This window comes from Herpetosiphon llansteffanensis (genome assembly GCF_003205875.1).
Taxonomy (GTDB): Bacteria; Chloroflexota; Chloroflexia; order Chloroflexales; family Herpetosiphonaceae; genus Herpetosiphon; species Herpetosiphon llansteffanensis.
This window is the reverse complement of sequence record NZ_PUBZ01000097.1, coordinates 1-57,067: the sequence shown is the minus strand read 5'-3', so window position 1 is coordinate 57,067 and position 57,067 is coordinate 1. Positions and strand designations below refer to the sequence as shown.

Annotated in this window: 53 protein-coding genes (1 of these 53 cut by a window edge); 24 read left to right on the top strand and 29 right to left on the bottom strand. The window is 51.6% G+C overall.

Annotation, left to right across the window (positions count from 1 at the left end):
• Positions 1 to 389, bottom strand: partial view of a polyprenyl synthetase family protein gene (locus C5S61_RS13660; protein WP_110515604.1) — the 5' portion only. 631 nt of this gene lie to the left of the window's left edge; 389 of the gene's 1,020 nt are visible here — the first part of the coding sequence; its start codon is at positions 387 to 389; its stop codon lies beyond the left edge, outside the window.
• 129 nt (positions 390 to 518) lie between these two features.
• On the opposite strand from C5S61_RS13660, the gene C5S61_RS13655 reads away from it, so the two are divergent.
• Positions 519 to 941 (top strand): BlaI/MecI/CopY family transcriptional regulator, encoded by a 423-nt coding sequence (locus tag C5S61_RS13655; RefSeq protein WP_110515603.1) that lies wholly within the window; start codon positions 519 to 521, stop codon positions 939 to 941.
• A 61-nt stretch (positions 942 to 1,002) separates the two neighbouring features.
• Here C5S61_RS13655 and rimO read toward each other — a convergent pair whose 3' ends face one another.
• Positions 1,003 to 2,415 (bottom strand): 30S ribosomal protein S12 methylthiotransferase RimO, encoded by a 1,413-nt coding sequence (gene rimO / locus C5S61_RS13650; RefSeq protein WP_110515602.1) that lies wholly within the window; start codon positions 2,413 to 2,415, stop codon positions 1,003 to 1,005.
• Between the two features lie 105 nt (positions 2,416 to 2,520).
• Here rimO and C5S61_RS13645 point away from each other — a divergent pair, with 105 nt between their 5' ends.
• Entirely contained in the window at positions 2,521 to 3,072 is a 552-nt protein-coding gene (locus tag C5S61_RS13645) for a GNAT family N-acetyltransferase (protein WP_110515601.1), read from the top strand.
• Here the strand turns inward: C5S61_RS13645 and C5S61_RS13640 are convergent.
• A complete protein-coding gene (locus tag C5S61_RS13640; protein ID WP_110515600.1) occupies positions 3,067 to 3,693 on the bottom strand; it encodes an MBL fold metallo-hydrolase in 627 nt (208 codons plus the stop codon). The genes C5S61_RS13645 and C5S61_RS13640 overlap by 6 nt on opposite strands.
• Before the next feature lie 333 nt (positions 3,694 to 4,026).
• The gene (locus tag C5S61_RS13635) at positions 4,027 to 4,611 is read right to left on the bottom strand and encodes an MBL fold metallo-hydrolase (protein ID WP_110515599.1); all 585 of its coding nucleotides are present in this window, start codon (positions 4,609 to 4,611) and stop codon (positions 4,027 to 4,029) included.
• A 224-nt stretch (positions 4,612 to 4,835) separates the two neighbouring features.
• Between C5S61_RS13635 and C5S61_RS13630 the strand changes: the two genes are divergently transcribed.
• Complete coding sequence (locus C5S61_RS13630; protein WP_110515598.1) at positions 4,836 to 5,927, top strand: 6-phosphofructokinase; 1,092 nt, start codon at positions 4,836 to 4,838, stop codon at positions 5,925 to 5,927.
• Between the two features lie 76 nt (positions 5,928 to 6,003).
• Here C5S61_RS13630 and C5S61_RS13625 read toward each other — a convergent pair whose 3' ends face one another.
• The 4 genes from C5S61_RS13625 to C5S61_RS13610 form a co-directional block, all read right to left on the bottom strand.
• Positions 6,004 to 6,966, bottom strand: coding sequence for a GDP-mannose 4,6-dehydratase (locus C5S61_RS13625; protein WP_110515597.1), 963 nt, complete (start codon positions 6,964 to 6,966; stop codon positions 6,004 to 6,006).
• Positions 6,966 to 7,937, bottom strand: a complete 972-nt coding sequence (locus C5S61_RS13620) for a type I phosphomannose isomerase catalytic subunit (RefSeq protein ID WP_110515596.1) — start codon at positions 7,935 to 7,937, stop codon at positions 6,966 to 6,968. The genes C5S61_RS13625 and C5S61_RS13620 overlap by 1 nt, the downstream gene beginning before the upstream one ends.
• 76 nt (positions 7,938 to 8,013) lie before the next feature.
• Entirely contained in the window at positions 8,014 to 9,099 is a 1,086-nt protein-coding gene (locus tag C5S61_RS13615) for a hypothetical protein (RefSeq protein ID WP_110515595.1), read from the bottom strand.
• Positions 9,100 to 9,116: 17 nt separating this feature from the next.
• Positions 9,117 to 9,620 (bottom strand): cyclic nucleotide-binding domain-containing protein, encoded by a 504-nt coding sequence (locus C5S61_RS13610; protein ID WP_110515594.1) that lies wholly within the window; start codon positions 9,618 to 9,620, stop codon positions 9,117 to 9,119.
• A gap of 275 nt (positions 9,621 to 9,895) precedes the next feature.
• Here C5S61_RS13610 and C5S61_RS26605 point away from each other — a divergent pair, with 275 nt between their 5' ends.
• Positions 9,896 to 10,120 (top strand): hypothetical protein, encoded by a 225-nt coding sequence (locus C5S61_RS26605; RefSeq protein WP_124033429.1) that lies wholly within the window; start codon positions 9,896 to 9,898, stop codon positions 10,118 to 10,120.
• Here the strand turns inward: C5S61_RS26605 and C5S61_RS13605 are convergent.
• Both C5S61_RS13605 and C5S61_RS13600 read right to left on the bottom strand, forming a co-directional pair.
• On the bottom strand, positions 10,095 to 11,135 hold the full coding sequence (locus C5S61_RS13605; RefSeq protein WP_110515593.1) for an ABC transporter ATP-binding protein: 1,041 nt from the start codon (positions 11,133 to 11,135) through the stop codon (positions 10,095 to 10,097). The two genes, C5S61_RS26605 and C5S61_RS13605, sit on opposite strands and share 26 nt — an antisense overlap.
• Before the next feature lie 7 nt (positions 11,136 to 11,142).
• Positions 11,143 to 12,375: a DUF11 domain-containing protein gene (locus C5S61_RS13600; RefSeq protein ID WP_110515592.1), complete on the bottom strand. Its 1,233-nt coding sequence runs from the start codon at positions 12,373 to 12,375 to the stop codon at positions 11,143 to 11,145.
• Between the two features lie 477 nt (positions 12,376 to 12,852).
• On the opposite strand from C5S61_RS13600, the gene purL reads away from it, so the two are divergent.
• The 4 genes from purL (at position 12,853) to purQ (ending at position 18,423) form a co-directional block, all read left to right on the top strand.
• Positions 12,853 to 15,732: a phosphoribosylformylglycinamidine synthase subunit PurL gene (gene purL / locus C5S61_RS13595; RefSeq protein ID WP_110515591.1), complete on the top strand. Its 2,880-nt coding sequence runs from the start codon at positions 12,853 to 12,855 to the stop codon at positions 15,730 to 15,732.
• 66 nt (positions 15,733 to 15,798) lie between these two features.
• The gene (locus C5S61_RS13590) at positions 15,799 to 16,632 is read left to right on the top strand and encodes a DUF1444 family protein (RefSeq protein WP_110515590.1); all 834 of its coding nucleotides are present in this window, start codon (positions 15,799 to 15,801) and stop codon (positions 16,630 to 16,632) included.
• A gap of 15 nt (positions 16,633 to 16,647) precedes the next feature.
• Positions 16,648 to 17,364 carry a hypothetical protein gene (locus tag C5S61_RS13585; RefSeq protein WP_110515589.1) on the top strand — a complete coding sequence of 239 codons (717 nt, stop codon included), beginning with the start codon at positions 16,648 to 16,650 and terminating at the stop codon, positions 17,362 to 17,364.
• A 288-nt stretch (positions 17,365 to 17,652) separates the two neighbouring features.
• Entirely contained in the window at positions 17,653 to 18,423 is a 771-nt protein-coding gene (gene purQ, locus C5S61_RS13580; protein ID WP_110515588.1) for a phosphoribosylformylglycinamidine synthase I, read from the top strand.
• Positions 18,424 to 18,662: 239 nt separating this feature from the next.
• Here purQ and C5S61_RS13575 read toward each other — a convergent pair whose 3' ends face one another.
• From C5S61_RS13575 to C5S61_RS13555, 5 genes are all read right to left on the bottom strand, one after another.
• Positions 18,663 to 20,255 carry an ankyrin repeat domain-containing protein gene (locus tag C5S61_RS13575; protein WP_110515587.1) on the bottom strand — a complete coding sequence of 531 codons (1,593 nt, stop codon included), beginning with the start codon at positions 20,253 to 20,255 and terminating at the stop codon, positions 18,663 to 18,665.
• Positions 20,256 to 20,517: 262 nt separating this feature from the next.
• Positions 20,518 to 21,954: an aspartate kinase gene (locus tag C5S61_RS13570; protein WP_110515586.1), complete on the bottom strand. Its 1,437-nt coding sequence runs from the start codon at positions 21,952 to 21,954 to the stop codon at positions 20,518 to 20,520.
• Between the two features lie 146 nt (positions 21,955 to 22,100).
• A complete protein-coding gene (gene thrC, locus C5S61_RS13565; RefSeq protein ID WP_110515585.1) occupies positions 22,101 to 23,174 on the bottom strand; it encodes a threonine synthase in 1,074 nt (357 codons plus the stop codon).
• Between the two features lie 524 nt (positions 23,175 to 23,698).
• Positions 23,699 to 24,061 (bottom strand): DUF1294 domain-containing protein, encoded by a 363-nt coding sequence (locus C5S61_RS13560; protein ID WP_110515584.1) that lies wholly within the window; start codon positions 24,059 to 24,061, stop codon positions 23,699 to 23,701.
• 105 nt (positions 24,062 to 24,166) lie between these two features.
• Positions 24,167 to 25,468: an RAD23 family protein gene (locus C5S61_RS13555; RefSeq protein WP_110515583.1), complete on the bottom strand. Its 1,302-nt coding sequence runs from the start codon at positions 25,466 to 25,468 to the stop codon at positions 24,167 to 24,169.
• Between the two features lie 538 nt (positions 25,469 to 26,006).
• Between C5S61_RS13555 and C5S61_RS13550 the strand changes: the two genes are divergently transcribed.
• A complete protein-coding gene (locus C5S61_RS13550; RefSeq protein WP_110515582.1) occupies positions 26,007 to 28,181 on the top strand; it encodes a hypothetical protein in 2,175 nt (724 codons plus the stop codon).
• 1 nt (position 28,182) lies between these two features.
• Here the strand turns inward: C5S61_RS13550 and C5S61_RS13545 are convergent, their stop codons facing one another.
• From C5S61_RS13545 to C5S61_RS13535, 3 genes are all read right to left on the bottom strand, one after another.
• Complete coding sequence (locus C5S61_RS13545) at positions 28,183 to 28,701, bottom strand: GTP-binding protein (protein WP_164689457.1); 519 nt, start codon at positions 28,699 to 28,701, stop codon at positions 28,183 to 28,185.
• A 17-nt stretch (positions 28,702 to 28,718) separates the two neighbouring features.
• Positions 28,719 to 30,101, bottom strand: a complete 1,383-nt coding sequence (locus tag C5S61_RS13540; RefSeq protein ID WP_110515580.1) for a glycogen synthase — start codon at positions 30,099 to 30,101, stop codon at positions 28,719 to 28,721.
• Between the two features lie 286 nt (positions 30,102 to 30,387).
• The gene (locus tag C5S61_RS13535) at positions 30,388 to 33,213 is read right to left on the bottom strand and encodes a helix-turn-helix domain-containing protein (protein ID WP_110515579.1); all 2,826 of its coding nucleotides are present in this window, start codon (positions 33,211 to 33,213) and stop codon (positions 30,388 to 30,390) included.
• Positions 33,214 to 33,423: 210 nt separating this feature from the next.
• On the opposite strand from C5S61_RS13535, the gene C5S61_RS13530 reads away from it, so the two are divergent.
• Together C5S61_RS13530 and C5S61_RS13525 are read left to right on the top strand one after the other, a co-directional pair.
• Positions 33,424 to 33,630: a hypothetical protein gene (locus tag C5S61_RS13530; protein WP_110515578.1), complete on the top strand. Its 207-nt coding sequence runs from the start codon at positions 33,424 to 33,426 to the stop codon at positions 33,628 to 33,630.
• A 60-nt stretch (positions 33,631 to 33,690) separates the two neighbouring features.
• Entirely contained in the window at positions 33,691 to 34,359 is a 669-nt protein-coding gene (locus C5S61_RS13525; protein ID WP_110515577.1) for a hypothetical protein, read from the top strand.
• Positions 34,360 to 34,432: 73 nt separating this feature from the next.
• Here the strand turns inward: C5S61_RS13525 and C5S61_RS13520 are convergent, their stop codons facing one another.
• Positions 34,433 to 35,620, bottom strand: coding sequence for a hypothetical protein (locus C5S61_RS13520; protein WP_110515576.1), 1,188 nt, complete (start codon positions 35,618 to 35,620; stop codon positions 34,433 to 34,435).
• Positions 35,621 to 35,720: 100 nt separating this feature from the next.
• On the opposite strand from C5S61_RS13520, the gene C5S61_RS13515 reads away from it, so the two are divergent.
• Complete coding sequence (locus C5S61_RS13515; RefSeq protein ID WP_164689456.1) at positions 35,721 to 36,149, top strand: methyltransferase family protein; 429 nt, start codon at positions 35,721 to 35,723, stop codon at positions 36,147 to 36,149.
• Here C5S61_RS13515 and C5S61_RS13510 read toward each other — a convergent pair.
• Complete coding sequence (locus C5S61_RS13510; protein WP_110515574.1) at positions 36,130 to 36,618, bottom strand: hypothetical protein; 489 nt, start codon at positions 36,616 to 36,618, stop codon at positions 36,130 to 36,132. The genes C5S61_RS13515 and C5S61_RS13510 overlap by 20 nt on opposite strands.
• A gap of 33 nt (positions 36,619 to 36,651) precedes the next feature.
• Here C5S61_RS13510 and C5S61_RS13505 point away from each other — a divergent pair, with 33 nt between their 5' ends.
• A complete protein-coding gene (locus C5S61_RS13505; RefSeq protein ID WP_110515573.1) occupies positions 36,652 to 37,536 on the top strand; it encodes an MBL fold metallo-hydrolase in 885 nt (294 codons plus the stop codon).
• A gap of 38 nt (positions 37,537 to 37,574) precedes the next feature.
• On the opposite strand, the gene C5S61_RS26875 is transcribed toward C5S61_RS13505, so the two are convergent.
• Positions 37,575 to 37,751 carry a hypothetical protein gene (locus C5S61_RS26875; RefSeq protein WP_164689454.1) on the bottom strand — a complete coding sequence of 59 codons (177 nt, stop codon included), beginning with the start codon at positions 37,749 to 37,751 and terminating at the stop codon, positions 37,575 to 37,577.
• 66 nt (positions 37,752 to 37,817) lie between these two features.
• A complete protein-coding gene (locus C5S61_RS26870; protein WP_164689452.1) occupies positions 37,818 to 37,994 on the bottom strand; it encodes a hypothetical protein in 177 nt (58 codons plus the stop codon).
• A gap of 207 nt (positions 37,995 to 38,201) precedes the next feature.
• On the opposite strand from C5S61_RS26870, the gene C5S61_RS13500 reads away from it, so the two are divergent.
• From C5S61_RS13500 to C5S61_RS13485, 4 genes are all read left to right on the top strand, one after another.
• On the top strand, positions 38,202 to 38,879 hold the full coding sequence (locus tag C5S61_RS13500; protein WP_110515572.1) for a GNAT family N-acetyltransferase: 678 nt from the start codon (positions 38,202 to 38,204) through the stop codon (positions 38,877 to 38,879).
• Positions 38,880 to 38,929: 50 nt separating this feature from the next.
• Positions 38,930 to 40,189, top strand: coding sequence for a Glu/Leu/Phe/Val family dehydrogenase (locus C5S61_RS13495; RefSeq protein ID WP_054534845.1), 1,260 nt, complete (start codon positions 38,930 to 38,932; stop codon positions 40,187 to 40,189).
• Positions 40,190 to 40,491: 302 nt separating this feature from the next.
• Positions 40,492 to 41,016: an O-acetyl-ADP-ribose deacetylase gene (locus C5S61_RS13490; protein ID WP_110515571.1), complete on the top strand. Its 525-nt coding sequence runs from the start codon at positions 40,492 to 40,494 to the stop codon at positions 41,014 to 41,016.
• Positions 41,017 to 41,353: 337 nt separating this feature from the next.
• Positions 41,354 to 41,764 carry an ADP-ribosylation/crystallin J1 gene (locus C5S61_RS13485; RefSeq protein WP_110515570.1) on the top strand — a complete coding sequence of 137 codons (411 nt, stop codon included), beginning with the start codon at positions 41,354 to 41,356 and terminating at the stop codon, positions 41,762 to 41,764.
• Between the two features lie 38 nt (positions 41,765 to 41,802).
• Here C5S61_RS13485 and C5S61_RS13480 read toward each other — a convergent pair whose 3' ends face one another.
• The 3 genes from C5S61_RS13480 to C5S61_RS13470 form a co-directional block, all read right to left on the bottom strand.
• The gene (locus C5S61_RS13480; RefSeq protein ID WP_124033428.1) at positions 41,803 to 42,555 is read right to left on the bottom strand and encodes a hypothetical protein; all 753 of its coding nucleotides are present in this window, start codon (positions 42,553 to 42,555) and stop codon (positions 41,803 to 41,805) included.
• A gap of 279 nt (positions 42,556 to 42,834) precedes the next feature.
• A complete protein-coding gene (locus C5S61_RS13475; protein ID WP_110515568.1) occupies positions 42,835 to 43,746 on the bottom strand; it encodes a hypothetical protein in 912 nt (303 codons plus the stop codon).
• A 94-nt stretch (positions 43,747 to 43,840) separates the two neighbouring features.
• Positions 43,841 to 44,698, bottom strand: a complete 858-nt coding sequence (locus C5S61_RS13470) for a CPBP family intramembrane glutamic endopeptidase (RefSeq protein WP_110515567.1) — start codon at positions 44,696 to 44,698, stop codon at positions 43,841 to 43,843.
• A gap of 200 nt (positions 44,699 to 44,898) precedes the next feature.
• Between C5S61_RS13470 and C5S61_RS13465 the strand changes: the two genes are divergently transcribed.
• Positions 44,899 to 45,594, top strand: coding sequence for an aspartate/glutamate racemase family protein (locus C5S61_RS13465; protein WP_110515566.1), 696 nt, complete (start codon positions 44,899 to 44,901; stop codon positions 45,592 to 45,594).
• An 89-nt stretch (positions 45,595 to 45,683) separates the two neighbouring features.
• Entirely contained in the window at positions 45,684 to 46,562 is an 879-nt protein-coding gene (locus tag C5S61_RS13460; RefSeq protein ID WP_110515565.1) for a tetratricopeptide repeat protein, read from the top strand.
• Here C5S61_RS13460 and C5S61_RS13455 read toward each other — a convergent pair.
• Positions 46,555 to 47,919 carry an anaerobic glycerol-3-phosphate dehydrogenase subunit C gene (locus tag C5S61_RS13455; RefSeq protein ID WP_110515564.1) on the bottom strand — a complete coding sequence of 455 codons (1,365 nt, stop codon included), beginning with the start codon at positions 47,917 to 47,919 and terminating at the stop codon, positions 46,555 to 46,557. The two genes, C5S61_RS13460 and C5S61_RS13455, sit on opposite strands and share 8 nt — an antisense overlap.
• 143 nt (positions 47,920 to 48,062) lie before the next feature.
• Here C5S61_RS13455 and C5S61_RS13450 point away from each other — a divergent pair, with 143 nt between their 5' ends.
• The 4 genes from C5S61_RS13450 (at position 48,063) to C5S61_RS13435 (ending at position 53,062) form a co-directional block, all read left to right on the top strand.
• Positions 48,063 to 49,307, top strand: a complete 1,245-nt coding sequence (locus C5S61_RS13450; protein ID WP_054534856.1) for an ROK family transcriptional regulator — start codon at positions 48,063 to 48,065, stop codon at positions 49,305 to 49,307.
• Positions 49,308 to 49,414: 107 nt separating this feature from the next.
• The gene (locus C5S61_RS13445; protein WP_110515563.1) at positions 49,415 to 50,731 is read left to right on the top strand and encodes an extracellular solute-binding protein; all 1,317 of its coding nucleotides are present in this window, start codon (positions 49,415 to 49,417) and stop codon (positions 50,729 to 50,731) included.
• A 167-nt stretch (positions 50,732 to 50,898) separates the two neighbouring features.
• Positions 50,899 to 51,936 carry a carbohydrate ABC transporter permease gene (locus tag C5S61_RS13440; RefSeq protein ID WP_110515562.1) on the top strand — a complete coding sequence of 346 codons (1,038 nt, stop codon included), beginning with the start codon at positions 50,899 to 50,901 and terminating at the stop codon, positions 51,934 to 51,936.
• Complete coding sequence (locus tag C5S61_RS13435) at positions 51,929 to 53,062, top strand: ABC transporter permease subunit (protein ID WP_110515561.1); 1,134 nt, start codon at positions 51,929 to 51,931, stop codon at positions 53,060 to 53,062. The genes C5S61_RS13440 and C5S61_RS13435 overlap by 8 nt, the downstream gene beginning before the upstream one ends.
• Positions 53,063 to 53,144: 82 nt before the next feature.
• On the opposite strand, the gene sucD is transcribed toward C5S61_RS13435, so the two are convergent.
• Together sucD and gmd are read right to left on the bottom strand one after the other, a co-directional pair.
• Positions 53,145 to 54,026: a succinate--CoA ligase subunit alpha gene (gene sucD / locus C5S61_RS13430; RefSeq protein WP_054534859.1), complete on the bottom strand. Its 882-nt coding sequence runs from the start codon at positions 54,024 to 54,026 to the stop codon at positions 53,145 to 53,147.
• 102 nt (positions 54,027 to 54,128) lie between these two features.
• Complete coding sequence (gene gmd / locus C5S61_RS13425) at positions 54,129 to 55,109, bottom strand: GDP-mannose 4,6-dehydratase (RefSeq protein WP_110515560.1); 981 nt, start codon at positions 55,107 to 55,109, stop codon at positions 54,129 to 54,131.
• A 140-nt stretch (positions 55,110 to 55,249) separates the two neighbouring features.
• Between gmd and C5S61_RS13420 the strand changes: the two genes are divergently transcribed.
• On the top strand, positions 55,250 to 55,681 hold the full coding sequence (locus C5S61_RS13420) for a helix-turn-helix transcriptional regulator (protein WP_110515559.1): 432 nt from the start codon (positions 55,250 to 55,252) through the stop codon (positions 55,679 to 55,681).
• A 1-nt stretch (position 55,682) separates the two neighbouring features.
• On the opposite strand, the gene sucC is transcribed toward C5S61_RS13420, so the two are convergent.
• On the bottom strand, positions 55,683 to 56,819 hold the full coding sequence (gene sucC / locus C5S61_RS13415) for an ADP-forming succinate--CoA ligase subunit beta (RefSeq protein WP_110515558.1): 1,137 nt from the start codon (positions 56,817 to 56,819) through the stop codon (positions 55,683 to 55,685).
• Between the last annotated feature and the right edge of the window lie 248 nt (positions 56,820 to 57,067).

Here is a 57,067-nt window from a genome sequence, read left to right as displayed (position 1 = left end):
AACAGCGAAAGCTGAGCGAGGGTAAACATACCATCGCCAACATTAATCGCTTGCGGCACATCCCACAATTTCCAGACCGTTTCGCGGCCACGGCGGGTTGGGCTATGATCCTCAATATCGTCGTGGATTAACGAAAAATCATGCAAGAGCTGAATCGCGGCAGCCAATGGCTCTGCTTGCTCTGGGTTGCCACCAACTGCGGCACAAGCCAGCAAGCAAAAGCGTGGACGCAACAACTTGCCACGATCGGCGTGGGTTGGCTCAAGCTGCGCATCGCGCCAGCCGAGATGATATTCCTGCATCTCATAAAACAGCTTGACCCGAGCATCGGCAGCTGGGAAGGCACGTTGCATTGCTTGGCGAATCGATTCATCAGAAATTTGTTTCATAGTAACCTCGTACTACGTAATGTCTTTGTAATCTTCAGCTCTAGCACCAATTCTTGCAAGGGCGTACACTCAAAGCAGCTAAGAACAACCCGTTGCACCACAATCTCGCTAAAAAATAAGGAGCCGATGATGAGTTTGAAAATGCGCTTTCGTTTCAGCCCGACCCAAGATGGCTTGGTCAAGGTGCTTGGCCCGTTGGAAACCGAAATTATGGAATTGTTATGGAAAGAAAATCAAGGCACAGTTAAGCAAATTCATCGTTCGTTGCAACATCGCCGCGATATTGCCTACACCACGGTGATGACCACGATGAGCCGCTTGGCCGAAAAAGGTATTTTGCACCGCACCCGCGATGGCTTGGCCTACGTTTACAGCCCTGAATTGAGCCAAGATGAGTTTGTGCAAATGGTTGTGCAACAAGTGCTCGATGGCTTGCTCGATGATTATCCAGATATGACCCTGAGCTATGTGGTTGATTATTTGGCTCGCAACGACCCAACCCAACTCAAGCAACTCAGCCGCGATGCCCAAAATCGCTATGCACGGGTCTAAATTCCCTCACTGCAACCCCTCTCCCACAACGGGAGAGGGGCTTTTTATTGTTCTGTGAAAACTAGACGATTTCGCCCCAAAGGTCGTAATCGGTGGCTTTGTTGATTGAAACATTGGCAAATTGGCCAACTTCGGCAGCGCCATAGCCAAACACTAAGCCATCAACTTCGGGCGCATCGCGATACGAACGCCCAACCACAATCTCCCGGCCATCGTCATCGGTACCAGTGCCTTCGACCAGAACCTTCATGGTTTGGCCAACGAAGCGGGCGGTACGTGCGCGTGAGATCACTTGCTGCACGGCCATGGCTTCGTTCCAGCGCCGTTCTTTGACCCGCTCGGCAACTTGGTCGGGCAATTCGCCTGCAACCGTGCCTGGCTCTAATGAATAGCGGAACATACCCACGCGATCGAATTGCATTTCTTCGAGAAATTCGAGCAAGGCTTTGAATTCGTCGCGGGTTTCGCCAGGATAGCCCACGATAAACGTGGTGCGCAACGACAAATCGGGCATGGCTTGGCGCAACGAATGGACAATCGCCTTGGTTTTGTCGGTATCAGGTGGGCGGCGCATGCGGCGCAAAGTATCTGGGTGAGCATGCTGCAACGGCATATCAACATAGTGACACAATTGGGGCAGCCGCGCCATGGTTTCAACCAAATCAGGCGTAACCGATTGTGGATAGGCATACATCAGCCGAATCCAGCGATCGGCGGGCACAACGTTGGCCAATTCTTCGAGCAAAACGCCAAGCCCATTGTGTTTCATGCCCAAATCGCGGCCATAATCGGTGAGGTGTTGGGCGACCAAGATAATTTCTTGCACCCCGGCCTCGACCAACTCGCGGGCTTCGCCTAAAATCGAGCCAACCGCTTTCGAGCGCATATCGCCTTTGAACGAAGGAATCGTACAGAAAGCACAGCGCAAATTACAGCCATCGGAAATTTTGAGATAGGCCGAGGGGCCGCGTTTGTTGCGTTTGATGGCGGTCGTGCGCCAATCGCCATACGCGCCAAGGCTATCGCCGGTCGATGACGGCGTGAGGCTCAGATTCAGCCCCATTGTGGGGATAGCAGTTGGTGCGCCGCCCATCAAGGGAATGCCAAAGCCGGTGGTTTTGCTTGTTGGCGCAGCGCCACTAGCCACAACCGAGCCAATCCGCATCCATTCTTTGGTGCTGAGGGTGGCATCGAGCATGGGCACGCGCGAACGCAGCACATCGCCATGGCTTTCGGCCATACAGCCAGCAGCAATTAATTTTTGGCCTGGTGCTTTGTTGTTGGCCAGCTCTTGCAACACGCCAACGGTTTCTTCGCGGGCGGCGTTGATAAACGAACAGGTATTGACAATTACCACATCTGCGCCAGCGCTGCTATCAACGGCGGTGTGGCCTTCGCGCGTCAGAATGCCATGCATGCCTTCGCTATCGACGGTATTTTTCGGACAACCTAAAGTAATGATATGAAACTTCATGTGTTGTATAAACTCGATGAGGCACAGCCTCGTTGATAAATAGTTAAGATCGATGTGTCTATTGTACCAGCAAGTTTCAGTGAAATACGCAGAATTGGAGGCTTTATGCACGAATTACGCTTGCGGCCACTGAATTGGCCCGACGATCAGGCAGCGATTTGGGCACTCGACACAGGGTTTAGCACCACGACAATCTATCAGGTGCAGCAAACTGGGTTAAGCATTGAGTTGGTTTTGCGCGAATTAGCCCAGCCATTTGAAAAACGCTATGATCTGCGTGAAGATTGCGAGCGTTTGGCGCAGCAGGCTTGGGTATTGGTTGCCGAGGATCAAGGCCAAGTGGTTGGTTTGGCGGCGCTGGATTATCAGCAGTGGAATCGGCGGGCAGTGCTTGAGCATTGTTATGTTGCTCGGGGTTATCGTGGCCAAGGCTTAGGCCGACAATTGCTCACGGCAGCGATTGAAGCAGCGCGGCAATTATCGGCTCGTTGTGTCTGGCTCGAAACTCAAACGACCAATCCAGCAGCAATTGAGTTTTATCGTACAGTCGGGTTCCGTTGGTGTGGCATTGATTTGCAATTGTATGATCCTGCAACACTTGATCCGCGTGAGATTGCATTATTTTTCAGCTACGACCTCACGGAGATTGGGCTATGACGGGTCGTCGGGGCAAAGTTTGACCTGTTGGCTGACGTAAATCAGCGGTCGCATCGGGCCATGGCCGGGGTACATCCATTCAACGCCACGCTCGCGCAAAGCCTGAAAACTACGTTCGACCGAGGCTTGTCCTTCATCATCGGCGGCATATGGTTGTAAATCGCCTGTGAAGGCAATGCCCTGATCGAGCACCAAACTAATGCTATCGGCAGAATGGCCAGGCGTGTGGATAATCTCGCCAGCCATCGCCAGCGAAGCCAACCATTCGCGACTTTGGGCGGTGCTGATCACACGCGTGTTGTCGGCGGTAATGGGCTGATAGTTGTGTTCGGGCTTGATCAAGCTTTTGAGCAAGGGAATAGCTGGTTGCTGTTCTTCGACAACAATCAACTCAATTCCTTTGGCTTTGAGTTCTTGCACCAAGCCCGCGTGGTCGGGATGATAGTGGGTGATCAACATTGAATGAATTTGATCCAAATCAACATCATTACGTTTGAGCACCGCCATCAATTTGCCCCATGTGCCAGGCCAACCAGCGTCGATCAACAAAAAGCCAAAGGTCGAGCCAACCAGATAATAATTGGTTGAATCGTAGCCAACATTGAGAATTCCAAACGGCATTCGCGTGCCTCCATCCAATATTTGAATCTAGATTAACTCAAGGATTCGCTGATTAACTCGGCCATCGGGCTTATTTACGGTCGTTCATTTGGTGCAAATTGGTTTAGATGTAATGGTTCATTACATTAACCATCATGGCGCTTTTCCACCCTTCCGTCCCGCCAGCGGGAGACGCAGGGGGCTTTAATCCCCCTGCACCCCCTCAAGGACAATCGGCGGCCAAACCGCATCCATTGATGAACCTGCGGATGCGTGGTATTCAGCCGAAACCAAGCCTTGGATGGGGTTGGATTGCGGGAATACGCCGGTTGCTAACCCAATAAACCAATACATTTAGAACAATGGACGACAGCCGCCATGACCGGGATAAACCAAGGTTACGCCGCGTTTTTGCAATTCCTGCCAGCTTTGTTCAATCAAGGCTGGGTCTTCTGTATGGCTGGCATAGGGATGCAAATCGCCGATAAAAGCGATGCCGTTATCCAAAATCAAGCTGACGCTATCATCGGAATGGCCGGGCGTAAGGATAATCTCGCCAGCGATGCCAATTGAGGCCAACCATTGGCGGGTTGCCTCAACCCGCAACACGATCGTTTGATCAAAGGTAATTTCTTGGTACTGGTAGTGTGGCTTGATATAGGTTTTGAGAATCGGAATCGCCGACCGTTGCTGTTCGATCACCACCAATTGCACGCCGTGGGCCTTGAGTTCCTGCACTAAGCCTGCGTGATCGGGATGATAATGGGTGACCAGCAGATAGCGAATTGTCGTTAATGCGATAGCTTGGCGTTTGAGTTGGGCAAGTAATTTGGCCAAAGTTCCAGGCCAACCAACATCGAGCATCAAAAAACCCTCAGTCGCTCCAATCAGGTAATAATTGGTTTCATCGTAGCCAACGTTGATAATCGTGGATGTCATAGTTGAATGTTCCGCTCTAGTAAGGTTACTCACCACACTCACGTCCCCATGGTAGCGCATCCAAACGCTTGTGCTGACCGCCGCGAGATTGATTTAATCGGTAACAAAACCATAACCATGGGTCGTATGAATATTCCTTGCCAGAGCGAACCTGATAGTGCTAGGATAGCCATAATTAATCGTGCTTGATGTGAATGCAGATATAGATATTAAGGAGTTGAGCCATGGCCATTCGCAAAGTTGCAATTTTGACCAGTGGTGGCGATGCCCCCGGCTTAAACGGGGTTATTCGAGCTTTTGTAAAATCGGCAGTTATTGAACATGGCTGGGAAGTAGTTGGGATTGAAGATGGCTTTGAAGGCTTGGTTGGCAAGCCCCGCCTGCGGCCCTTGGGTTTGAAAGAAGTGCGCGGTTTGCTTGGGCGCGGCGGTACAATTTTGGGCAGCACCAACAAAGGCAATTTTGGCTGGCGTAAAAATGCCCAAGGCGAGTTGGTGCGCAACGATGCAGCGTATCAAGAATTTGTGGCCAATGCCAAGGCCGAAGGGATCGATGCAGTCGTTGTGTTGGGTGGCGAAGGTAGCCAATCGATCGCCCACGATTTGGGTAATTTTGGCTTGCCCGTGGTTGGCGTGCCCAAAACTATCGATAACGATTTGGTTGGCACCGACCAAACCTTCGGCTTTGATACCGCAATTGGGGTTGCGACCGATGCCTTGGATCGCCTGCACACCACCGCCGAGAGTCACGACCGCGTGATGGTGCTTGAAGTGATGGGTCGCCACGCAGGCTGGATCGCCTTGCATGCTGGCTTGGCTGGCGGTGTTGATGCGATTTTGATTCCTGAAATTCCGTTTGATTTGCGCGCCTTGGCCCACAAAATTAACGAACGTGATGCGGTTGGCTCGTCGTTCAGCATCATTATTGTGGCTGAAGGCGCGATGCCTTCAGGTGGCGAGGCAATTTACCAACGCGAAGGCTTGCTTGGCGGAATTGGCTATTACGTTGCCAACCAATTAGCTGCCTTGACCGACAAAGATACGCGGGCAGTGGTGTTGGGCCATATTCAACGCGGCGGCTCGCCAACGCCAATCGACCGCATTTTGGCCTCGCGCTATGGGGTTGGCGCGGTTTGGGCCATCTCGCAAGGGCGCTTTGGTCAGTTAGTGGCGATTCAGAACGATCAATTGATTACCGTGCCATTGCTCGAATGTGCCAACAAAATCAAGCCAGTGCCAGTTGATGGCCAAATGGTACGCACAGCCCGCTCGTTGGGAGTCGTTTTTGGCGATGAAGAGCAACGAATTAATCAATAAATCTTGGGCAGAGCCACAAAACAAAAAGCCCCTCGCCCGTGGTGCAGGCGAGGGGTTGGGGTGAGAGAAGCTTACTCTACAAAATGCCGTAGCGGGCGCGCCAAAAATCGAGCACTTCTTGGACAATTTGCTCCATGCCGATGTGTGGCTCCCAGCCAGTGGCTTGGCGCAACTTGCTATTATCGCCCTGCAAAATTGGCTCATCGACAGGCCGCAAACGACTTGGATCGAGCTTAACTTCGATTGGCACGCGGCCAAAGCGCTGCACCAAATCAACAATGTCGCCGATGCGCGTCGCCACGCCCGAACAAAGATTATAGACCTCGCCCGCTGGCGCTTTTTCGAGCAGCAACCACAAGGCCCGCGCCACATCGCTAAAATGGCTAAAATCGCGCTGTGGCTCCAAGTTACCAACGTGCATCACTGGCTCGCTGTGGCCAGCTTCGATGGCCGCCATTTGCTGGCAAAAAGTCTGAATCGAGCAACGATCGCCTTGGCGTGGGCCGACGTGATTGAACGAGCGGGTGACAACCACATGCAAGCCATAGGATTGATGATATTGCAAGCCCAACATTTCGGCAGCGGCTTTGCTCACGCCATAGGGGCTGCCCGGGCGCAACGGATGGCTCTCTTTAATTGGCACATCGGCGGGGTTGACGATGCCATATTGAGCACTGGTGCAGGCAATGTGCAACCGAGCTTGCGGTGCGTTGGTGCGCAAGGCCTCTAAAATATTCAATGTGCCTTCGGTGTTGGCGCGCAAGGTGGTGACTGGCGCATCCCACGAGGCGCTGGGGTAGCTTTGCGCCGCAAGGTGAAACACCCGATCTGGCTGAACGCGCCGCATCAGGGTTGCCATCGAAAAGCTATCTTCAATATCGCCTTCGTGCAAGGTTATTTTGCCCTGCAAATGCTCAATTGGCCGTGGATCGGAGCGCCAACGCTTGAGCGCATGAATTTCAAGCTCGGGCAAGGTTAATAAATAATCGGCCAGAAAACTACCAACTGGCCCAGTAATGCCAGTAATTAAAACACGCATCAGAGTTCCTCAGTAGGTACGTAACAGCGCAGCAAGGTCACTGAGTTGGCAACTTCGTAGGTGTATGCGCCCAAGCTTGCTGGCAAAACCAAGGTTGTGCCCAGCGTTAGCTCCCAAACGCCGTGGAATGAACGCAAGGTGGCTGAGCCATCGATCACGGTAATAATTTCAAAGCTGGTGGGCAGGGTCGCCGAATCGGCCCGACCATGCAATTGCCAACGCTCCATGGCAAAGTAGCGGCATTTAACCAACAGGGTGCGGCGCGAATCAATCTGGGTTGGTGGCGTTTCGGCTAGCTCAGCAGCGCGATAATCCAGCACATCAAGCGCCCGTTCGATGTGCATTTCACGTGGTCGGCCATAATCGTAAATCCGATAGGTCAGATCGGAAGTTTGCTGAATTTCAAACAGCATCACGCCAGCATTAATTGCGTGGATCGTACCAGCAGGCACAAAAATTGTGGTTCCAGCGTGGGCTGGCACAGTGCGCAACAGTTCTGGCAAACGCTCGGCTGCAATCAATTCGCTACATTCTTCGCGGCTGGTTGCCCGCTTAAAGCCATGAATCAACTGAGCGTTGACTTCGGTTTGCAGCAAATACCAGGCTTCGGTTTTGCCATTGAAGCCAGTCGCGGCCTCCACCGTGTGAGCATACGCATCGTCGGGATGCACTTGCACCGACAGATGATCAGCGGCATCGATAAATTTGGCCAACAGCGGAAACTGGCTGCCTGAGCGCTCAAATGAGACACTGCCAAGCAACAATGCACCGTATTGCTCGGCCACAGCGGCCAAAGTTTGGCCTTGCAACGGGCCATCAGCAATGCGATTTTCTGCATAGACCAGCCAAATTTCGCCGAGTGGGCTTGGGGCAGCGGGCAAATTCAGCCATTGAGCCAAGCGATTGCCGCCCCAAACACGGCTATCGTAGCGGGCTTCAAGTTGGAGAGGTGGTAAAGTTTTGGCTTCCATAATTTAATACTTCTTCGAGATCGCAACGACGCTGAGGATCACCCCAGCGCCGCTCCTGAGATCAATCGTGATAATGCTAGCGATGAATAAAACTTGTCCAAGTGCGATATTCGCGGCCTTCAAACGTCGCAACGACTTCAACCGGAATCGTGCCAATTGGCAGATCGCGCACATGGAACACAAAACTGGCAGTGCCATCAAGCCCAGTTGTATGGCCCGTGCCTGGAATGCGTTCGTTGCCAATATAGCGGTAGATATTGACAAACGCTGGGTGCGCAGCCTCGCCATTGACAATCAAGCGCACACAAACAACTTCATCTTCTGGCGGGCTGACCACGGGCAACGTCGCCCAGGCTTGAATGCCTTCGACTGGCGCTGGCACATTGATATGGCAAGGCCGATCGGGGAATGGCACATTGATCGGAATTGGCAAGACTGCCGTTGGAATTGCGGTTGCTTGAATTGGCTCGGGCGTGGGTGAGACTGGAACAATCGGCGTAGCGGTTGGCCGTGGTGGTTGCTCGCGATTGCGATACTCGACCCCAACCAAGCCTAAAACAATTAAATTGCTTTGATGCAATTCCATGCGCCCGCGCTCAAACCATTGAAACGAAATTGGATTGCCCGTCGGATCACGCCCAACCAAGAGTGGGCTAATTGGCAAGCCAAAAATTTCGAGGCTGGTTGCACCTGGCGTTGTGCCAACCGTTTCCCATTTGGTGCGAAACGGCTCACAAACATTAAAACCAGTGCGCTCGAAATAGCGACAACCAGCCCGCGCGCTTTCTCGTTCGTGGCGCACAAGATACAGCTCTGCACCTAAGCGGCCAAGCTCGACTTCGAATTGGCGCGCATGCTCAGGATGATATTCAAAGCGAGCACGCTCAAAATATTGTGCCGTAAAAATACCATTGCTGGTTGTTTCGCGAATTTCAGCAGTAATTGGATAGCCGAATTGACTCAGACCGCCGTTGGTCTCCCAATAGCGCCGAAATGCCCCGTTGATACAAAAGCTGGTTGTTGAAAAACAAAGCGGTTGTTCAACTGCAGGCGGATTATCATCTTCGGGATTTTGGGCGGCAACTGGCTGCCAGCGCCAACTTGCCACACTGATACAGATGATCATCAAGCCTAGCCCAAAGGCGAACCGCCAACGGTGCATACGTCAATCCCCCTCAACTATGGTTGGCTTGTTTGGACACTTAATGTTGTCAGGCGGGCGCGTAAGGCCAGCATTGCAGCTAAATTGCGCATCAAACGATAGCCAAAAATTGGATCGTGCTCACAATGATTCAGAATCGCAGCCTGCGAGATGCAAATCACCCGCACGCCTGCATCGCCTGCTTGGAGGCTAGCCGAACGCACCCCGCCATCGACTAGCGCCAATTCGCCGGCAATTTCATCGGCAAATAAAGTTGCCAATTTGCGCTCTGGCCCTTCCGACCCAATCGTTTTGGGATCGAGCCAAACTTCCAAATGCCCGCGAATCACCACATACAGATCGTTTTCGCTGGCTTGTTGCGCTGAAAGCACAACCGCAGGATCGAATTGCTGAATCTGGGCGTGATTGGCTAAAAAATCGAGATCAGCGGGCCGCATTTGTTCAAATAACGGAACATCGGCCAAACGCTGGGCGATTTCGGCTGGGGTTGGTTGCTCAGCTGAATCAGAGGGAAGTGCCATATGGCCTCCAAACTAGGTTCATGCCTGTATTCTAGCGGTTCTTGCAGCGATCAGCAACATTGGCCCAATTTTGGCGTACAATGCTGAGAGACCGTCGGTCATCCCTCCAAATCGTCAATAAAATATGTTAATATCCCCGTACTGCCGATTTTGGTGGGACTCTGGAACTATATCATGCGGCGCGATTATGGCATAGTCTGTGCTTTATAGCTAGCCATACAAACAATTGGATTTAAAGAGACACAGTACAAACAACTAAAATAGGAGGTCACAGGGTGCACTGTCCTCATTGTAACGCACCCTGTCGCTACATAGGTGAGCAACGGGGCGCAGAAAAATATAGTCGTGGCCGAAAGATGTTGTTGTGGACGTGTGTTGCCTGTGGTTCAACATTAAGCCAATTAGTCGATAAAGACACGCCGATTCCGGCGGTTGGCACGCTTTCCTCACAGCAACAAACCAAAACAACCGTCGTTAGTGGTCGCTCTGCACGAGACTAAGTTGCTGGGCATTAAATGTTAGGTCGAGCGTTTGGCCTTGGCTCAATTGATATGTACTTGGCAGATCAAGCTGGAGCAATCCCTGCTGATAGCGCCAATCGATTCGTTGATAGCTGCCACGGAAACTTTGCTCGACCACAATGCCCTGAAAACTTGGGCTGGCCGTTTGGGCGATTTGGGCTGCTTCAGGCCGAATCAATAGATAAGCGGCATTGGTTTGCGAGCTTGTAATTTGGAATGGGCCTAAATTGGTTTCTACTGCTTGTAGTTCAGGGCCGAGGCTGGTTTGGCGCTCAATTGGCAACAAATTGGTTAGGCTCAGAAAACGGGCAACAAAGGCTGTTTTGGGCTGCTGATAGATCGCTTGGGGGGTTGCAAGTTGGACAATCTGGCCTGCATTCATCACTGCCAAGCGATCAGCAACCACAAAAGCCTCGTTTTGATCATGGGTCACATAGATCGCCGTCACCTCAGCAGCTTTGATAATTTGGCGCAGTTCCTCGGTTAAGCGTTCGCGCAAGGTTCGATCCAACGATCCCAAGGGTTCATCGAGCATCAATAATTGCGGGCGTGGCGCTAACGAACGGGCCAACGCTACCCGCTGGCGCTCGCCACCAGATAATTCCAAAACAGAACGCCGTTGATAGCCCACCAAACCCACCAGTTCCAACATTTCGGCTACCCGCTGTTGGCGCTGGGCTTTGGCCATGCCTTCCATGCGCAAGCCAAATTCAATATTTTCGCTGACATTGCGATGGGGAAAGAGCGCCCAATCTTGAAACATCAGGCCAAAATTGCGCCGATGAATCGGAATTGGGTTAAGCGGCTGGCCATGCAACAACAACTGGCCTTGATCGGCAGATTCAAGGCCAGCAATAATGCGTAAGAGGGTAGATTTACCGCAACCGCTGGGGCCAAGCAAGGCCAGAATTTCACTCCGATTGATGGTTAATTCAATCTCACGTAAGACGCTTGTTTGTTCAAATTGCTTACGAATGCCTTGCATGTGCAACATAGTTTGTTTATCCGCGACTGCGTTGAGTAAGGCCAATGCCGAGCAGTAGTATAGCAAGAATCGCCGCACCAAGCCACCAATTGCTTGGCGAATTTGCAGCGGTGCTGGTATCGGGCAACATAGCGGGAATAACCGTTGGCGTGGCGGTGCTGCCGCTGCCTTGTTCCGGCGTAAGCGTGGCAATCGCCTCAATCGTGGCGGTGCTGCTAATTGCAATCGTTGGAGTCGTAATCACCACTTCGGTGGCGCTCACCACACTGGTCGCCGTTGCTTGATTAATTGCGGTGGCCGCAGGCGTTGGGCGTGGCGTGCGGGTTGGCGTTGCGGTAGCAGGCCCAGCAATAATCCGAATTGGCACATCATCGGCAGCAGGCGCAAGATTGTTGCCAAAGCTATCGCCAGCACCCACCACCCGAGCGCTGTTGGTGGTTTGCTCGATGCCTTTGAGCGCAGTGAAAACTGTCGTGATTGAGATGAACTCGTTGGGTGGCAGGCGCATTGGGCGCGGCGGCGTAAGCAGATTGGCCCAAGTCAATTTGCCTGGCTCAATCGTATCGGGCATTGGCTCCGAGGCGATAAATTGCAACGCAGTTGGATCAAACGTATCTTCCAATGGCAAGCGCACCACATCAACCAAACCTGCATTTTGCACCCGAATGGTGAAGGTGATACGTTGGCCAGCTTGCGGTAACACACCTGCATCGAGGGTTTTTTCGAGTGGCGTATTGCCGCCAACCGCCTCATTATCGTGTTCGGCCTCGCCATCACCCACCAAATTGCCTAATGAATCGTAGGCATCGTGGGTTGCGGCGTGGTTGACCACCCGTGGTGAGGGGTGTTCGGCGGTGAAGCGTACCAGAATCACCACTTGCTCGCCTGGCGCAAGCGGCCCTGTCGTTGCCAAAATATTATCCCAGTTGATTACGCCAGTGCTGGCGTTGTGGCTATCTTCTGCCGGAGTAGCGTTGATGTAGGCCAAAACCGAACGATCGTAGGTATCGACGACTGGCAAGGTGATGACGGTGGTATGCCAGTTGTTGGTGATGGTGATGGCAAAGGTCAGGGTTTCGCCAACCATCACCACATTGCTCGCTTTGAGCAAGGTTTTTTCAACTCGCAAGCCATTGCTTTGGGCAGCAGCAGGCCGAACTGAATGACCAAAAAACAAAACTCCGACTACCAACAGAAAAAGTGCGGTCGTAATGGCCAACAATAATCCAAGCATGCGCGAACGAAGCATACATTTGCTCCTTGGCGTGAAATTAAAAAGTGGTTAAATACTACCATAGAACGTATCAAGCGTTGTAGAGGCGAAAGTTTGATCCACGAAGGGCACGAAGCGCACGAAGGCTTGAAACCACGAAGGCCGCGAAAATCGCGAAGATTTATTTTTAGCCACGAATTGCACGAATTCCACGAATGAGTATTTTTTAGCCACGGCCTGATCCCCTCACCCCAACCCCTCTCCCGTGGCGCGGGCGAGGGGCTTTAATACTGTGGTTTTACCGCACGGCGTGGTGAAAGATAGGTGCTCCCCTCGCCCGCGTTCAGTGGGAGAGGGGCTGGGGGTGAGGGAATGCCACTTGTTAACCCCCATCAGCCAATCCCCACCATCCTATGTTCTATGTTCTCTGCTCTATGTTCTGCTTTTTGACATTCATCCGTGAGACGGGTAGAATCGCGATAGCCTACGAGTTCACTCGAACAGGAGTCAATTGTGTCCGCATATTTGGTCACTGTTTGCCCACGCGAGGCCGACAACCACGAACGGCTGTACCTTCTCGCTGGCGATCTTTCCTCAGAAGATGTCCAACGCCTGACCCTCGAATTATTGCATGATCCCGTTGCTCATACTGCTACTTGGCAAGCGCTCGACGCTGAGCTTGCTGCGCCTAAAGCTGGAGCATTGGTGGAGATTGCCTTTCGCCCAGGCGTGACCGATAACGAAGCTGAGACGATTTTAGTTGGCGCGCGCCATATTGGGATTAATGGCTTGAAACAGGCCAAAACCCTGCGCCGCGTCTATGTGTCCGATGTGCAAGACGAAGCTGTTTTGCGTCTATACGCTGGTGAACATCTTTTAAATGATTTGATTGAAACTGCTTATATAACGCTTGAAGCTCGTAGTGCTGAACGCTTGCAGTTTTATCAACACTTATTGCAACTTCCTGCTCCACACACGCCCACGATTACCCGCGTGGCCTTGCGTGGAGTCAGCGATAGCGAACTCGAACGGATTAGCCGTGAAGGTATTTTGGCCTTGAGTTTGGCCGAAATGCAGGCAGTTCGCGATTATTTTGAAGATTTGGGCCGCGATCCGACCGATGGCGAGCTTGAAACCCTGGCTCAAACGTGGTCAGAACACTGCCGCCACAAAACCTTCCGCGCCACAATCAGCTATCAACAAACTGGCTCGGATGGCGCGATTGACCCAGCTTTGCACCCAGCTTTGGCCGAACTCAACGCGGCCAACGGCGCAACAATTAATGGCTTGCTCAACCATTATTTGCGCAGTGCCACCGATGCGGTCAGCAATGCCTCGTTGCTTTCGGCGTTTGTCGATAATGCAGGCATCGTGGCCTTCGACGAGAATTATGAAATTTCCTTCAAGGTCGAAACCCACAATCACCCTTCAGCGCTCGAGCCGTTTGGCGGCGCAAATACTGGAGTTGGCGGGGTTGTGCGCGACGTGTTGGGGGTTTCAGCGAAGCCAATCGCCGTGACCGATGTGCTTTGTTTTGGCTACCCCGATTTGCCAGAAAGCGAGCTTTCGCAGGGTGTGCTGCACCCACGGCGGATTCGCGAAGGCGTGGTGGCTGGCGTGCGCGATTATGGCAACAAACTTGGTATCCCGAATGTCAACGGGGCAGTTTGGTATGACCATGGTTATACCGCCAATCCGTTGGTTTTTTGTGGCACGCTGGGCATTGCGCCACGCGGCAGCCACCCACGCGGTGTGCAAGCAGGCGATGCGATTGTCGTAATCGGCGGACGCACTGGCCGCGATGGGATTCACGGCGCAACCTTCTCATCGGTGGAATTGACCCACGACACTGCCGAAACCGTCGGTGCTGCGGTGCAAATTGGCGATCCCGTGACCGAAAAAACTGTGATCGATGTGTTGTTGCAAGCCCGCGATTTGGGCTTGTATAGCGCAATTACCGATTGTGGCGCGGGTGGGCTTTCCTCAGCAGTTGGCGAAATGGGCGAAGAAACGGGCGCAGTTGTTGAATTGCGTGATGTGCCGCTTAAATATGCTGGCCTGCAACCTTGGGAAATTTGGATCTCCGAAGCCCAAGAGCGCATGGTTGTCTCCGTGCCGCCGCAGAACGTTCAAACCTTGCTTGATCTTTGCCGTGGCGAAGATGTTGAGGCGACCGTGATTGGCCACTTCACCGCCGATGGCGTGCTAACCGTCAAACATAACCAACTAACCGTAGTTGAGCTTGATATGGCGTTTTTGCACAGCGGCGGCGTGCAGTTTAAGCTGAATGCCGATTGGCAGCCAGCAGCAGCGCCAGCAGCAACGCCAGCCAATGTTGATCACAATGCCTTGCTCAAGGCAACCTTGGGTCAGCCAATTGTGGCCAGCAACGAAAATATTGTGCGCACCTACGACCACGAAGTGCAAGCGGCGACTGTGCTCAAGCCCTTGGTTGGCGTAGATGAAGATGGCCCAGGCGATGCAGGGGTGTTGCAACCATTAGTCGATTCGCGCCGAGGCGTGGTGCTTGGCTGTGGCCTGAATCCACTCTATGGCAAAATCGACCCCTATTGGATGGCTTTGGCGGCGGTTGATGAAGCCTTGCGCAACATCGTGGCTGCTGGTGGCGACCCAGAACAAACCTGGATTCTGGATAACTTCTGCTGGGGCGACCCCAAATTGCCTGACCGTTTGGCGGGCTTGGTGCGCGCCTCGGCTGGTTGTCACGATGCAGCCTTGGCCTATCGCACGCCCTTCATTTCGGGCAAAGATTCGTTGAACAACGAATATCGCGATGCAGAAGGCAAGCGCGTGGCAATTCCGCCAACCTTGCTGATTTCGGCCATGGCCTTGGTTCCCGATGTGTTGCAAACGATCTCGATGGATGCCAAAGCCGCTGGCAATGCGATCTATTTGGTTGGTTTGACTCACGACGAACGCGGCGGCGCAGTCAGCGCTTTGGTTGGTGGGATTGATAACGGTGCTGTGCCCAAAGTCAATTTGGCAACTGCGCCAAGCGTGCATAAAGCGCTGCATGCGGCGATTCGCGCCAACAGCGTGCGCGCCTGTCACGACTTAAGCGAAGGTGGCTTAGCCGTTGCTGCTGCCGAAATGGCCTTTGCTGGCGGTTTTGGCTTGAACTTGCAATTAAGCGCCGTACCAACATCAACCGCCCTGAGCGCTGATGCCTTGTTGTGGAGCGAATCGGCCACCCGTTTCTTGGTGGAAGTCGCGCCGGAGCAAGCAGCTAATTTTGAAGCCCAACTCGGCACGATTGCCTATGCTAAGATTGGCCACGTAATTGCTGAACCACGCTTGATCATCAACGATCTGGCTGGTCAAGCGCTGATCGATAGCGATTTGGCAGCACTCAAGGCTGCATGGCAAGCGTAATAATCCAAAGGCTTAGCGTTTTGGACGCTAGGTCTTTGGCTTTTAACCTACAATAAGGACAAGGCTATGGAAGAACGGCCACTTTTAGATCAAGAAGAATTTGGCGATGTTGTCGAGGAACGCCTAGAGCAACTTGGCGGCATCGAAGAACTTAGCCGCGAAGGCATGGAAATTCGCTTTCGCTGGCATGGACGGGCGGTCGTTTCGGAGCTAGAACATTTTTACAATGCCTATCGCCGCTCGCCAGCCCAACTCGAATCAATTTTGCAATCGCTTGAAGCAGCGGTGCGTTCGTTCGCCCCAGATCGCGGCCAAGAACTTTGGGATGAACTCGAAGATCGTATTTACCCAATGATCAAGCCAGCCACGATGTTGCTGGAAGTTGCCGAGCGCAATTTGCCTCAACTGGTGTATCGCCCGTTTTTGGCCGATTTGATCATTTGTTATGTGATCGACGAGCCAGAGAGTGTGGCCTACATCAACGAAGAACATCTCAAAACCTGGGGCGTGCTCGAAACCACCATCTACACCAAAGCCGTCGATAACCTGCGGATCAAAACCCTCAAGCCTGGCATGGCCCAAGTGATGGGCGAGGGCAATCAGATGCTGTTTATCTATTCAACCAGCGATGGCTATGATGCTTCGCGCATTTTATTGACCGATGTGTTGAGCGAATGGGCCGATTTGTTGCCTGGTAATTTGGTGCTGGGCATTCCCAACCGCGATTTCCTGATTGGCTTTAGCGATGCCAACCCCGAAATTTTGCAGCGAATTGCCCTGCAAATTGCCCAAGATGCCTATAAACTCGATTATGGCTTGAGCGATCAGCTTTGGACGATCAAACAAGGCCAAATTTTAATTTACGAGTACGATTGGTCATCGAGCGAACGTAAAAATTAGTGCGAGGTTTGGTGCATGGCAACAATCTTCATTGGAATTACGGTCATTTGTTATGCCGTAGCGATTTTATTGTGGCTGCGCTTTCGCTCATACCGCTATTTGCTGGTGTTGATTGCAGGCCATTGCACCATTGTAGCCGAGCCGATTTTACAACGTTTCTATAGTTTGACCTACCCTGCGGAGGTTGCGGCGCTCAGCATTTTTGGCAATGCTGTACCGATTTATAGCCTGCTGGCGGCAAGTTGGATAGGCGCGTTGCCGGTGTTGTTGATGTATTTTGGCCAACAGCAACAGTGGTGGACGCGCCATTATCTGACTGGGTTGGTGGCCTATATTGCCTTGGTGCTGTATCACATCATTGTGCAAGGTTTGGCGGCACGCACTGGTTTGTGGCGTTATAGCCAAAGTGTCGGGGCATGGGGCATTAATTTCTATCTGTTGATGGCGATTCTTGCAGGGCTAAGCTCATTATTGTTGTTCTATGCCATGGTTGCCACTCGCTACTATGCAGCAGAAATTGCCGTGCCGACCTTGTTGGCGGCCACGGTGCTCTCGCCGCTGGTTTGCTTTGGCGTGCTGGGCGCACCGTTCTGGCTGCCAAGGCTGATCGGCAGTAGCAGCAATTTTACCAAGCCAGCCTTGGTGGTGATTGCAGGTTTGGTGCTGTGGGTGGTGCATTTGGCCAGCGCTGGCATCCATGCTTCACGCCAACAACATGTGATTGAACGCTAGCAGAACATAGAACATAGAGCATAGAACATAGATGAGATGTAATGGTTCATTAGGTTATCAATCGTATTCCCTCACCCCCCAGCCCCCTCTCCCACGAAAACGCGGGCGAGGGGGAGCCGACTCTTTTGTACGAAGGATTTGGGGGAGAACCATGGCGTTAAAGCCCCTCGCCCGCCGCGTGGGAGAGGGGTGGGGGTGAGGGGATCAAGCTGTGGTTAACCCAATGAACCATTACACTTAGAGCATAAACATTTGAATAATCGACCTTCACAATAAGGAACTTTGATTATGACAAAGGTATTGGTGCTGCGCGCACCGGGGATTAACTGCGATGCAGAGGCCGCCGAAGCCCTCGAATTAGCGGGAGCTACAGCCGAGCGGGTTCACGTTAATCGCTTGGCCGAGGGCAGTGTTCAATTGGCCGATTATGGCATGTTGCTGATTCCTGGCGGTTTTGCCTATGGCGATCATCTGGGTGCTGGGCGCATGCTGGCGGTCGATTTGATCTATCGTTTGCGCGAAGATTTGAGCCGCTTTGTGGCCGATGGTCGGCCAGTGCTTGGCATTTGCAACGGCTTTCAAGTGTTGGTCAAAACTGGCCTCTTGCCCAGCGATAACGTTGGTCAAGCAACCTTGATCGATAATGCTAGCGGCAATTATGAATGTCGCTGGATCAAATTGGGACTCAACAGTGCCAGCCCATGTATCTTTACCCAAGGCTTAAGTGGCACGCTCGATTTGCCAGTTGGCCACGGCGAAGGTCGCTTCCTCACCGATCAGGCCACATTTGAAAAGCTCCAAGCCAACAACCAAATTGTGGTGCAATATCTTGATCAAGCAGACCAACCAACTATGGACTATCCGGCCAATCCCAATGGCGCATTGCATGGAATTGCCGGCATTTGTAACCCTACGGGCAATGTGTTTGGCTTGATGCCGCACCCAGACCGCGCCTTCTTGCCCCAACATCATCCGCAATGGCGACGACGCGGCCTCGATAAAGAAGGCCCAGGCATGGCGATTTTCCGTAATGGCGTGCGGGCAATGGCCTTGGTTTAATGCATTATGGCGCAATAGATTTTTGCTATTGCGCCATATTTAGCTGCAATTAAATTTAGAGCGTAGCTGCAATAGTTCATTAGATTAGCAACCATGTTCCCTCACCCCCCAGCCCCCTCTCCCACTGGACGCGGGCGAGGAGGAGCACCCGTTTTCACCACAAATCATGCAAGAACCACGCGGTTAAAGCCCCTCGCCCGCGCACGGGAGAGGGGTTGGGATGAGGGGTCAAAACGTGGTCAACCTGATGTACCGATACATGTAGCCACTTGGCTGCGCGGCGAGCCCCCCCAATTGTCCAGCGCATCAATATCAGCGCCGCTGGCAACCAGTAGGCGGGCTGCCGCAATTTGTTCATGCCACAGCGCCAAGGTCAGCGGTGTGCCACCATCAGAGCCACGCGGCTCCAAGCCAGCTCCCTGCTCAATCAGATATTCAAGCACCGCCAATTGCCCAGATTTACTGGCCCAATGCAAGGCCGTATAACCCCACTGATCGCGCTGATGCAACGCACGGCGATCAGCCTCGACTAAGGCTTTAACTTGCGCAAGATCGCCCATACCTGCTGCCAGCCAAAGGTCGGGCTTAACGTCATGGGCCAGCAAAAACTCCACAACTGCCGTATGCTCGCGCTCAACTGCCAGCCGCAATGGCGTGCGGCCATAGCGATTGGGCGTGCGACCAGCTTCAGGATTGTGCTTCAGCAAAGATTCCAAAAGATCGACGCGCCCAAGCATTGCAGCGCTCAATGCATCGGGCCTTGCTCCATGATTCAACAAAATCTCAGCAGTTGCATTGTGGCCATAGGCAAGCGCCAGTTGCAGCGCCGTTTGGTTACGTTTGGTTTGAGCAGCAACATCAGCACCATGGGCCAATAACGCAGCCACCGCACTATCTTGGCCATTCCATGCTGCCAAATGCAAGCCAGTATATCCAGCTTGGTCAGCGACATTAACTTGACTAGCATCATTCGCCAACACATCGCGCAAGGCCGAAACATCGCCAAGCAAACTAGCAGCCAAGATTGGCGCAACATTGCTATCGGCCAACAAGCGGGCTGCTAGTTCAGGCGTTGCTTGTTGTTTGCGGGTTCCAGCGGCGTGGGCAGCCAAATAGAATGTTGGGCGACCATGAGCATCCAAACTATTTGGATCGGCATGTTGCTCAAGCAGCAGCTCAACCATAGCCAAGTTGCCACGATCGGCAGCAACGTGCAAGGGTGTGGCTGCTGGCGGATGGGTCTGATTGCCAGTGGTACGAGCGTTGACTAAGGTCAGATCGTTTTGGAGCAGCGTTGCGGCCTGTTCAGGGAAATCAAGGATAATCGCTGAGAAAATATCGACCTCCGCCCCCTGCGCAATCAGAAAATTGGCCAGATCGCGATGATTGCCCCATTGATGGCCAGGGCGGCGAATACAACTGGCAGCCAAGTGCAGCGCAGTCTGACCAGCAGCATCAATAGCATCAATCTCAGCGCCATGTTCCAGTAACATGCTCATAATGTCTGGCCGCGTGACCCAGCGCACCATTGCATGCAGCGGAGTCGCGCCATGCAAATCGCGGGCATTGGGGTCAGCGCCTAACTCAAGCAGTTGCTTAACCAAACGCTGCTCGCCATTCCAAGCAGCAAGGTGCAGCGGAGTTTGGCCAAGCGGCGCATCGGCATATTGCTCAGGATGCGCAGGCATGCTATTGCCAGCAGTTGCAAGATTAGTAGGCTTGAAACTGATAGTTGCTAGCGCTGGCTGGGCCGCCAGCATTGCGCTAACGCTTGAGCTTTGACCTGAACGAAGTGCCTCGAATAGCCGCGCTTCGATCGTCAGATTATCCATTGAAACTCCTTTTCTGCTCGATTCATCGATTTGGGGAGTTCAACTATACGAGATCAAAATACGCCCGTCAAAGCCTAGTTTTGTAATGCTTGGCTCTTGAGTAAACGTAAAAACGGCCATGATCAATCTGCTTGATCATGGCCGTTTGGTAATTTAGAGTAATTTGCGCAGGCGCAGACCAACACACTAAGGAATAATTGGTAGGGGAAAGGCCCGTGGCGCAATCACCAAGAGCCTTACGTAAGCCTGAGCGTAAAAATGCTTATTCGCAGGGTGCGCGATGTTGGGCATTGATTGTTTCGCGGTAGGTCAGGGCGTGAATTGCCCGCACCCCAGCTTTGGCGCTATCGCCTGAAACCACCAAGCTAATTGCACATTCGGATGAGCCTTGGGCAATCGCAATCACATTAATTTCTGCATCGCCGATTGCGCTAAATACCCGTTTGGCAACGCCCGTCGTGCCGCGCATACCAGCACCAACTGCCGTGATAATCGAAACGCCTTCTTCAAGCGCAATTGTGTCGATGTCGCGGCGCTCTAATTCGACCGCCAGCTCTTGATTGAGCGATTCAACAACTCGTTTTGCGCCGCCATCGGGAATTACAAAACAGATGCTCTGCTCGGAAGAAGCTTGCGAAATCATCAAAATGCTGGCATCTTCGCGCGCCACAGCGCCAAATGTGCGAGCAGCGATGCCAGGCACGCCCAACATCCCGCGCCCTGCCACCGTAATCATGGTCAGGTTGTGAATCGCCGTGACTGCTTTGATGGCACCGACAATTGGCGCAGTTTTGCCCACAATCACCGTGCCAGCATGGCTAGGATTGAAGGTATTTTTGACCCGCAAGGGAATGCCGCGCTCCACCACAGGCCGAATTGTTTTGGGGTGCAGCACTTTCGCGCCATAATAGGCCAATTCGCTAATTTCATTGTAGGAAAGCGTGCTGATCACATGGGCATCGGGGGCAATCCGTGGGTCGGCGGTCATTACGCCATCAACATCGGTATAAATCCAGACTTCGCTGGCTTCGAGGGCTGCGCCCAAAATCGCCGCGCTCCAATCGGAGCCGCCGCGCCCAAGCGTGGTTTTGACTCCAGCCAAGGTTGCGCCAATAAAACCGGTCACGACTGGCGTGATGCCTTGTTCCAAGCTTGGGCCAAGGGCTGCGGTGGTGCGCTCGATGGTTTCGGCCATCAACGGCGAAGCATCTTGATAGCGATCATCGGTCACAATCAGATCGCTTGCATCAAAATGCTGGGCTGGCACGCCTTGGCTGCGCAAAGTTGCAGCGACGATACGGGCGCTCATACGCTCGCCTAAGCCAGCAATTGCATCGAGCGTGCGCGGAGTTAATTCGCCCAAAACCCGCACGCCTTCGCACAAACGGGCACATTCAGCCAGCAAACCATCAATTTCAGTTTGGATGGCTGCTTGTTCTGCATCGAGTAATTCCCCAATGACCGTATGATGGCGTTGGCGCAACTCATCGTGCAAAGCGGCGACTGCCACAGCATCGCCCGTCGTTTGGGCAACGCGCACAATATTCAACAACTTATCGGTGACACCGCTGAGGGCCGACACCACCACAACAACATGATCCCATGTAGTGCGATTAGTGGTAGTGATTGCAGTTAAGCCACGAATAGCTTCGGCTGAACCGACCGACGTACCACCAAATTTCGTCACTAACAAACGCATAACATGCTCCAAATGAAAAAATTGAATCCACCGTGCAGGCGAGCAGCAACTCAACAACTTTTTGCCCCCAGCAATTCAGTTGCTGCTCAAGCGCCAGCATGTGGCTAAATCAATAGCGTCAAAACCAACTCACTCTCACCGCGCCATTACAAATTTAAGGCTGCCACCACGGCGCTCAATTCAGCAGGGATGGCCTGCGGAACCGAGAACTGGTCGACGGCCAATTGGGGATCTTTCAAGCCATGGCCAGTAATCACCGCCACAAACCGTCCATTAGGATCGATGCTGCCTGTCGCCAAGAGTTTGCGAATGCCTGCAACCCCCGCAGCCGAAGCTGGCTCGCAGAAAATGCCTTCGAGCGCAGAAAGATCGCGCCATGCAGCCAAAATTTCTTCATCGCTGACATGATCGATCGTGCCTTCCGATTCGTCGCGGGCGTTGACGGCCAAATGCCACGAAGCTGGGTTGCCAATCCGAATCGCGGTTGCCACGGTTTCGGGATAGGCAATTGGTTCGCCGCGTACGATTGCTGCTGAACCAGTGGCTTCGAAGCCCAAAATCTTGGGCAAACTTTCAGAGCGATGCGCTTCGTAATAGCGTTTGAAGCCCATCCAATAGGCCGAAATATTGCCAGCATTACCCACCGGCAAGGCCAAATAGTCGGGTGCATCGCCGAGCACATCGCAAATTTCGTAGGCAGCAGTTGCTTGGCCTTCCAAACGATAGGGGTTGACCGAGTTAACCAACGTAATGGGGTGTTGTTCGGCCAAAACGCGCACCATATCGAGGGCTTGGTCGAAATTGCCTTCGATGACCAGCAATTTGGCTCCATACATCAAAGCTTGAGCCAATTTACCCAAGGCGATTTTGCCTGCTGGCACGACCACCACGCATTCCATGCCCATGCGGGCGGCATAGGCAGCGGCGGCAGCACTGGTATTGCCGGTTGAGGCACAAACAACAGCTTTGCTGCCAGCTTCTAAAGCCTTGGCAATTGCCATCACCATGCCGCGATCCTTGAACGAACCAGTTGGATTCATGGATTCGAGTTTAAGCCACAATTCGCGCACGCCCAAATGGGCGGCCAAGCGTGGCACATTGATCAATGGAGTGTTGCCTTCGTGCAAGGTAACAATCGGAGTTTGGGCGGTGATCGGCAAAAATTGACGGTAGCGTTCGAGTAACGGCACCGCCGAAGCATGGGTGGTTAGCTGACTCATAGCTGGTGTATCCTACAAAAAAAGCCCCTTCCCAATGCGGAAAAGGGCATCATCGCCGATAGCGCTGATTATAGCATATTTAGATTATTGTTGAGTTAGTTACTGAAGATTGGTAGTTTTATACTCACGAATTGATTTTTGATCCACGAAGACCACGAAGAGCACGAAGGATCGGAACCGCGAAGGACGCGAAGATCGCGAAGGCTTTTTAGCCACGAATTCCACGAATTGCACGAAGCTGTATTTTTTAGCCACAGATTGGCACAGATTTTTAGGATTGGGTTCTCGCCAGCCCCGACCCCTCATCCCAAACCCCTTCATCCCTCATCCCTCATCCTTCATCCTTCGGTTCTCTGCGCCGCTACGTTAACATTTCGCTCCACGAAGGACACGAAGGATCGGAACCGCGAAGGACGCGAAGATCACGAAGGCTTTTTAGCCACGAATTCCACGAATTCCACGAATGAACTGCCGATAGCCTATAGCCTATAGCCAAGAGCCATATGTTCTATGCTCTATGCTCTTCAACTTAAAATCAAGTTGCGCACCAAGCCAATCGCCAATACGCCAACGACTTGGCAGCCAACAATCAGCCAAAAACCTTGCAAAAAAGTGGTTTTCTGTGATTTATGCCGAAAAAACCAAATGCCAATCACCGCCCCCAAAGTTCCGCCAACCGCCACAAACCACAGCAGCGTGCGTTCGGCAATTCGGCGGCTGCGGCCTTGCGATTTTTGCTTATCAAGAATAAAAACGATCAGCGTGATGAATGAAATAACGATCAGCCCAATTAGGCCATAGCTATAGCCCAAACTAAACGCCGCACCTAAACCAAACGCCACTAGAAAATGGCCTAAACCTGCTGGAATTCGCCCACGTTGCGCCATTGTTCAACCTCAATTCCAAACGATGCAGGCTATTATAACGAAAAACGGTGGTGCTTCAGGAAAATTCCCGAAGCACCACCGTTGAAACAGCGAGCAGCTTGTGAATTAGTTACAGTGGCCTGGGCCAATCAAACCGTTGTTGTAGCGATCCAATTGGGTAGCATAGCTGTTGCCAGTGCTGGCTGCTGTGCCGCTTGGCTTGCTGCCTAATGGATATTGTTGCAACCAAGCATCGGCGGCGGCAATCGTTGCGTTGATCGCACTGCCATTTGCACCTTGAGCGGTGTTCAACTTGGCAGCAATCAATTGATGGATCAAGATATAGGTTGTGTCGCCACGTGGTGACGTGTTGAAAATGGCCATCAATTGGCTTTGGTTGTAGGTTACGCCGCCAACGACCAAGGTTGTTACTGGCCAAGCACTTGGGTGATTCTTCCAGTAGCCTTGGGTATAGCTACAATTCTTGCCAACAGGCGTGCTAGTTGCACTTGGTGCAGGTGTTTTGGTCGCGGTTGGCGCTGGTGTTTTGGTCGCGGTTGGCGCTGGCGTGTTGGTTGCCGTTGGCAGTGGCGTGTTGGTCGCCGTTGGCGCTGGCGTGTTGGTTGGCACTGCGGTTGCGGTTGGCTCAACCGTTGGAACCGTGGTTGGTTCGACCGTTGGTTCTGGCGTTGGCTCAACCGTTGGAACCGTGGTTGGTTCGACCGTTGGCTCGACCGTTGGAACCGTGGTTGGTTCTGGGGTTGGCTCAACTGTTGGTTCTGGCGTTGGCTCTAAGGTTGGTTCAACCGTTGGAACCGTGGTTGGCTCGACCGTTGGAACCGTGGTTGGTTCTGGGGTTGGCTCGACCGTTGGCGTTACACCACAATAGTTGGTGCCGCCAGTGTGGCGAGCAGTGATCAAACGTTCGCCATAGCGTTGGCCATCGAGCGAGTGCAAGACTGCGCCATAGAACAAGTCGATTTGGGCGGCACATGCAGGTACGCCAACACTCAAGGCCAAAATTGAGTTTGGCCCAACGCGGCCAGTATCCCACGAATAAATCACTTGATGATCAATCACTTCATCCATTTTTTCATATGAAGCCATGCCCACATTGTAGGAACATGTGGTTGATTTATTCTGAATTTTGCCAACTGAATTGCTTGAGAACCAGCCCGAAAGATCAACTTTTGGGTTACAGACTGGCACAGCAGTTGGTGCGGTGGTTGCGGTTGGGGCAACTGTTGGCTCAGCAGTTGGCTCTGCCGTAGGTTCAGCGGTTGGCTCAAGCGTTGGCTCAGTTACCGTATCAACGCTTGCGGTTTCGGCTTTGCTCACGTTAGCAAACGTGGCGCTTGGCCCACCGACAGCCAAAATTGTTGCAAGTAGTACAACCCGTGTTGTCCATCGTCGCAGTGTCGGGGTCATAAGAACTCCTTACAATAAAAATTAGTTAAAAAAATAATAAATTAACCCAAATAATATACTACTAGCTAGTATAATGTCATCAATTTGTAATAGCTAGTTCAACATGAGCGTGATCTTTTTGTGATAAAGGAACTATCTTTAAGTAGTACTTGGGTTATTTTTGTTCGTAAGGTTCTTCGTAAGGTTTGATTAATTAAAAAACTATTCTATCAATAGAATATTTATTAAATCAGTAATTAAAACAATTATTTCAGATTTTACTTATAAAAAATAGTTTCTTTACTCTAATGTATTCATTAACTCATGGAGTAATTTATTGATTAACCGTATTACTCCAATCAGCATGAACTTGATTTAATTGAGTAACGAGTACTAATCAAAAAAACCGTTGTTACTCACCCTTTTGCTAGGAGTTGGGCACAAAAACATGGCTGAGCCAGTCCCGTTAACTAGCAGGTGTTGGATTCCAAAACCTCGCGCGAATGCTCTATAATTGGCTGCTTAGAAGCGATAAGCTCGATTTGTTGATAGGTGGATTATGCTGCTTGGTTTGCGCTCGCGTTGGGGAAGTCTGCTGCCATTGTTGCTGTTGTGGCTAATTATTGGTTGGTGGGCCAACGCACAACCAACCCGCCAAGCAGCTGTGTTGCAGCATAGCGCAACCAGCGTTGGCGGCTTGTATGGCCTTGAACAATCGAGCACCTTGCCAGGCGCAAGCGGCCCCACCAGTCGTAGCTATCGCTGGAGCAATGGCAATTTAGAGCTGCCACTCTGGCCAAATGGGTCGCATTCGCGCTTGGTGCAGTTTGAATATTTAGCCCCATTCAGCCCCACCAGCCTGCAATTTGAGCAAACCCAAGCCTTGAGTTTGCCAATGCAGCCTGAGCTACGCCAACTCAGTTTGTTTGTACCTGACGATGTGCAGCACATTAACCTCATCAATCAGCCGAGCGAGCAAAATGGCCGACCTTTGGGTTTATTGTTGAGCAATTTGAGTTGGCAAGAGCTTGGCGCAACTGGCTGGGCAGGTTTGCGGGCAGCAACTCCATTCAATGCTAGCAATTTGTTGCTGCTTTGTGCTGTGACAATGTTGCTGAGCCTTGGGCTTGCGCGCCATTGGGTTGCCTTGCTTGGAACCGGTTTGAGCCTAGGCTTGGCAATTTTCGCTTGGTCGGGCAATTGGTTAAATCGGGCGGCAATCAGTAGTTTAAGCCAATTTTTGTTGGTCGCTGCCCTCGCGGCAGGAGCATGGTATGGCTGGCAGCGCTGGCAACGAGCAGTCAATTGGCGTTGGCTGCTCGTTGCAATTTGGCTGATTACGACCGTTTGTTTGTGGACTCCAACCGTGCAATATGATGGCGTGGGCTATTATGCCTATCTGCGTTCAGCGGGAATTGACCACGATTTTGACTTTAGCAATGAGTTCAGCCAAACCCCGCTTGAACTCAACACCGGCGTGAAAATTACCAAAACTGGCTATGCCGCCAACCCGTGGAGCGTTGGGCCAGCCATGGCTTTTGCGCCGCTGTGGTGGCTGGGTCATGGCAGCGCGCTGCTCGGCGGTTGGCCAAGCGATGGCTATAGTCAGCCCTATTTAGCGCTCACAACGTGGGGCAGCGCCTTGGCTGGCTTGATCTTTATATTGAGTTGCGAAGCATTGTTGCGCCGCCAATTTAGCCCCAAAATCGCCGCCCTAGCAACGATCAGTGTCTATCTGGCAAGTAATCTCCTCTACTACAGCTTGTTTCAAGGAGCCTATGCCCACAGCCTTTCGGCAGCGTGCGTGAGCCTGATGGCGCTGGCCAGCGTGCGTTTGCGCGAGCAACCAAGCCTTGGGCGTTGGGCGCAACTTGGCCTAACCATGGGCGCAACCATTGTCAGCTATTGGATTGGCGCGTTGGTGCTGATTTTGCCAGCGCTAATTGTTTGGCCCTTGCTGGTTGGCAAACAACGCCTTGCATGGCCAGATTTGCTCAAAGGCGTATTGCTTGCGGCGCTAGCTGGGCTGCTGGTGGTGTTGCCGCAATTGGCAATGTGGCGCTTGCTCTATGGCTCGTGGCTGACGATTCCGCAGGGTGGAAATTTTGCTACGCCGCGCAGCAGCCAGCTTTGGCCGATGTTGGTTGGCTCGCTCTATGGCATGCTTTGGTGGACTCCAATCTATGTGCTTGGCTTGCTGGGGCTTGGATTAAGCCTACGCCAGCGCCACGCCTGGCCCTATCTGGCAGCGGTGATTATCTATCTCGTGTATATTTCGCGCTTGCCAGATTGGCATGGGAGCGGGGCCTTTGGCTTGCGCCGCTTGACTACGATTGCGCCATGTTTGGCTTGGGGCGTAGCGGCGTTGCTTCAACGCTGGCGACGCTGGCCGAGCGCAGCAATTGGCCTGATTGCAAGTTTAGCTTGCTGGAATTTAGCCCTGATGGCGCGTTATGTCACCTATGCGATTCCACGGGGCTATCCGGCGATTGCCGAGCTGCCGCTGAGCGCAATTTTGCTCTCCAACGAGCCATTAGAACTATCACGGCTTGGCATGCTGCTTGGCAATGGCTGGTTTGGCAGTCAAGTGAGCAATTTCCAAGGGCGCAGTTTGTGGATCTGCTTGGGGTTGCTGGGCAGTTTAGCGGGCATATTGGCCCTTGGACGCTGGTTGGGGCGGGCCAACTCGCCCAGCCTCAATCAAGAGCCTGAGCAAGTTGGCTTGGGTCATTGAACTATTTGTGGGCATCACGCAGAAAGCGTCGCACCACTTCGCGCACTGAATTTTTATCGGTCGCCGTGCACAAATAAATATGGATTTCGGGCGCAAGATTCAATTGTTGGCGCAGCTCAGCTTGGCTGATGACGGTGTTTAAATCGCTTTTATTGGCCACAACCGCATATGGCACCTCGCCATGGTCGCGGAATTGAGCCAAAATTGTTGCTGCATCGTCGATCGTAGCAGGCTGCGAAAGATCGACAAGCACCAAAAAGCCGTCCATGTTTCTGGCCAAAATATCGCGCATAAAATCGAAACGATTTTGGCCGGGCGTGCCATACAAGCGCAACGTGTAATCATCAAGCGCCACACGGCCATAATCCATTGCAACAGTGGTATTGGCTTTGACGCGTTGCTCGTCGGGCGATGAGGTGGCTTTATCGGTATCGACAACCGCAATATCCGATAATGATCGAATAAAGGTGCTTTTGCCCGTGTTAAAGGCTCCGGTGATCACGAGCTTAAATGGTTCCACAGGAATGCTCCTTTCATTTAGCGCAAGCTCAGCGCCCAACGGTAAACATCTTCGTAGCGCGTTGCGGCGGTATCCCAGCTAAAATCGTGGCTCATAGCGCGCCGCATAAAATAGCTCCAATCATTTGGGTAGCGATAGGCGGCCAAGGCGCGGCCTAAGGCATGCAGCATGGACTCAACGTTGTAGTCAGTAAAAACCACCCCAACGCCTTCTGGTTGGCTCATATCTGGCACGGTATCGACTAAGCCGCCCGTTGCCCGCACCACCGGAATCGTGCCATAGCGCATCGAGATCATTTGGCTCAAGCCGCATGGCTCAAAGGCTGAGGGCATGAGAAAAATATCAGCCCCAGCATACACCCGTTGTGCTAAGGGCGCATTAAATCCAATATAATTTGCAACCCGATCGGGCGCAGCGCGGCTGGCATCGCGAAAGGCATCTTCGTAGGGGCCATAGCCAGAGCCAAGCACCATCAGTTGCGCATCGGTGTCAGCAATAATTTGGCCGAGGCCTTGCACAATCAGATCGATGCCTTTTTGGCTATCGAGCCGCGAAACGACCGCCACCAACGGCACATCAGCCCGCTCTGGCAGGCCAACCTCACGTTGTAGCGCTGCTTTACACACCGCCTTGCCAGCTAGATCATCAAGGCTAAATGGTTGGGCAATATGCTGGTCGGTTGCTGGATCAAAGTGGCGTGGATCGATCCCATTCAAGATGCCAATTAGGCGATCGGAACGCTCGCGCAGCATATGGTCTAGCCCAAAGCCATATTCAGCGCGCTTAATTTCCTCGGCATAAGTTGGGCTGACGGTGGTAATGACATCGCTGGTATAGAGCGCTTGCTCCATCAAATTGAGGTCGCCAAAGGCATCGTAGACCCCAACCAAGGGCCAAGCGTCGTTGGCAAAGCGCCCTTGATGAGCCAAATTGTGAATTGTAAAGACCAAGGCAGGCCTTGCAGCATTGCCCCAAGCAATCCGAATTGCGGCGGCTGCATGCCAATCGTGGGCATGAATCACATCAGGCCACCAATCCATCTGGCGGCAAGCTTCGAGGGCAGCATGGCAAAAGAGGCCAAAACGCACATCATCATCGCCATGGCCATAAATCGTGGTGCGCGAGCCAAAGAAATATTGATTTTCAATAAACCAGGTGTGTTGATCGGCAGTGGCCCAAAGTTGACATTCTTCCGTGCGCCAATCCAAACGAACTGGGAAATTATCGCGTAACTGCCCCAAATTCCAGCGCAAAGGGTCTATCGTGCCATAGCGTGGGATCACGAGCCGAACATCAAGCCCCCGGCGGCGAAGTGCCTCTGGCAATGCACCCGCCACATCGCCCAACCCCCCAACCTTGACAAATGGAACGCTTTCCGCTGCCAGAAACAAGACCTTCATGGTTGCCCCTTTGCGCTCGCAACAGGAAAGGGCATCCTGTGCTTGCCTGCATTATACTCGTTCAGTTGGCTTGATAGAAGATCGCGTTTGTTACCAGCGATTAACTGTACTGGTTCATTGGATTGGCACTCAAGATCATGCCCTCACCCCCAGCCCCTCTCCCACTGAACGCGGGAGAGGGGAGCACCCATTTTGTACCCCACATTGCGCAGAACCATGGTGCCCAAGCCCCTCGCCCATCGGATGGGCGAGGGGTTGGGGTGAGGGAACTAGGTCGTGGTTAACCTCATGTACCAGTACAATTAACTGCCTGCGCCAGCGCTGGGTACTCCCAACCAACCGCAGCGAATGGTTGATGCAGCTGGAGCACCCGTTGTTGCACGCTAGCATTGCTGGGTGCATGCAATTGGGCTTCGGCCACAATGCGATAATATTCATAGCCAGTGATCGCTGCTCGCTGAACCAGTTGCTGCCATTCACGCTGGGCAGTTGCTTGATCGCCGTTTGCGTGGCTGATCAGTGCCGCCAAACATGCATAATCAAGGACAGCTTCGCCATTACCTGCTGGTGGCACGCTTTGGCTCAAGAGGTTGCGAGCCTGATCAGCACCTTCAGCGAGCAAACTCAACAGCAGCGTGTGGCGTTGCCAAGCCATGTGCAGGCCACTCGTATGTTGGGCATTTGCTAACGCCGCAAGCTGCTCAAGGCCCTGCCGCGCTGCGGCAAAATCGCCAGCTAAGAGCTGGCAGAGCACCGCCGTATCGAGGATTGCCCCGCGAAATAGTGGCTCGCCAGCAGCACCAAGTAGCTGCAAATTTTGGCTACTCATGTGTTGTGCTTGTTCAGTTTGGCCTAAAGCAATTAAAGTTATTGCCATTTGGTTGCGCGAATTAAACCAGCCTTGTTGATCATCAATCTGTTGCTTGAGCACGCAGGTTTGTTCGAGCGTTGCCAAGGCTTGCTGCGGCAGCCCTCGCATCAACTGAATAATGGCTTGGGTGTGTTGCATCCGCGCTTGAGCATACAGATCGCCAATTTGGCGCAAACCAGCTACGGCCTGATCAATCGTCGCTTCTGCTTGGTTTAAATCGCCTTTGGTGTAGTACAAATTGGCGAGATTGGCCAAGGCCCGCGGGCGCACCCGCTCCAAACGGCCAAGCTTGGTTTGGGCCAACACAGCCTGCCACGTTTGAATACTAGCCTCGATTTCCCCAGTATATTGCTGCACAATTGCCACCGTTCCACCAGCCCGCGCCCGAATTTCAGCAATCGTCATAAGCTGGCTGGAATCAAGTTGGTTGGCCAAAGCAATCGCTTGTGCGGCAGCTTCGCGGGCAGGGTCGAATTGCGATTGCAGCAATAGTGCCTTGCTGAGCGCCATCTGCAACAAGCCATGCAAGCGAATTTCCTCGCGATCAAGGCTGGTAATTGTTTGTTCGAGCAAGCTTTGGGCAGCAGCAGCCTGATTGAGATGAAGCATTGCGCCAGCCAAACGCCAAACCAAATCCGCGCGTTGGGTTGGCTGCCATGCCACGACCAACGCCTCGCGATAGATCGCCTCGGCGGCGCTGGCTTGGCTGGTGGCCATCAAAAACTCGCCATAGGTTTGGAGCCATTGCAATACGTAGGTTGGATGTTGCTGCTCAAGCGTTGGACGCATCGTCTGCAACATCAGCGCAGCAGCACTCGCCAAACCCCGATCAATCAAATGATCACGTTGTTGGTACAAACAATCCAAGGCGGCTGGAAAATCGGCGGCAGCGATAAAATGCTGGGCGGCGCGCATTGGATCAAGCTGGTGCAAGGCTGTGGCTAATTGACAGTGCAAGCCTTTGCGCCGCGCAGGTTGGCTGCGCAATTGGGCATACAAATAGTCTTGCACCAATGGCAAAACAGTTGCATGGCTCGGGGTATCAATCAATTGACGGCGGGTCAAATCGCTCAGCGCTTGTTGCCATTGATACGGCCCATCGACTGCAAAACTACACTCCATTGGCCATTCGGCGTGCAAATTCAATGGCTGGGCAGCAACCGCCAACAGCGTTAGCAAGCGTTCGCTGCTACTTGGCAATTGGCTCAGCAGCTGTTCAAGCACAAAACTGGCAATCTGTGGCTCATCAATTAGATGCAACAATCCAGCAGCGGCTGCACCACGATCGGTCAATAAGCCAATCGTTAAGCGCAATAACGCAGGATTTGCTTGGGTGCGTTCGATCACATGCTGGACTGCTTCAACGCCATAATGAGCAAGCAAAGCTTGGGCCTCGCTCGGCTCAAATCCATGCAAAGCCCAATAACTAAACCCTTGCAGATTGAATTGCTCACGGCTTAGAACCACGATATGGCTGCTGGTTTTTTGGGCCAGTTGCTCAAGAATCAGGCGCAGCTGTGGCTGATCGATCAGCAGTTGCGCATTATCGAAACAAAGCAGGGCGGGAATGTGCTGCAAGCCATGGATTAAGAGCGCTAGCTGGCGCTCGAAGCTCAAGCCAACCTCACCATCATTGGGTAGATACAGCAACGGTTCAACCTGATCAGCGCCGTGGCTTAGCAAAAACAGCGCTAATTGGCGCAGCACAATCTCGCTTGTAAGGTTAATTGTGGCGGTGAAACTAAACCAAAAGCAATGCTCGCCCCAACGTTGGGCTAGTTGGCTAACGATCACTGTTTTGCCAACCCCAGCTAGGCCATTAACCATCAAATAGCGCTCGCTGGCTAAACGTTGTTGGAGTTGGCTCGTGGCCTTGCGTTCGATCAAGCAAAGCGGCAACGGTGGTGGCAGCTCAAGCAAGCCAAGTTCGCTCTGCTGTTGCTCGATTTTTTTGCTCAGCGTGACATTTGCGCCAACCAAAACTTCGCCGCGGGCTGCTGCTGCAAGCTCCAACAAACGCGCCACACTGCTTGCATCATCATTGAGATCGAGGGCTGGCACTATTAATGCTACCACGCTAGTCAGGTCGGGTAAGCGTTGATTATTTTCCAAGCGCGAAATATGGGCCTCACTATAGCCCGTGGCAATTGCCAAATCGCGCTGAGTTAGCCGTGCTCTGCGCCGCAGAAAATGGAGCAGCGCACCGAACGTCGCAAACGAATCGAGCTTAACTGCTGGCATAAAAGCCTCCTCAATGGCGTGAAAAGTGGTCAAGTTACTAAATTGTCATTCATGGGGCATTGAGCATGAGGAGTACGTATTGCGAGGAGTTCTCGTTACCTGTTTCAATAAAGGGCAGCTACTTGGTAAGAATTGTCATATTTTGCAGCTTTGAGTTTGCTATGCTAGTGCGCAAACGAGCTTGAGCAGCTAGACCAAAGGAGTTGCCCAATGCGCCGAATTGTGCGCCGCACAGTAACCACGGTTACGACGATTACCACGACTATCACATGGCAAGAAACTGCTAGCGATCAACCAAATCATCAGCCACAAACCAGCCCTGAACAGCCGTCCGATGATCAGCAGAGCATTCAACCTGCAAGCAATCACGCAGATTCGTTTGGCACGCTTGATGCCGAGCCAGACCCAATTGGGTAATTCACAGCAAGGTCTAGTTTATCCAATGAGAAGCTAGACTTTATCGATGGAGAACATTCCATGAGCAATGATCAATATTCCAACCAACCACCAGTTGATCCCAATCAACAACCGTATCAACCATATAACCAAGCGCCGCCCAATCAGCAGCAACAACCCTATCAGCCGTATAATCAACCACCACCCGACCAACAACAACCGTATCAACCCTACCAGCCCTATACCCAAGGGCCAACAACCCAACCCCAAGGCCAATTTGTGGTGCCCAGCGGCGATCAATTGGTAAGTGGCTTTAAGGGATTATCGCAAGGGCGGCGTTTGGCAATTGGCGGTGGCCTCGTAGCCTGGATTAGCTATTTCTTGCCGTGGTATCACGTGCGCTCCACACTTGTTAATGTCAATGAAACAGTGAATGGTATAACTGATTTCTTGCCGTCGCTCGGCTTTCTATTGCTCAGTGCTATTCTCGTCAGCTTAATTGCACCACTTTTTGGCAAACATATTTATCCGCTTATCCAACGCACTATCAATATAACCTTCGGTAAAGCAGTCTTTATTGCCAATGCAGCAGTTTTGGTTATGGCCTTAATTGGCGGCTTGATCACAAAGCCAGATAATAGTGGCTTTGCAGAAATTGATGCTGGCTTCAGTTTTGGCTTCTACTTGGCAATCTTGGCCTTGGGTGCAGCCACAGCTGGCGGCTGGATGATGCAACAAAATCGCGAATAAGTATAGAATGAAGCATTAATGTTGCGCCCCAGCCTTGCTACAAATGCTTGGCTGGGGCATTTATTTAGCCAACTCAAGCATTGGTATGTTCAGCAAACCCAGCATGCTCTGCATTCGGCAAGCCTAAAAAGCCATTGATGGCGGCGGCTCTCCATGGCAGACCAAAATCGCGCAAGATCCGCAGGGGGAGATAATCCTCCCCTTTCTCCGTTGCAAAGGCTTTGTGGGCCATCCATCGCATGACCTGATCATGGAGATCCATGCGTTCAAGCGTTGGCACATAGCGGACTACGCCAAAGGCCAAGATTAACAAGGCGAGGTAATCATCATCCCACAGCGGTCTCATTTCGGCACGCAGGGATGCCAACCATGCGGCGGCAACTGGTGCACGCTCGGCAAACGATCGCGCATACAACACGCTGCCACAATCAAGCCAATAATGATTGGTCATCGGGACACGACGATAGGCTGCAATAAAGGCTGCGTCATGACCCAGAATTGTCTCAATGAACCATTGATAGCGAACGTCCGGCATTGACGTTGCCCAGCGGGCAAGCACCGAGGTTGCCGTGAAGCGAACAAGCGGGTCTGCTGCATGGGTTGCTGTCTCGTCCACCCATGCGAGCGCAGCAGGATGGCCACTGCACCATGCCAAATAGGGGTAGGCTGCGCGGAAGGTGGAACGTGATTCGGCATCCGCGTAGAGTTGAATGGATGACCAGTGCGTGCCATCCTTGGCTAAGCAACATGCCACAATCAGCAGGGTTATATGCACCAGATCCGGATCGGCATCATGGAGCCATGGCATGATGCTTGGCAACGCCGCCAGGGCTAATGGATAGACCAGTGCTTCCGCTTGATCCACATCCCACCCCTGATCGCTCGTAGCTTCATCAGATTCATCATCATTTTCCCATTCATCGTCATCATCATCAACAAGATGATCCCACACGTGATAACGATTGAGGGCGGGAATGGGCGGAACAATCCCTTCAAGAATCTCCTGCACCAAGACAAAAACATATGAGCGAGTACGACCCGAACTAGTTAAGAGGAGGTGCAGAAGATAGGGAAACGCGGCAATCGCTGCATCACTCACCCATTCTTGATGCACAATAGTGGTTGATAATGTCCAATGTGCTGCCTCCGCCACCGCCGGATCGGGACTGGTCAGGTTGCGCAGATGCGCTGGCGTATCGGTGGCATAGCCATAGGCATGGCCAATCAGGTGCCATGGAATGTTGTCAAGCTCATCACTCATATCTACCTCTCTTGATTGCTAAGAATATGCATCGATGATTATTGTAGCGCTTCATGCTAAGCTGTGCCGCAAAGCAAACCCTGTGCAGCAAAGGAACTGTATGCAATCGAAAATCTATGTGGCGTTACAATTTATCTGTTTGGGCTTGTTGGCTACCAGCACGCCGTTGCACAATGTACCAAACTTGTGGTTTATTGTGTTTGGGCTGGGCTTTGGCTTGGGCGTATGGGCCATGATCAGCATGCGGCTCAATAATTTATCGATTATGCCTGAATTGCTTGCGACCGCCCAATTAACCGTCCATGGTCCCTATCGCTGGATTCGCCACCCAATGTACACTGCCTTGGCGATCTGTAGCTTGGCCTGGGTGATGGTTGATCCTCGGCTTTGGCGCTGGTTGATTTTGGCAGTGTTAGTCGTCGATTTGTGGCTCAAGGCACGCTACGAGGAGCAATTGCTCACTCAGCGTTTTCCCAACTACACCGCCTATCAGCACCGCACCAAGCGCTTTATTCCTTGGCTGGTGTAGCCAACACAATCACATCGGGATAGCGCGGGTGAATTTTCAAGCTCAGATATTGATTGCGGCGTGGCGTTTGGGCAGTATCAAGATAGCGATAGAGCGTTACCTGGCGGCTAGGCTGATTATGCTGATTAATTTCAACCCGTAGTCGATATTCGCGTTCGGTTATTCGATTGGAAAAGCCGCGCGCGCGTTTATGTTTCCAGCCAGTTGGCGCGAAATCGACGATGCGGCCTTGCACCAGCAGCCCAATTTTTTCTGCTTCGCGATAGCGCGGCGGCTTGAGTGCCCAGCGCGTCGCCAAATAAATGCCTAGCCCAAAAGCCACACAGCCAAGCACCGTTACAACAATAAAGAAGGTTGGATACTTGCGGAGATCGATTAAAAAAATTGAGCCAATATTAACCACCAGATAGACCACTATCGAACCAAGTATCGCCAGCATTAAACGCCCAGCTGTTTTCGACGAACTCATAATTTGGCCTCACTTGTTGGAGAATGAAACTCAATGGTTGCGCTCGATCAATTACAACCCCTGACTGAACGAATTTTCTGGTTGCCTGCCGATAGCCGTACCGATCGCCCAATGTTGGGCTTGGTGGTTGGTGATCGTGAGTGTTTATTAATTGATGCAGGCAATTCGCCCGCCCACGTTGCATTATTACGCCAAGCGTTGCAAACCCAAGGCTTGCCACAACCAACCAGCCTCGCCATCACGCACTGGCATTGGGATCATGTGTTTGGTATGGCCACCCTCGACTTGCCAAGCTACGCCTCGCAGGAAACCGACCGCATTTTGCGCGTGTTGGCAACCCTCGATTGGAGCGAAACGGCATTGGATCAACGGGTTGAGACTGGCTTAGAAATCGCCTTTTGCCGCGATATGATCAAGGCCGAAATGCCCGAGCGCAGCCAGTTGCAGGTTGTGCCAGCAACCACCACCATCGCCCAGCAATTAACCCTTGATTTAGGTGCTTGTGTCGCCGAATTAATCGTGGTTGGTGGCGATCATGCCCACGATTCCATGATTGTGTTTGTTCCAAGCCAAGCAGTGGTATTTTTGGGCGATTGCATCTACGATGACCTCTATCATGGAGCAAGACGCTTAACCAGCAGCCAACTTTTCCCTTTGTTGGAGCGTTTATTGGCCTTGCCTGCAGAATATTATTGTGCAAGCCACCATGGCCAGCCGCTAACTCGGGCTGAATTCGAGGCCGAAGCCCAACTTTTGCGCCAAATTGGCACAATTGTGATGCAGTTTGGCCCTGAGCCTGAGCTAATTCTGGCCCAAATTAGCCAACAATTCAATAATCTATTAACCGAAGATCACCATGCAATAATGGCGGCATTTTTGGCAGGCTTGGCGCTGCCCGAAGTTGAGTCAATCTATTAAACAAAAAGCGTGCTGTAGCAAATACAGCACGCTCGGCATTAGGTTTGTTCAGATTTAACCTCATGGACATCGTTGAGCGAATAATCCAGTTGATCGATATGTGGTGGCTCTTTGGCTTTTTGAACGATGATGCTAGCTCGTTGCCACAATTTTGAAATTGCTTTGGCCAAACCAACCAAGCCTAACCCAGCAACAATCGCGATGATAATTGGCATTGTGCATTCTCCAGCCTGCAATTAAACAAACAGCGTACTGGTTTTTCCCAGTACGCTGTTGCGAGTTTATTGATCTTCGGCCTTAACCTCGCGGCCTTGATCCATCGAATAATTACCATGATCGATGTGGGGTGCTTCGCCAGCTTTTTGCACAACGACCCCAATTTTGAGCAGGAGCATAATCAAGCCACTAATCGTAATCAAGCCCAAAATAACGAAACAGCCAATCCAAAACAGTGACATACACAATCCTCCTATAGTATTCCGGTTAATTCGTGGTCTAAGCGGCAGAGCTCACCCACGCCTAGCCCGTCAATCCGACCAATAGTGCTTGACGAGCGATCCGAGCGGGTGTAGAATGCGCCTAGCTAACGTGCCGGATCAACGTTGATTGTGGTACGCTCCAATCATCCGTGCAGGTTGCACGGTTTTTTTGTTTGGAAAATATCAATGATTGTACCATCACCGCAAATCCGTGCAACGGTGCCTTTCCAAGTAGGCAACTTGGCTTTGACGATTCGTCCGGCCATGATGGATGATCTTGGGCCAATGCTGCAATTGCAAGCGCTCGCTTTTGCCGATAAATTTAACTCGGCTTTTGGCAAGCGCGGGGTGCAACGCGGCGTTGCGGCCTTACATCAATCGCATCAAATGCAAGGGCCAAGCAGCTTGCAGGGAATGTATGTCATGTTAGCTGGCAGCGAAATTGTAGGCACAATTACCTTGCGCACCATCGAGATGCGCCCAGATGATGTTGGCTTGGTTGAGCAAGCGTTTTTACGCGAGCTTGGTGCTTGGGGTGCGTTTCGCGCTGTCCACGCCCTTTCCCAAATCGACCATCGGATTGGGCGGGATGAAGGTTTTATTAGCGACGTTGCGGTTGCTGAACGCTATCGCCGCCGGGGGATAGCTCAAGCCATGATGCAGCATAGTATGACGATTGCGCGTGAGCTTGGCAAACGCAAACTCGGCTTATACGTTAGTGCCTCCAACAATAACGCTCGCGCTTTATACCGTAATTTAGGCTTTAGCGAGGGCCAGGTGCGCCGCTCATGGTGGAACGCCCTGTTTCTCGGTGAACGCCGCTGGATTTATATGTCGTATAATCTTAGAGAGACTTCCGCATAACCGAGGAGCCTCTTTTGATCAAAGGCGATCAATTAGAAAGGAACAAGTCAATGGCTGACTCTCATCGCAACGCATTCGAGAACGCTCAGCGTCAATTCGATCTCGCTGCTGAAAAGCTGAATCTCGACCAAAGCTTGCGTCGAGTTCTACGCGTCCCGCAACGTGAATTAAGCGTCAATTTCCCAGTCAAGATGGACAATGGTGAGATTCAAGTGTTCAGCGGCTATCGCGTGCAACACAACGTCTCCCGTGGCCCAGCTAAAGGCGGGATTCGCTATCACCCAGCAGTCGACATCGATGAAGTTCGCGCGCTCGCAATGTGGATGACGTGGAAATGTGCGCTGGTAAATATTCCCTATGGCGGCGCAAAAGGCGGGGTCATCGTCGACCCAACAAAATTATCCCAAAGTGAATTAGAACGGTTGACGCGGCGTTTTGCAACTGAAATTAGCATTTTGGTTGGCGCTGAAAAAGATATTCCAGCTCCCGATGTTGGAACCAACGGCCAAGTGATGGCTTGGTTTATGGATACGATTTCGATGCACCGTGGCTATACCGTGCCTGCCGTAATTACCGGCAAGCCAGTTGAAGTTGGCGGTTCGTTGGGTCGGGTCGAAGCTACTGGGCGCGGGGTCAGCATTGTGGCTCGCGAAGCCGCCAAACACCTTGGCTTGCGCATCGAAGGCGCAACCGTGGTAATTCAAGGCTTTGGCAACGTAGGTAGCGTTACCGCCGATATGATGCAGCGCATGGGCAGCAAAGTGATTGCAGTCAGCGATGTTTCTGGTGGCTACTACAACCGCAATGGCCTGAATATTCCCGAAATGATTGCCTACACCAAGCAAAACCGTTCGCTCGAAGGCTACCAAGCAGCTGGCATCGAACGAGTTAGCAATCAGCAAATTCTCGAACTTGAGTGCGATATTCTGGCTCCTTGTGCCTTGGAAAACCAAATTACCGAGGAAAACGCCGGACGCATCAACTGTAAATTGTTGGTCGAAGGCGCAAACGGCCCAACCACCCCCGAAGCTGATGATATTTTGTTCGAACGCGGCATTTTCGTCGTACCCGACATCTTAGCTAACGCTGGCGGTGTGACCGTTTCCTACTTCGAATGGGTCCAAGGCTTGCAAGAATTCTTCTGGACTGAAGAAGAAATTAACAACAAGCTTGAACGGATTATGCAACATAGCTTTGAATCGGTGTTGGCCCAAACGCTTAAACACAAAGTTTCAATGCGCATGGGCGGCTATATGGTTGCCGTGGCTCGCGTTGCCGAAGCAACTCAAATCCGTGGCATCTATCCATAATCAATGCTTACAAGCTCCTCGCTCATGCACATGGGCGAGGAGCATTTTAGTTAAAGGATGAAGGATGAAGTATGAGGGATGAATTCAGAAGTCAAAATTCAAAATTCAGAATGGAAGGCTATGGGCTATTGGCTTTGGGCTATAGCAATAATTAATCTGAATAATCTGTGCTCATCTGTGGCAAAAAATAATCATCATTCGTGAAATTCGTGCAATTCGTGGCTGCAAAAGCCTATAGCCTATAGCCTATAGCCAATCTCCCTTCGTGCTCTTCGTGGATCAATAATGAGAAGGAGACAACAATGACTTCACGGATCGAGATTCTCCAAGGCGATATTACGAAATTTACAGGCGCAGCAATCGTTAATGCTGCCAATGAATGGTTGCTTGCAGGCGGCGGCGTAGATGGCGCAATTCACCATGCTGCTGGCGACGAATTACAGGCCGAATGCGATCAATTAGGTGGTTGCGAAATAGGCCAGGCCAAAATCACCAAAGGCTATCGCTTGCCAGTCCGCGCCATCATCCACACGGTCGGGCCAGTTTGGAATGGTGGGAATAAGCAAGAAGCCGAATTATTGAGCGCCTGCTATCAAAATAGCCTTGAACTTGCCGCCAACCACCAACTCGAAACTATCGCCTTTCCCGCAATTAGCTGTGGCATTTATGGCTATCCAGTCGAATTAGCTGCGCCAATTGCCATTCAGACCGTTGTCAACTTCCTTACAACCCACAGCATCCCCGAAAAAGTCACCTTCATCTGCTTTGAATCGGCAATTTACCACGCCTACTGCACCGCGTGGGCTGCCTATCAAGCAAGTCACTAAGCAAATTTAACTGCATCCAAAAGCATATAAGCCATGGTACAGAGTTATAGGGTACAGCCAGATTACTCAACCCAAACAAGTACCAGACGTAGTACTAGGCTGCGGGATATGGACAGCTAGGAAGGTTTCGAAATAGCGTTCCCGTCATTCTTGTAGTACTGACCTAACCCAAACTGGGGCCAAAAATCCCTTGATTTATCAGCGTTTCTCATGCAAAATTAAAGCCTAATCTGTATCTAAATAGATGTGGAATAAATTTCAGCCAGAAAGACCTTTTGAGACTACGTTATAGCTTCTGACAAGCATGCCTTGGTGGCACAAGGGAAAGGACAAGCAAATGATCCTGTATCGACCTGTTGGGTTACAAGAATTAACGTTAATTGCACAAGCGGGCTATCGTTCATTCCCAGCACAATTGGCCGAGCCACCAATTGCCTATCCAATTCTCAACTTGGATTATGCGAGTCACATAGCCAAAGATATTAAAACCCGTGAGGTTGATGCTGGCTATGCAGGTTTTGTGGCCGAATTTGAAATTAGCGAGCAATATGCGCGCCAATTTGCGGTGAAATCGGTTGGCCTGCGCCGCCGCCATCGCGAGCTTTTAGTGCCAAGCGAAGAATTCCACAATTTCAATACCCGCATTCTTGGCCACATCAAAGTTGTTGCCGCATTCTATGGCAAACTTTTTCGCGGCATGGTCAACCCCACGACCGAGCTACCAACTTTTATCTCGCCTGTTTTATAACGAATAAGGCTCCTACCCAAATAGGTAGGAGTCTTGTTTTATTGATGAGCAGCATCCGCTGGCAATGTACTAAGGTATTGCTTAATCGCTTGATCGTTCTCAAAGGGAGGTAAAAACACTTGCAATGGCAAAATATACATTTGGCTAGGGGCTTGACCCTGTTTGTATTCAATTGCCGCCTGAATTGCCACAAACTTGCTTGGTAATTGTTCAAGCCCATATAGTTGCAAAGCAATAGCTTGGTTTTGTTGTGGCTGAATATCAATGCTCGAAACACTTGATGATGATGGCTTGTTCGCAGGAACAGGAACTGGTGAACCACTCCCATCATATATCTGTTGAGCCAAATGGAGCGTTGATGAAATTGGGTACTTGGAACTTTTGATTGGTGTATCAAACAATTGAATCATCTGCGTGCTTGTATTTGCTAAGGTAACACTAAAATGGTCTCGGAATTCTCCTCCTATCACATTAAGATAATCGGGTTTAAGTGGTGCTGGTGGCGAATCAATAATGATCAATTCCCAATCACCAATCGTGATTATGTGCTCTTGTTTATTTTCATCACGATAGCGCATTTGGCTAAATCGATAGGTTCCTGGTTCAAGTTCGTTGAGACTTACCTTCACTGTAGAATACCGATAGTCAGGTGAGGTTGGGGTGGGTGGCGAGTAGGTTGCACTGCGAACGGTTAAATCACCCTTATCACTCAACATAGTTAAGTTATTTATTTGGGTGTGTAACTCGTTTGTACGCCATGGGTCGCCTACCTCAATAAATGCTAGTTGCATTGGTACAAGATCATGGGTGCTCGCGGTAATCACCCCAACAAACTGGATTGCATAGCGCCCGGGTTTAGGCCAAGCCACGTCCGCCGTTTGCTGGCCACAACTGCTGAGCAAAACCAAAACCAACAACGCGATACACTGTAGCGATCGACCTAATCCGCGTTTGAAAAGCATCTTCACTCTCCGTAACATACATATCAATGCTTAGTATCGTACAACAATACGAACAATGCTGTTTCGTTGTTTCTCAAATAAGCTTACTTTGGCGATTGAATCAATCATTTACTCATGGAAAGCGCCAACTGGTAAGAAATCAAGGTATTTCAGCACTGCCCCATCATCAAGAAATGGCGGCGAGAAAACTTGGAGCGGCAAAATGAATTGTTGGCGCGGGTTTTGCGCTTGTTGATAGCTCAGCAGCGGTTGAATGACTAAAAACTCAGTTGGTAATTGCTCGATTCCATGCAGTTGAAAAAAAATGGTTTGGGTTTGTTGCGGTTGAAGCTCAATTGTTACGCTGGATAAAGGTTGAATCGGCTGCGGTGGAGCATCACCAAGCACTGGTTGCATCGCAGTAGCTCCATCTTGCGCCAAATGCAGGCTTGCAGAAAGCGGATAGGTCGAGCTGTTGATCGTGCTATCAAACAGCCGAATCGCTTGATCGGCTTGATTAATCAACTCAACTTCAAAGCGCTCTGGTTTGCCAACCGTCAGCACGCTATGGCTGCCCATTTTGAGCGGCGCAGTTGGCAAATCAAGGATGCTTAGCTCCCAATTACCAACGCTGAGTGTTTGCTCATGTTGCTGTTCATCAACATAGCGCACTTGGCTAAACCGATACATACCTGGCTCAAGCCCATCAAGCATCGCCAACACTGAGAAAAAGCGATAGTTAGTTGTGGCTGGCGATGGCGTAAGCGTGACTGATTGGGTGGATAATTCACCTTTATCACTCAACAAGGTTAATTGATTGAATTGGATTTCGCTGCTCCGGCGCGGTTCGCCAACATCAATAAATGCGAGCTGAATTGGCACAACGTCATGGGCTTTCGCGCTAATTAATCCAATAAATTGCACTGCATAGCGCCCAGATCTATACCAAGCAGTATTTGATACTTGGGTTGCACAACTGCTAAGTAAAACCAACAATCCTATACACCCAATGAATCGGCTCAATTCTCGTTTGAAAAACATAGCGCTCCCCTCAGCATAAGCTTCCGTTGTGACGATAATACTATAGCTTGGGGTTATTTACCTAACAAATGTATTTAGTTTTTTAATATATTACTTATAACGTTGTATCATGGTGCGCGCCTCGTCGCCAAAATACTAAGGCCAAACCACTCACCACGAGTACCAAGCCAAGCCCAAATTCATCAATCACATACGGCGTGACACTATTTTTGCTGGTTAGTGGATTAAAAACGGTTTGGATGAAAATATTATGGCTGGCATGCAACAGCACTGCGGGCCAAACACTGGCTGTTTTCATGCGCAGCCATGTCATCACAAAACTCAGGCCGATGACTAAACCGGTAAAACAGAGCAAGCCAAACCACAGCGGCGCACCTGCATTGTTGTATTCGACCAGCAAAATTGCTGGATAATGCCACATTGCCCAAATAATGCCGCTGATGGTTGCGGTTGCGGCGAATGAATAGCGTTTCAGCAACTCTGGCACCAAAAAACCACGCCAGCCCAGTTCTTCGCCAAAGGCGAGCAAGGCCGAGCGCAAAATTCCCACAGTTGCCGTTTCGCCAAGATAGGCCCAGAATGCGCCGATTGTCAGCGGCGTGGCTAAACCAACCTGCGTTGCCAAAGCTTGCAACGAAAAACTGCCAATGCCACTCAGCCAGACCACGCCATACACCAGCAAGCCATAACCCAACGGTAAGCCATAGCTCAACAATAAATCCTTGGCTGGTGCGATTTTCCAACCTAAGCCTTTTAAATTGCGTTCAAAGCATAATTGAGTGCTGATTGCGGCCAACGCTGGGCTAAAAATTACGCCTAAGCCAAACGCCGCTTGAGGATTTGGGCCAACTAAAAAAGCGTAGCATATTGTGGTCAACACGCTGGTTATGAGTAAAAATGTGATCAGTTTTGGGCCTGATTTGGCTGATTGGGCTGATTGCGAATGGTTCACAGCGCTGCTCCTACGTTCAAAAAATGCCTACGTTGAGCATAGGTGCCAGCTGTCATAAACCAATCACAAGTTTGTTGTAGAACTGTCGCAAAAGCCAAGCTGCCAACGCGAAGCAAAAAGCGCGTATGATAGGCGGCGTAGCATATGGCCAACCAACCATTGCTCCAATTGTGTTTGAACCTCGTGCGAAGGAGCATTGTATGAAAACGATTGGCCTGATCGGTGGGATGAGCTGGGAATCAAGTGTCAGCTATTATCAGGTGCTTAACAACGCAGTCAAGCAACGCTTTGGGGGCTTACACTCGGCCAAATGTGTGCTCTATTCGGTCGATTTTGCTGAAATTGCCGCCTTGCAAAAAGCCGATCAATGGGAAACCGCCGGTGAGATTTTGGCCCAAGCTGCCCGTAATTTGGTTGCTGCTGGTGCAGAATGTATTGTGCTTTGTACCAATACGATGCACTTAGTGGCGACGGCGATTGAGCAAGCAGTTGAAGTACCGTTTATTCATATCGTCGATCCAACTGCAGCGGCGATTCAAGCCCAACAATTGCGCACCATTGGCTTGCTTGGCACGCGCTTCACCATGGAACACGATTTTTATGCTGGGCGATTGCGCGAACGCTATGGTTTAGGGGTCGTTATACCAGGGCCTGAACAACGCGATGAAGTGCATCGGATTATTTTCGATGAATTGTGCCTTGGCAAAATCGAAGCTCGCTCAAAAGCTGCCTATTTGGCGATCATCAACGATTTGGTGGCCGCTGGCGCAGAAGGCATTATTTTGGGCTGTACGGAAATTGGCTTGTTGATTAACCAAGCTGATTGCGATGTGCCACTCTTCGATACAACGCTGTTGCATGGCCAAGCAGCAGTGGCATGGAGCTTAGAAAAATAGCACAAATTTTCCAAGGTTGTGACACTGATTGTCACAACCTTGAGCGATACTTAACCCCGATACGAGTATATGTAATAAGGGGTTGAGCTATGGCAACAATCATGACGGCGCAACGGCAGGAACGACGACATCTAACCACGGGAATACGGGTTGGTCGGGCGGTGATGCTCATGCCAGAATTGGTGGTGTTTCCAGCGCTCTGTGGCTTGTACTTTTTAACCAATCAAGCAGTTGGCGTAGCCTTACTCAGCGAATTGTTGATTGGCTTATTCGTTGCTCGCATCGCCTTAGTATGGTACGCAGGTCGCGCTTGGTCGCACGGTTCGTATGCCCAAGCAGAACGCTTGGTCTTGTGGTCGCTGCGGATTTATCCCGATTCAGCTGATGCTTGGTTGGCCATGGGTTCGATTCAATTGGCCCAAGGCGAAACCGAAGCCGCCATCAAAGCCATCGAACGGGCCGATCAATTGTATCCCTTCCATGCTCCAATTTATTTAGAAATGAGCCGGGCGCTGGCTGCCCACGGCGATTGGAACGAAGCCCGCCATTATGCCAGCATGGCCTTGGTGTTGGATGAGCAATTGGCCTTGAGCTATAGCCACAACGCCTTGTTGAGTTTGCATTTTGACGAAGCCAGCCAAACCACCAAACAATGGATCGAAGCAGGCTTGGCTTTGGCTCCGCATGTTGCTGCCAAAGCCAGCCTGTATGTTGCGCGCGCCGAATTGGCATTGTTGGCCAACGAGGAGCGCCAAGTTCAATTGGCCTTGGATCAAGCACAACTCTTATTGAATGGTTGTCCAATTCCGCAACAAGCAGAATTACTCTATCGCATCGGCCAACTGCAACGCGCAATGGGCCAGGTTGATGCAGCACGTGCTAGTTTTGAACGGATCGAACATTCCGACCGCGAAGGCGGCTATGTCCATGCTGCTTGGCGAGCCAAAGTTGAAACCAGCGTTATTTAAGTTGGCGCTGTTGATCAAAGCGGCGATAGGCCTCGGCTAGAAGTTCCACGGGATGACGGGTTTCCAAACCCGTCCCGTGGCTAATTTGCCAGCGACAAGTTTCGCTATCGCACAGCACGGTATCAGCAGCATGCGCGTTGGCCCACTCAAACAACGGCTTGCCTACATCCATCGCAATGCCATATTTTTCGGTTTTCAAGCCATAGGTTCCGGCGATGCCACAACAAGCAGCTTGGCTCCGATCAATCTGCAAACGAGGAATATGGGCCAAAATATCACGCGCTGGCAAGCCAATGCGATGAGCTTTTAATTGACATGGCGGATGGTAAGGCAACGTTTCTTCAATCGCCCCCAAGTTGCGATCAAATTCCCCTGCTTGATCAAGCAAACGCAAATATTCGAAAATATCATAGGTTTGTTCGGCCAGCAACTGAACTTCAGGATCATGCCAGCCCAGCAATTCGGGCGCTTCATCTTTAAGCGTCAACGTACAGCTGGTCGAGGTTCCCACCACCACATAGCCTTGGCGAATCCATGGCAACAGCGAACGGACATTGGCAGCATGATAGCGCCGCGCAGCCTTGAATTCGCCATTCGAAAGCATTGGCAAGCCACAACAGCCCTGATTGGCCAAAACCACCTCGCAGCCATTGCGGTTCAACACTTCGAGCGCAGCTTTGCCAACGTGTGGTTCGTAATAATTGGTTGAGCAGCCATGAAAATAGACGACTTTGCGCGAAATTGATGGCACAGCTGTTTGTTGTTGGGTTTGATTTTGCATCAAGCGGCGTTGTTCGAGCGGCACCAGCGCGGTACGGCTGAGCCACGAACGCAGGCCATATGTCCAACGCAAAGGCGTGGCGGCGCGGGGTAGATGTTTGCGCGCCCAACCACGCAAGGTATAGCCAGACCACTGTGGCAACGGTGCACGCCGATCGATCTTAAACAGCTTTTCGATCAACCAACGAATTGGCCGATTGGTCATTGTCCAGTTGGCAAGTGGTGCGAAAGGTGTACCAAGCATGCCCAGCAACTCCGAGCGCCCAAGCATACGATTACGCAAAGGCAAACCTTTTTCGCGTACCATCTGTGCTCGCGCACGGGCGTTGAGTTCGGCGATTGGCACGCCAGTAGGGCAAACCTCGTTACAAACCCGACAGCCAGAGCAATAATCGACCGAATGATCGGGCGAATGCTCAGCTTGATCGTGGCGGAAGCGCGCTGCTTGTGGGCCAACATATTTCGGACCAGGAAAGAGATCAGTAACGGCAGCCACCGGACATGCTGTGGTGCAGATATTACATTTAATACAAAAATCGAGCGATTGCTCCAAGCGGATTGATAATCGATCATCCATAACGAATAGCCTCAGTTGCGATTTAAAGCCTTGGAATGGCCTAAATCGCATTCTATAATAAAACGCTTATGTTTGTTTGTTGTCTTGACAAAGTACCAAATAGTTGCTAAAATCGGAGCCACTTACCAAGTAGGAGCTTCCAAATGAATCGTCCTTCGGCACTGACAGCTGATCTGAGTTTGATGCGAGAACTCAACCGCGCCCTGGTACTCCAGTTAATTCGGCGTGAAGGACGAATTTCGCGAGCCGATATTGCTAAGCATACCAAGTTAAGTCGTTCAACGGTTTCGAGCATCATCAACGATCTGATTGATGCCAGCCTCGTGACTGAAACTGGTATTGGAACCTCCAAAGGTGGCCGACGGCCAATCATCCTCGAATTCAATTATCAAGCTAATTATATTATTGGGCTTGATGTTTCGCGCAACGCCGTGAGCGCCGTTATCACCGATTTAAACGCCCGCATCTGTTCACGCCGCCAAATCTCCTTTAATGTCAATGATGGCCCCACAGTTGGCATGCCGCTGATCAAACAATTGATTAGCACAATGCTGACCGAATCGCCAGTTGGCCGAGGCCGCATTAGTGCGATTGGGGTTGGCGTGCCTGGCCCACTCGATTTTCGCAATGGTCGCACAATTGCGCCGCCAGTTATGCCTGGCTGGGATAACGTGCCGATTCGCGAAGAGTTAAGCCAAACCTTCCGCTTACCCGTATCAATTGATAACGATGCCAACTTGGCAGCCATGGCCGAATATCGCTGGGGCGCTGGCCAAGGTGCGCAAAACATGGTCTATTTATATATGAGTAGCGCTGGGATTGGCGCTGGCCTGATTATTGATAGTCATCTATTCCGTGGCTCGATTGGCAGCGCTGGCGAGGTTGGCCATACCACGCTCAGCGTCGAAAACGACGAATCATTTGGGCCAATCAATGCTGGCTCGCTTGAAGCCTTGGCATCACAAATTACGGTTTTACGGCTAGCGCGTGAGCAAAAGCTGATAAATGCCGATGATGATGTGCATGCCTTGGTGCGCAAAGCGGAGAGCAGTCCCGAAATTCAAGCTATTTTGCGGCGCACTGCCCACTATCTTGGGGTAGCAATCGCCAGTATCATTAATATATTCAACCCTGATCGGGTTGTCATTGGCGGGGTTATTCCGGAAACCTCACCATTATTAATCGAGACTATTCGGGCAACGGTTGCGCGCCGCGCATTATCGATTGCTGTGAATAATACCTCGATTGTGCCCGGCGCACTAGGCCGCAATGTCGCAGCCTTGGGAGCCGCAGCCCTTGCCACCGAGCGCTTATTTGCGCCGCCAGCCTTGGAACGGCCCGCCACCTTAGGCGTGCATTCCAACGAAGTTGGGTCGTTGGCAAGCTAACGATTGCCCTTGACGGATCGTGGCCAACGCCACGAGATCGTATTCACCTGTTCGCCCTAATCGGCACGGTACAGATTCCCTAATTTGGTACAAAGGAGTGTACAGCAATGAAGCGATTTATGAGCTTCCTGCTCGTCAGCGTGATGATGGTCGGCTTATTGGCAGCTTGTGGTAGCGCAACCCCAACCACTGCACCAACCACCGCTGCAGCGACCACCGCACCAACCACCGCTGCAGAAGCAACTGCCGCACCAACCGCCGCAACTACAGATGCAACCGCTGAAGCAACTGCTGAAGCAACCGCCGCTGCAACCACCGCCCCAACCACTGGTGGCATGGTAGCAACTGGCGATATTACCTTGTGGCACGCCTATAGCACCGGTGGCAGCGAAGATGCAACGTTAACCACGTTGATCGAAAATGCCAAGACTGCTTTCCCAGATGCAAACATCACCGTGTTGCAAGTGCCATTCGACCAAGTATTCAGCAAGTTTGAAAACGACGTTGCCACCGGCAGCGGCCCAGACTTGTTCTTAGCTCCAAACGATAGCTTGGGCGATTTGGCTCGCAAAAACTTGTTGGCCGACCTCGATGCCTACAAAGCAAACTTGACCAACATCGGCCCAGCTGGTGTTGCAGGCATGTCAGTTGATGGCAAGTTGTACGGGATTCCAGAATCATACAAAGCTGTAGCGTTGTACTACAACAAATCAACCATCGCAACCCCACCAGCAACCACCGATGAGTTGTTGCAAATGGTCAAAGATGGCAAGAAATTGGTCTTGAACCAAAGCGCTTACCACAACTTTGGCTTCTTCCAAGCCTTCGGTGCTAGCTTGTTCACCGCCGATAAAGCCTGTGGCTTGACCAACGGTGGCGGCGATGCATTCAAGTATTTGCAAGACCTCAAAGCTGCTGGCGCAACCTTCACCACCGATGGTCCTAGCGCAGATGCAGCCTTCAGCGAAGGCAAAGCAGACATGATCATCAACGGGCCATGGGTTTTGGCCGACTACCAAAAAGCTTTGGGCGAAAACTTGGCTGTAGCTCCAATGCCTGCTGGGCCAAAAGGTCCTGCTGGTCCATTGACTGGCGTTGACGGTTTCTATGTCAACATCAACAGCGAAAACGTTGAAGGTGCAGTTGCCTTGGCAATGTACTTGACCAACACCGAATCACAAAAACTGTACACCGAACAAGCTGGACACGTTCCAGCAGACATCAATGTTGTACCAACCGATGCGTTGGTCTTGGGCTTCAGCCAAGCCGCTTCAACCGGCTATGCTCGCCCACAAGACAAAGAACTTGGTAACTTCTGGACACCAGTTGGTGACGGGTTGACCAAGGCCCTTGACGGCGGCGAAGAAGCAACCAAGGCTATCACCGATGCCTGTGCTGCAATGGACCTCGCCAACGGTAAATAAGGCAAACATTGGCCCGTTCCATCCTTGTGATGGAACGGGCTGCGCCAAGGCTATGGTGGGCTTACCAAAGATAGTGCTGTAAACGATGCCGTAGTCTTGCACCCAGTTCCTCGCTCACGCGATACCAATCAATCCGACCCCGCCCCTGTCAGCAAAGGAGCACCGCCATGGCATCGGCAGAAAGTAGCGTCGAGCGTGCTAGTGATAGTGACCTTCCACGCCAATCGTGGTGGACACGCACCAGAACGTCGCGCACAGCGTATACCTATCTTTTTCCCGCTCTGATCGTGATGGCGATCATCACGTTCTATCCGATCGTCTATCAATTTTGGATGTCGCTGACCGATTTCGGCCCATCCAGCATTAACCCAAACGTTGCGAACTATAAAGCTCCCGAATATGTTGGCTTCCAAAACTATCGCTTGATTTTGCAAGATAAGTTGGCAACTGTTGATGCCGACTTGAATAGTTTTCGCTTCTGGCGCACCTTGGGCTTCAACATCTGGTGGACGTTCTCGAATGTGGTTTTTCACGTTTCACTGGGGATCGTCATCGCCGTCTTGTTGAACGTCGAGGGTTTGTGGTTTAAAAAGATCTATCGCGCAATTTATATTTTGCCGATGGTTTTGCCCCAGCTGGTTATTGCCACAATTTGGCGCAATATGTTCGATGCCAAAGAAGGTGCGGTCAATCTGTTTCTCAAGATCTTTCTTGGGCCAGCCTTTCCTGAGGCTGGGATCGATTGGCTACAACGAGTTGAACCAGTCGCCTTTGGCTTGCCACTCTCGTATTTTGCCATGCTGATTGCCAATATTTGGTTGGGCTGGCCGTTTATGACGATTGTGGCCACCGGTGCGCTGCAAAGTATCCCCAAAGAATTATATGAAGCAGCCTCGATCGACGGCGCAACTGGCTGGAATAAATTCTGGACGATTACGCTGCCCTTGCTGCGCCCCGCGATGGTTCCAGCAACCATCTTGGGGATTATCCAAACCTTCAATCTCTTCCACGTGATTTACTTCATCAGCGGCGGCGGCCCGCTCGGCCAAACCGAAATCTTGGTAACCCAAGCCTATAAGCTGATCAATGGTAACTCGCTGTTTGGCATTGGAGCAGCATTTAGCGTCTTTATCTTTATTATTCTTGGCTGTATCTCGGCAATTACTGCCCGGATTTCACGAGTAGCGGAGTCATATGATGGCTAATTCATCTATTGCACAACCGACCAGCCGCAAAGGCCTGTTTGCTCGTGGGCGCGGTGCTGGCCGTCAATTGGAATGGTGGCAACAACTGTTACTCCAAGTATTTTGCTTGGTCGTTGCAGTTTCGGTCTTGTTCCCCATTATGTGGATCGTCACACTTTCGTTCAAGGAAGCTGGTAGCCCGCGTTCAAGCAAGCTCGAAATTATTCCCTCGTCGATTTCGCTTAGCTCCTATCAGGCGGTAATTGATCAGCCACTTTCTAAAACTGCTGGCGATATTTCCTTCTGGAAGTTGATGGGCAATAGCTTTTTCTTGGCAGCTGGGGTTTCGTTCTTCTCGGTGATGATCGGGGTTGCAGCAGCCTATGCCTTCTCGCGCTTGAACTTTGTAGGCCGTAAGTTTCTATTCTTGAGCATTGGCTTTATTTTGCTCATGCCAGGGATTGCCACGCTTGCGCCATTGTTCGCGATGTTGGCCAAAATTCGCACTAGCCTTGAAGTGCTGCGCATTATCTATTTTGTGCTGGCAGGCTTAATTGTCGCAGGTTTAGCCTTGATGACTGTCTCGCGGATTCGCTCCGATGATTTCAGGGCAGGCTCAATCGCTGTGGTCTTTGGAGGCTTGGCGGTGGCTGGCTTGTTATTATGGGGTGGCCTCGGGATTGATATTCCCAAAAATGCCAAACCTTTTGACCTTGGCCGCTCGCTGTATGGCGTAGGCTTGGCAATGATCTCTGGCGCGTTGCCATTTGCGATCTGGAATCTCAAAGGCTATTTGGATACGATTCCCAAGGAATTGGAAGAAGCGGCGATTATTGACGGCGCTTCGCCAAACCAGATTTTCTTCCGCATCATTCTGCCGCTGGCAACTCCGGCGCTGGCTGTAACCGCCTTTCTTGGCTTTATGGCTGGCTGGACCGAATTTGCCTTGACGGCACGTTTTATCAACAAGGCCGAAAATTACACCTTGGCGATTGCCTTGCAAACCATGACCGGCCAATACACCACGGTTTCGTGGTCGAACTTCGCGGCGATGTCGATTATGATTTCGCTGCCAGTCTCGATTGTCTACTTGGCGCTGCAAAAATATATCGTTGGTGGCTTAACCTTGGGCGGGGTAAAAGGTTAATTCCTTCAGCGGGGCTTTTGGTATCGCAAACAAAAAAACCACTCCAATTGCTGGAGTGGTTTTTTTGTGCCAACCAATTGGCTTATTTGCCGAGGCTTTCGGCGACCAATTTGGCAATATCGGTGGGCAATTTGGCAACTTTCGCGCCAACTGCTTCCAAGGCTGCGATTTTTTCTTGGGCTGTGCCTTCGCCACCAGCGCCGATGATTGCGCCAGCGTGGCCCATGCGTTTGCCTGGAGGAGCCGATTGGCCAGCGATAAACGACACAACTGGCTTGGTGACATTTTCCTTGATGAAGGCTGCTGCATCTTGCTCAGCGTTACCACCAATTTCACCAATCAAAACGATGGCTTCGGTGGCTGGGTCAGCTTGGAACATTGCCAAAACATCGATGAAGTTGGTGCCGATGATTGGGTCGCCACCAATCCCAACGATTGAGGTTTGGCCAAGACCGATGCGGGTCAAGGCATCAACTGCTTCGTAGGTCAACGTACCCGATTTTGAAACCACGCCGACTGGGCCGGGCTTGGCGATTGAGCCAGGGATAATCCCCAATTTGGCTTCGCCAGGAGTGAGCAAACCTGGGCAGTTTGGCCCGATCAAGCGTGAGCCTTTGAGCTTCACAAACTCATAGGTTGCCACCATATCAAGGGCTGGCACGCCTTCGGTGATACAGACAATCAAGGGAATGCCAGCATCGGCGGCTTCGCGCACAGCGTCGGGAGCAAAGGCGGCAGGCACATAAATAACGGTTGCGTTTGCGCCAGTTTCCTTAACAGCTTCTTTGACGGTGTTGAAAACGGGTACGCGGCCATCAACGGCTTTTTGGCCGCCGCGACCAGGCGTAACCCCACCGACCAAATTTGTGCCATATTCCAGCATTTGGCGCGAATGAAACTCACCTTCGCGGCCTGTAATCCCCTGCACAATCAGGCGGGTATTTTTATCAGCCAAAATACTCAATGGAAATGTCCTCCTTGACAAATGCAAGGATGAGGGAGGAATTATGAAGGATGAAATGTTGGCAATCAAGCAGTTTCATCCTTCAACCCTCATCCTTCATCCTTATGAAATACGGTATTCATGTTTCAATAATTCGAGGTCGGCTTCGACCATCATGGTCACCAGTTGCTCGAAGGGTGTTTCTGGTTGCCAGCCCAAGACGCGTTTGGCCTTAGCTGGGTCGCCAATCAACAAATCGACTTCGGCAGGTCGCATAAAGCGTTCGTCCAATTTCACATAGTCGGCGTAATTCAAGCCAACATGGCCAAAGGCGATTTCGCAGAAGCGGCGCACCGAGTGGGTTTCGCCAGTTGAAACCACAAAATCATCAGGCTGATCTTGTTGCAACATCAAATACATGGCTTTGACGTAATCGCCAGCAAAGCCCCAATCGCGCTGAGCTTCGAGGTTGCCCAAGCGTAATTCGTTGGCTAAGCCAAGCTTAATCCGGGCCACTGCATCGGTAATTTTGCGGGTCACAAACTCGCGGCCACGGCGGGGGCTTTCGTGATTGAACAAAATGCCTGAGCAAGCAAACATATTGTAGCTTTCACGATAGTTGACGGTGATCCAGTGGCCATAGACCTTGGCCACCCCATACGGTGAGCGTGGGTAGAAGGGCGTGTTTTCGGTTTGTGGCACTTCAACAACTTTGCCAAACATCTCCGACGAGCTAGCTTGATAAAAGCGAATCGACGGATCGACCGTTCGCACTGCATCGAGAATGCGGGTTACGCCCAAGGCGGTAGCTTCGCCAGTAAAAACTGGTTGCGACCACGAAGTTTGGACAAAGCTTTGGGCTGCTAAGTTATAAACCTCGGAAGGTCGATAGGTTTGCAGCAAGTTAATTAACGAAACTTCATCGAGCAAATCGCCCGTGACCAGTTCGATATCATCTTGAATATGTTTGATGCGTTCGAAATTAACTGTGCTCGAACGGCGTACCATGCCAACGACACGATAGCCTTGGGCGAGCAAATGCTCAGCTAAATACGAACCATCTTGGCCGGTAATCCCGGTCACCACTGCGACTTTCTTGGTCATGCTATCCTCATTCGATCTAGGCTAGGTTAATCTCGGCCTAGCATATATCGATATGGTGGCGGCGACTGCTAAGTTGCTTAGCAATCACCATGGCGAATGTGCAGTATGATCAAGCCGAATCTGCGTAGGAGTATTGCTCAATGCCAGAATCTTTTGGCCAGCGTTTAGGCCGTTTACGGGCCTTGCATGGCTGGACACAACAGGCCCTCGCTGATCGCTTGGCGCTTTCGCGGGTGGCGATCTCCCACTTTGAAATGGGTTTGGCCACGCCATCGGAACGCACAGTTATTTTGCTCGCAGGGTTGTTTCGGCTCGAACCGCATGAGTTGGTTGCCAATACGTTTTACCCTGAGGGCAAAAGCCTACGCTTGCCGAGTGTTGCGCCGCGCTACAGCGAAGTTGAGCATCAGCTCGCCTTGTGTGCCCGTGATTTGGCATGGTGCGAACGCTTGCCAAGCGCCAGAGCCGAAACCCTGCTGCATTGGCAAACCAGCTTAGAACAACTCCAGCGCAGTTGTGTTGATCTGCACGAGCGCCAGCTGATTCGGGCGATGTTAGCCCAACTCTGCTAACTTATTGTTTGGCAATATCGACAGCTTTTTGAGCAGCGTCGGCCAAGGTTGAAGCAGGCGTTAAGCTTGCATCAGCCAAGATCCGTTGGCCTTCTTCTTCGTTGGTGCCAACCAAACGCACGACCATTGGTACTTGGCGTTTGATGATTTTTTGGGCTTCGACAATCCCTTTGGCCACTTCATCGCAGCGGGTAATCCCACCAAAGATATTGACCATGACGACTTTAACATTTGGGTCGTCGAGAATAATATCGAGCGCTGCTGCCACTTTTTGCGCATTCGCACCGCCACCAATGTCAAGGAAGTTGGCTGGTTCGCCGCCGAAGAGGTTTACCACGTCCATGGTTGCCATTGCCAAGCCAGCGCCATTGACCATACAGCCAATATTGCCATCGAGCTTGATAAAGGTCAGGCCATTTTCGCGGGCCTTGATTTCTGATTCTGGTTCGCCAGCAATGTCGCGCATGCCTGCAACTTCAGTGTGGCGGAACAAACCGCTGTCATCAAGCACAATCTTCGAGTCGAGGGCTTGCAATTGGCCATTGGGCAACACCACCAAGGGGTTGATTTCAGCCAATTCAGCATCATTTTCGACAAATGCGCGATACAAGCCGGTGGCAATGCTTGAGAATTGGCGCGCTTGCTTGGCATCGGTTAAGCCAATGCTATAGGCCAATTCTTGGGCTTGGTAGGGTTGCAGGCCCAATAACGGGTCGGCTGCAAGTTTGATAATTGCATCAGGATTGGTTTTGGCGACTTCTTCAATTTCAACGCCACCCTCTGATGAGGCAATCAGCACAACCCGCTTGGTCGCCCGATCCAAAATCACCCCAAGGTAAATTTCTTTTTCAAAGGTGATCGCTTCGGCAACCAACACTTTTTCAACCGTCAGGCCTTTGATGTCCATGCCCAAGATTGCTTTGCCAGCATCGAAGGCTTCAGCTGGCGTGTTGGCCAACTTGATCCCGCCAGCTTTACCCCGACCGCCAACATGCACTTGCGCCTTAACCGCCACTGGGCCGCCAATTTGCTCGGCAACTTTTTGAACTTCTTCCGCCGTCGCAGCAACGCCGCCGCCTGTAACTGGAATGCCATAACGAGCCACGATGTCACGGGCTTGATATTCGTGGAGCTTCATTGCACCTCCGCACGAGTAAATGCATTAATCAAGATGGCTAAACAAAGCTATTTAGCCCCTCGGCATGGTAGCAGGCTCACCAAGAGAAGTCAAAGATAAGGATGAGGGATGAGGGATGAAGGATGAAGGATGAAGGATGAGAACAGAGAGCATAGAGCATAGAACATAGCAGGAGGGATGAAGGATGAGGGATGAGGGATGAAGGATGAGAACATAGAACATAGGAGTAGGGGTCAGGGGTCAGGGGT

What these genes read in the sequence shown, in the direction of transcription:
- C5S61_RS13655 (WP_110515603.1), top strand. Translation starts at nt 519, where the DNA reads ATGAGTTTGAAAATGCGCTTTCGTTTCAGCCCGACCCAAGATGGCTTG.
- rimO (WP_110515602.1), bottom strand. Translation starts at nt 2,415, where the DNA reads ATGAAGTTTCATATCATTACTTTAGGTTGTCCGAAAAATACCGTCGAT.
- C5S61_RS13645 (WP_110515601.1), top strand. Translation starts at nt 2,521, where the DNA reads ATGCACGAATTACGCTTGCGGCCACTGAATTGGCCCGACGATCAGGCA.
- C5S61_RS13640 (WP_110515600.1), bottom strand. Translation starts at nt 3,693, where the DNA reads ATGCCGTTTGGAATTCTCAATGTTGGCTACGATTCAACCAATTATTAT.
- C5S61_RS13635 (WP_110515599.1), bottom strand. Translation starts at nt 4,611, where the DNA reads ATGACATCCACGATTATCAACGTTGGCTACGATGAAACCAATTATTAC.
- C5S61_RS13630 (WP_110515598.1), top strand. Translation starts at nt 4,836, where the DNA reads ATGGCCATTCGCAAAGTTGCAATTTTGACCAGTGGTGGCGATGCCCCC.
- C5S61_RS13625 (WP_110515597.1), bottom strand. Translation starts at nt 6,966, where the DNA reads ATGCGTGTTTTAATTACTGGCATTACTGGGCCAGTTGGTAGTTTTCTG.
- C5S61_RS13620 (WP_110515596.1), bottom strand. Translation starts at nt 7,937, where the DNA reads ATGGAAGCCAAAACTTTACCACCTCTCCAACTTGAAGCCCGCTACGAT.
- C5S61_RS13615 (WP_110515595.1), bottom strand. Translation starts at nt 9,099, where the DNA reads ATGCACCGTTGGCGGTTCGCCTTTGGGCTAGGCTTGATGATCATCTGT.
- C5S61_RS13610 (WP_110515594.1), bottom strand. Translation starts at nt 9,620, where the DNA reads ATGGCACTTCCCTCTGATTCAGCTGAGCAACCAACCCCAGCCGAAATC.
- C5S61_RS13605 (WP_110515593.1), bottom strand. Translation starts at nt 11,135, where the DNA reads ATGTTGCACATGCAAGGCATTCGTAAGCAATTTGAACAAACAAGCGTC.
- C5S61_RS13600 (WP_110515592.1), bottom strand. Translation starts at nt 12,375, where the DNA reads ATGCTTCGTTCGCGCATGCTTGGATTATTGTTGGCCATTACGACCGCA.
- C5S61_RS13590 (WP_110515590.1), top strand. Translation starts at nt 15,799, where the DNA reads ATGGAAGAACGGCCACTTTTAGATCAAGAAGAATTTGGCGATGTTGTC.
- C5S61_RS13585 (WP_110515589.1), top strand. Translation starts at nt 16,648, where the DNA reads ATGGCAACAATCTTCATTGGAATTACGGTCATTTGTTATGCCGTAGCG.
- purQ (WP_110515588.1), top strand. Translation starts at nt 17,653, where the DNA reads ATGACAAAGGTATTGGTGCTGCGCGCACCGGGGATTAACTGCGATGCA.
- C5S61_RS13575 (WP_110515587.1), bottom strand. Translation starts at nt 20,255, where the DNA reads ATGGATAATCTGACGATCGAAGCGCGGCTATTCGAGGCACTTCGTTCA.
- C5S61_RS13570 (WP_110515586.1), bottom strand. Translation starts at nt 21,954, where the DNA reads ATGCGTTTGTTAGTGACGAAATTTGGTGGTACGTCGGTCGGTTCAGCC.
- thrC (WP_110515585.1), bottom strand. Translation starts at nt 23,174, where the DNA reads ATGAGTCAGCTAACCACCCATGCTTCGGCGGTGCCGTTACTCGAACGC.
- C5S61_RS13560 (WP_110515584.1), bottom strand. Translation starts at nt 24,061, where the DNA reads ATGGCGCAACGTGGGCGAATTCCAGCAGGTTTAGGCCATTTTCTAGTG.
- C5S61_RS13555 (WP_110515583.1), bottom strand. Translation starts at nt 25,468, where the DNA reads ATGACCCCGACACTGCGACGATGGACAACACGGGTTGTACTACTTGCA.
- C5S61_RS13550 (WP_110515582.1), top strand. Translation starts at nt 26,007, where the DNA reads ATGCTGCTTGGTTTGCGCTCGCGTTGGGGAAGTCTGCTGCCATTGTTG.
- C5S61_RS13540 (WP_110515580.1), bottom strand. Translation starts at nt 30,101, where the DNA reads ATGAAGGTCTTGTTTCTGGCAGCGGAAAGCGTTCCATTTGTCAAGGTT.
- C5S61_RS13535 (WP_110515579.1), bottom strand. Translation starts at nt 33,213, where the DNA reads ATGCCAGCAGTTAAGCTCGATTCGTTTGCGACGTTCGGTGCGCTGCTC.
- C5S61_RS13530 (WP_110515578.1), top strand. Translation starts at nt 33,424, where the DNA reads ATGCGCCGAATTGTGCGCCGCACAGTAACCACGGTTACGACGATTACC.
- C5S61_RS13525 (WP_110515577.1), top strand. Translation starts at nt 33,691, where the DNA reads ATGAGCAATGATCAATATTCCAACCAACCACCAGTTGATCCCAATCAA.
- C5S61_RS13520 (WP_110515576.1), bottom strand. Translation starts at nt 35,620, where the DNA reads ATGAGTGATGAGCTTGACAACATTCCATGGCACCTGATTGGCCATGCC.
- C5S61_RS13515 (WP_164689456.1), top strand. Translation starts at nt 35,721, where the DNA reads ATGCAATCGAAAATCTATGTGGCGTTACAATTTATCTGTTTGGGCTTG.
- C5S61_RS13510 (WP_110515574.1), bottom strand. Translation starts at nt 36,618, where the DNA reads ATGAGTTCGTCGAAAACAGCTGGGCGTTTAATGCTGGCGATACTTGGT.
- C5S61_RS13505 (WP_110515573.1), top strand. Translation starts at nt 36,652, where the DNA reads ATGGTTGCGCTCGATCAATTACAACCCCTGACTGAACGAATTTTCTGG.
- C5S61_RS26875 (WP_164689454.1), bottom strand. Translation starts at nt 37,751, where the DNA reads ATGCCAATTATCATCGCGATTGTTGCTGGGTTAGGCTTGGTTGGTTTG.
- C5S61_RS26870 (WP_164689452.1), bottom strand. Translation starts at nt 37,994, where the DNA reads ATGTCACTGTTTTGGATTGGCTGTTTCGTTATTTTGGGCTTGATTACG.
- C5S61_RS13500 (WP_110515572.1), top strand. Translation starts at nt 38,202, where the DNA reads ATGATTGTACCATCACCGCAAATCCGTGCAACGGTGCCTTTCCAAGTA.
- C5S61_RS13495 (WP_054534845.1), top strand. Translation starts at nt 38,930, where the DNA reads ATGGCTGACTCTCATCGCAACGCATTCGAGAACGCTCAGCGTCAATTC.
- C5S61_RS13490 (WP_110515571.1), top strand. Translation starts at nt 40,492, where the DNA reads ATGACTTCACGGATCGAGATTCTCCAAGGCGATATTACGAAATTTACA.
- C5S61_RS13485 (WP_110515570.1), top strand. Translation starts at nt 41,354, where the DNA reads ATGATCCTGTATCGACCTGTTGGGTTACAAGAATTAACGTTAATTGCA.
- C5S61_RS13480 (WP_124033428.1), bottom strand. Translation starts at nt 42,555, where the DNA reads ATGCAACTAGCATTTATTGAGGTAGGCGACCCATGGCGTACAAACGAG.
- C5S61_RS13475 (WP_110515568.1), bottom strand. Translation starts at nt 43,746, where the DNA reads ATGTTTTTCAAACGAGAATTGAGCCGATTCATTGGGTGTATAGGATTG.
- C5S61_RS13465 (WP_110515566.1), top strand. Translation starts at nt 44,899, where the DNA reads ATGAAAACGATTGGCCTGATCGGTGGGATGAGCTGGGAATCAAGTGTC.
- C5S61_RS13460 (WP_110515565.1), top strand. Translation starts at nt 45,684, where the DNA reads ATGGCAACAATCATGACGGCGCAACGGCAGGAACGACGACATCTAACC.
- C5S61_RS13455 (WP_110515564.1), bottom strand. Translation starts at nt 47,919, where the DNA reads ATGGATGATCGATTATCAATCCGCTTGGAGCAATCGCTCGATTTTTGT.
- C5S61_RS13450 (WP_054534856.1), top strand. Translation starts at nt 48,063, where the DNA reads ATGAATCGTCCTTCGGCACTGACAGCTGATCTGAGTTTGATGCGAGAA.
- C5S61_RS13445 (WP_110515563.1), top strand. Translation starts at nt 49,415, where the DNA reads ATGAAGCGATTTATGAGCTTCCTGCTCGTCAGCGTGATGATGGTCGGC.
- C5S61_RS13440 (WP_110515562.1), top strand. Translation starts at nt 50,899, where the DNA reads ATGGCATCGGCAGAAAGTAGCGTCGAGCGTGCTAGTGATAGTGACCTT.
- C5S61_RS13435 (WP_110515561.1), top strand. Translation starts at nt 51,929, where the DNA reads ATGGCTAATTCATCTATTGCACAACCGACCAGCCGCAAAGGCCTGTTT.
- gmd (WP_110515560.1), bottom strand. Translation starts at nt 55,109, where the DNA reads ATGACCAAGAAAGTCGCAGTGGTGACCGGGATTACCGGCCAAGATGGT.
- C5S61_RS13420 (WP_110515559.1), top strand. Translation starts at nt 55,250, where the DNA reads ATGCCAGAATCTTTTGGCCAGCGTTTAGGCCGTTTACGGGCCTTGCAT.
- sucC (WP_110515558.1), bottom strand. Translation starts at nt 56,819, where the DNA reads ATGAAGCTCCACGAATATCAAGCCCGTGACATCGTGGCTCGTTATGGC.